The organism is Micromonospora sp. B11E3 (assembly GCF_039871625.1).
Classification (GTDB): Bacteria; Actinomycetota; Actinomycetes; order Mycobacteriales; family Micromonosporaceae; genus Micromonospora.
The window spans coordinates 1-55,321 of sequence record NZ_JBDPMC010000013.1 but is presented as its reverse complement, the minus strand read 5'-3'; the positions used below and the strand labels follow the sequence as shown (position 1 = coordinate 55,321).

Below are 55,321 nucleotides of genomic sequence, written 5' to 3'. Positions count from 1 at the left end.
GGGCCGGTGGAGACGTTCGGCCTGGCCGGGCTGGAGGCGCTCGCCTGCGGCACGCCGGTGGTGGCCGACGCGGCGAGCGCCCTGCCCGAGGTGCTCGGCCCGGCCGGGGCGACCGCGCACGGGACGCCCGCGTCGTTCGCGGCCGCCGTGACCCGGCTGCTCGACCTCCCGGAGTCCCACCGCCGGGCGGCCGCCCGCGCCCGGGCGGAGCGGTTCGGCTGGCCGGCCGCCGTTGCCGGCTTCCTCGCCGCGCACCGGGCGGCTGCGGGGCCGGCGGCCCCGACCGGGGCCTCGAACCCGCCGTCGTCCCCCTAGGATCCCGCTGGTGAGCGACTCCCCCTCCGGGGCGGCCGGCTGGCAGCCCCATCCGCCGACCCCTCCGCCAGCTCCGTCCGGCCCGCCGTTCCCGCCGACACCGCCCGCCCAGGCCGGGCCGTGGCCGGCTCCCCGGCCGTCGGCGGCGGCCGGACCGTACCCGCCGGCACCCCCGGCGAGCGCGTACCCGCACCCGCCGGCCGGGCCCGCGCCGGTCCACCGGGCTGCGGGTGTTCTTCGTCCTGCTCGCCGGGCTGCTCGCGATGGGGCTCTGCGCCGGCGGCGGCATCGCCGGGTACGTGGGTTGGTGGGTGCCCCGGCAGGACATGGCCGAGCGGAGGGCGATCTTCACGGACTGGGGCTCGCCGCGCAGCTTCACCTCCGACGGGCTCGTCGAGGGCGACGACTCGTCGCTGCGGGTGTACCGGTTCACCTGCCCGCAGGGCCGGTGCCCGGTGGACCTCGGCGAGCGGGTGCACGAGTGGCTCGTCGCGGCCGGCGCGCAGGACGCGAAGATCGAGGACGTGACGCGCTGCGTGGCCAATGGCTTCCAGTACGGCGGCCCCACCTGCACCTGGACGTGGCGGGTGAAGGGTTGCCGGGCGACCGCGACCACGACCGGGCTGGAGCAGGTGCCGACCGGCTGGGATCGGCCGCTCGTGCTGAACGTCCGCGTCCAGGAGTGCGACTGAGAGGGGCCGGGGCGAGCGGTGGCCGGACGGCCGCACCGCATAGGGTGCAGGGATGGCACGACCTGACGGGCGGCGGCCCGACCAACTTCGACCGGTGACGCTGACCCGGGGCTGGAGCACCCACCCGGAGGGCTCCGTGCTCGTCGAGTTCGGCGGGACGCGGGTGCTGTGCACGGCGAGCGTCACCGAGGGTGTGCCCCGCTGGCGCAGGGGCTCCGGGCTCGGCTGGGTCACCGCCGAGTACGCGATGCTGCCCCGGGCCACGAACACCCGCTCCGACCGGGAGAGCGTCAAGGGCCGCATCGGTGGGCGTACCCACGAGATCTCCCGGCTCATCGGGCGCAGCCTGCGGGCCGGCGTCGACCTCAAGGCCCTCGGCGAGAACTCGATCGTGCTCGACTGCGACGTGCTCCAGGCCGACGGCGGCACCCGCACGGCGGCGATCACCGGCGCGTACGTGGCGCTGCACGACGCGGTGACCTGGCTGGCCGAGCGCAGGGCGCTGGCCGGCAAGGTGGACAGGGTGATGCACCGGTCGGTCGCCGCGGTGAGCGTCGGCGTCATCGCCGGCGAGCCGCGCCTCGACCTCTGCTACGAAGAGGACGTGGCGGCCGAGGTGGACATGAACGTGGTCTGCACCGGCACGGGCGACTTCGTCGAGGTGCAGGGGACGGGCGAGTCCGGCGTCTTCGCCCGGGACCGGCTCGACGCCCTGCTCGACCTGGCCGTCGCCGGCTGCGCGGAACTGGCCGATGCCCAGCGGAAGGCTCTCTCATGAACAAGGTCCTGCTCGCCACCCGTAACCGCAAGAAGCTCATCGAGCTGCAGCGGATCCTCGACGGCGCGCTCGGCGCGCACCGGATCGCCCTGCTCGGCCTCGACGACGTCGAGCAGTACCCGGAGCTGCCGGAGACGGGCCTGACCTTCGGCGAGAACGCGCTCATCAAGGCGCGGGAGGGCTGCCGGCGCACCGGCCTGCCGACCATCGCCGACGACTCCGGCATCGCCGTCGACGCGCTCAACGGCATGCCCGGGGTGTTCAGCGCCCGCTGGGCCGGCCGGCACGGCGACGACAAGGCCAACCTCCAGCTCGTGCTGGACCAGATCGCCGACGTGCCGGACGAGTACCGGGGCGCCGCCTTCGTCTGCACCGTGGCGCTGGTGCTGCCCAACGGCAGGGAGCACCTCGTCGACGGCCGCCAGGCCGGCCGGGTGCTGCGCGCCCCGCGCGGCGAGGGCGGCTTCGGGTACGACCCGATCTTCCTCGGCGACGGGCGGGACCGCACCAACGCGGAGCTGACCCCGGAGGAGAAGGACGCGGTCAGCCACCGCGGCAAGGCGCTGCGCGAGCTGGCCAAGCTGGTCGCCAAGGTGCTGCCCCCGGCGGCCTGACCCGCCCCGCCGGTCAGCCGAGCGAGCCGATCTGCCGTTCGATCGCGGCGCGCAGCTCGGGGCCGCGCACCACCTCGCGGGCGGCCTCCATCAGCGGGGCGAGGAAGACGTCCGGCCCCGGCTCGCCGGCCACGTCCCCGAGCGCCGCCAGTGCGGCCCGGCCGGCCGGGGACGGCTCCAGCGGGGCGCGCAGCTGCAGGCCGCGCACGGCGGCCAGCAGCTCCACCGCGAGCAGGCTGGTCAGGTTGTCCAGCACGGTGCGCAGCTTCTTCGTCGCCGCCCAGCCCATCGAGACGTGGTCCTCCTGCATGCCGCTGGTCGGCAGCGAGTCCACGGAGGCCGGGGACGCCAGCCGGCGGTTCTCCGCGACGATCCCGGCCGCGGTGTACTGGGCGATCATCAGCCCGGAGTTGACCCCGGCGTCGGGGGAGAGGAACGCCGGCAGGTCCCGGGACCGGGTGACGTCGAGCAGCCGGTCCACCCGGCGCTCGGCGATCGCCCCGACCTCGGCGGCGGCGATGGCCAGGAAGTCCGCGGCGAAGCCGAGCGGGGCGCCGTGGAAGTTGCCCGTCGACTCGACCCGGCCGTCGGGCAGCACCACCGGGTTGTCCACCACGGACACCAGCTCCCGGTCGGCGACCGTGCGGACGAAGTCCAGGGTGTCTCGGGCCGCCCCGGCGACCTGCGGCGCGCAGCGCATCGAGTACGCGTCCTGCACGGCGTGCGACAGGTCGTGGCGGTGGGAGTCCATCACCGCCGAGTCCTGGAGCAGCCGGTGGATGTTCGCCGCCGACACGGACTGCCCGGGGTGCGGCCGGATCGCGTGCAGCTCGGGCAGGAACGGCCGCTCCGAGCCGAGCATCGCCTCGATCGCCAGCGCCGCGGTCACGTCGGCCATGGTGAACAGGTGCGCCGCGTCGTGGACCGCCAGCAGCAGCATGCCGAGCATGCCGTCGGTGCCGTTGATCAGCGCCAGCCCCTCCTTGGCGGCCAGCTCGATCGGCGCGAGCCCGACCCGGCGCAGCGCCTCGGCGGCGGGAATCCGGTCGCCGGCCGGGCCGAGCACCCAGCCCTCGCCGAGCAGCACCAGCGCGCAGTGCGCGAGCGGGGCCAGGTCGCCGGACGCGCCGAGCGAGCCGTGCTCCGGCACCCACGGCGTGACCTCGCGGTTGAGCAGGTCCACCAGCGCCTCGGCGACCAGCGGGCGGACCCCGGAGCGGCCCAGCGCCAGCGAGCGGACCCGCAGCAGCATCATCGCCCGGACCACCTCGCGGGGCATCGGGGCGCCCGCCCCGGCGGCGTGCGAGCGGATCAGCGCATGCTGGAGCTCGGCCCGTCGCTCCGGCGCGACGAAGGTGTTCGCGAGGGCCCCGAACCCGGTGGACACGCCGTAGACCGGGCGGCCGGCGGCCTCGATGCCGTCCACGATGGACCGGCTGGTCGCCATGGCGTCCACGGCGGACTGGTCGAGGACGACCTTGGCGGTGCCGCGGGCGACGGCGAGCACGTCGGCGGGGGAGATCCCCGTGGGCTGGACGGTGACGGTCGTCATTGGGGAACTCCGTTGTGCAGAACCTGGCGGATCAGTGGAACCCCGGGCCGGTAGGCCAGGTGCAGGTGGGACGGGGCGTCGAGGATCATCAGGTCGGCCCGCGCGCCGGGCTCCAGCCGGCCGACGTCGTCGCGGCGCAGCGCCCGCGCGCCCCCGGCGGTCGCGGCCCAGACGGCCTCCGCCGGGGTCATCCGCATCTCGCGTACGGCGAGCGCGATGCAGAACGGCATCGACGACGTGTACGACGACCCGGGGTTGCAGTCCGTGGCCAGCGCCACGGTGACGCCCGCGTCGAGCAGCCGCCGCGCGTCCGGGTACGGCGACCGGGTCGAGAACTCGGCCCCGGGCAGCAGGGTGGCGACGGTGGTCGTCTCCGCACCCGAGCTCCAGTCCACCGTCGTCGCCGCCAGCGCGTCGACGTCGGCGTCCGACAGGTGGGTGCAGTGGTCGACGCTGGCCGCGCCCAACTCCACCCCGAGCTGCACGCCGGGCCCGGGGCCGAGCTGGTTGGCGTGCACCCGCACGCCCAGCCCGACCGCCTGCCCGCAGGCGAGGATCGCCCGGGCGTGGTCGACGTCGAAGGCGCCCCGCTCGCAGAACACGTCGATCCAACGGGCGTGCGGGGCGGCGGCGGCGAGCATCGGCCCGCAGACCATGCCCACGTAGTCGTCGGGGCGGTCGGCGTACTCGGCGGGGACGACGTGCGCGCCGAGGAACGTGGCGTCCTCGCTGAACTCGGCGGCGATCCGCAGCGAGCGGGCCTCGTCGGCGACGGTGAGGCCGTACCCGCTCTTGATCTCGATCGTGGTGGTGCCCTGCCGCATCGCCTCGCCGCGCAGCCGGCGCACGGTGGCGCGCAGCTCGTCGTCGCTCGCCGCCCGGGTCGCGCCGACCGTGGTCCGGATGCCCCCGCCCGTGTACCGCTCGCCGGCCATCCGGGCGGCGAACTCGGCGGCCCGGTCCCCGGCGAAGACGAGGTGGGCGTGGCTGTCCACGAAGCCGGGCAGCACGGCGGCGCCGTCGGCGTCGATCCGCCGGTCGGCGGCCGGCGCGTACCGGGCCGGCCCGATCCACGCCACCCGCCCGTCCTCGACGAGCAGGGCGGCGTTGCGGCGGATGCCCAGCGGCCCGTCCTCGCCGCCGGTGGAGTTGGTGACCAGCTCCCCGATGTTGTCGACCAGCAGTGCGCTCACCGGGTCACCTCCTCGATGGCCGCGCGCAGCTCGCGCGGCACGTCCACGGTCAGGTGCCGGCCGTCGGCGACGACCTGCCGCCCGTCGACCATCACGTGCGTGACGTCGGCGCTGGTCGGGTGGGTGGCGTGCACGGCGGTGGCGCTCGGCCCGAGCACCCCGTGGTCGGCGAGCAGCCGGGTCGGGGTGCACCCGTGCACGGCCCGGCAGGCGTCGTTCTCGGCGGGCTGCTCCGACAGGTGGACGTGCAGCGGCGCGCCCCGCTCGGCCCAGCGCAGCGCGTCGCCGTCGCCGAAGCGCCGCTGCGGGCCGGCCAGCGGCGCGCCGTCCACGCCGGCCGTCAGGTAGCAGGTGTCCAGCAGGGTGATCCGGACGCCGGCGTGCGCGGCGGCCTCGACCAGCGCCGCGCCCATCGCGTTCGCCTCGCCGTACGGGGCGCCGCCGGGGCCGTGGTGCAGGTAGTGGAACTCGCCGACGCAGGTGATCCCGGCCAGCGCCCTCTCCGCGTACGCGGCGCGGGCCAGGGCCAGGTACGAGTCGGGGTCGAGCCGGGACGCGACCGCGTACATCTGGTCGCGCCAGGTCCAGAAGTCGCCCCGGCCGCCGTGGGTGCGCCCGCGCAGCGCCCGGTGGAACGCGTGCGAGTGGGCGTTGGCGAGCCCGGGCAGGGTCAGCCCGGGCAGCCAGGCGTGCTCGGCCAGCCAGCGGCTCGCGGTCACCTCGTCCACCCCCTGTGGAGCTGCCCCGTCGGTGCTACCGCCACCGCCGCCAGGCGGAGTGGCCCGCGCGGCGCACGTGGTCTCTCGCCCGGCCTCGCCCGGCCTCGCCCGGCCGCCGCCCCGTCCGTGCGGGCAACTCCACAGGGCCCGCGAGCGGGTGCCGGCCCTCCGCGCCGCGGAGGTGTTCACGTGCACGTCGGCTCCCCGAGCGTCGGCTCCCCGAGCGTCAGCTCCCCGAGAACGCGGGCCAGGGCGGTCACCCCGGCGGCGCAGTCGGCGTCGCTGGCGCCCTCGGCGGGGGCGTGCGACACCCCGGTCGGGTTGCGCACGAACAGCATCGCGGTGGGCAGGTGCCCGGCCAGCACCGCGGCGTCGTGGCCCGCCCCGGTGGGCAGCACCGGCGCGTCGAGCAGCGCCGCCAGCCGGTCGGCCAGGCAGCCGTCGAAGGCGACCAGCGGGGTCGCCGACTCCTCGGTCAGGGCGACCTCCGTGCCGTCCCGCCGCGCCCGCTCGGCCGCCTTGGCGCGGACCGCCTCGACCAGCCCGGTCAGCGTCTCCGGCTCCGCCGCCCGGGCGTCCAGCCAGCCCGTCACCTTCGACGGGATCGCGTTGGTGGCGTTCGGCTCGACGGCCACCCGGCCCACGGTGGCGTGCGCGCCGCGCAGCCGGGCCTCCTTGTTCGCCGCGAGCACCGTGAACGCGTACGTGAGCATGGGGTCGCGGCGGTCGGCCATCCGCGTCGTACCGGCGTGGTTGCCCTCGCCGGAGAAGTCGAAGCGCCAGCGGCCGTGCGGCCAGATGGCGCTGGCCACCGCGACCGGCGCGGCCTGCTCGACCAGCGCGCGGCCCTGCTCGACGTGCAGCTCCACGAACGTCGACCAGCCGCCCAGCAGGTCGGGGCGGGCGCCCGCCGGGCGGTCGCCCAGCGCCTCGGCCAGGCTCACCCCGTCGGCGTCGCGCAGCCCGGCCGCGCGGTCCGGGTCCAGCGCGCCGGTGAGCAGCCGCGACCCCAGACACGGTACGCCGAACCGGGCGCCCTCCTCCTCCGCGAACGCGGCCACCACCAGCGGCCGGACCGGGGTGGACCCGGCGGCCCGCAGCTCGTCCACGGCGAGGAACGCGCTGACGATCCCGAGCGGCCCGTCGTACGCCCCGCCGTGCGGCACCGAGTCGAAGTGGCTGCCGGTCAGCACCGCGTTCCCGGCCGTCGGGTCGCCCCACCGGGCGAACAGGTTGCCGTTGCCGTCGGCGGTGACCGGCATGCCCCGGCGCTCGGCCTGCTCCCGGAACCAGTCGCGCAGCGTCAGCTCCGGTTCCGTGAACGCGTACCGCAGGTAGCCGCCGCTGCGGGCGTCCCGCCCGATGGGCGCGATCTCGTCCCAGAGCTTGCGGAACCGGGCGACCAGATCCTCGCTCACGCTGCACCCCCCGCCATCGGCACCCGCACCCCGGTACGCCCGGCCACCTCGGCCGCGGAGAGATACGCCGCCGTGGCGGCATGCTGCACAAGGCTGTGCGCGATCCGGTGCTGCGTCGGCGTGAGCCGGACGCCCTGGAACAGGTCGAGCACCCGGTCGGCGGATGCGCCGACGGTACCTCCGTCATTCATGCGGCGACTGTAAAGCTTTCAGAGGCAACCCGCGCCGCCCAGTGACGTCGTGCCACGTCTGTACTATCCGCACGGCGGGTGAGCAGAGGGAGTGGACATGCAGCCGGTTGGTCCGTACAGGTTCACGGAGACCTCAGGCGTCTGCCAGGTCGGCAGGGCCTGGTGGGCCGTCGATGGACAGGACCGGCTGGTCACGGTCGCCGTGCTGGAGGGGGCGGCCGCGGCCGACCCGCCCTGGCGTGAGGCGTTCACCAACGCCGCGAACACGCTCGCGCAGACCCCCGGCGGGCACCGCTACCTCAACGCCGACTTCGCCGCCGCCCAGCCGTGGGTCGCGTACCCGTCCGAGGAGGACGGTGCCGCCCAGCGGCTGTTCCAGATGCTCGGCATGCAGCTGCGCCCCGAGGGCGACGAGCCGCAGCCCGGGTGGGACGCCACCGTGGCGCTGCCGACGGTCGTGCCCACCCAGCCGGTCCCGGCCGCCACGCCGGTGCAGCCCGTCCCGGCCGCCACGCCGGTGCACCCGGTCTCGGGCGGTACGCCCGTCCACCCGGTCTCGGGCGGGCCGGCGCATCCCGTCTCGGGCGGGCCGATGCATCCGGTCTCCGGCGGGCCGATGCACCCGGTCTCCGGCGGGCCCGTGCATCCGGTCTCGGGCGGGACGCCGTACTGGGGCCCGCAGCCCGTCGCCACCGGGCACCCCGTCTCGGGCGTCCCGGTGTCCGGCGGCACGCCCTTCGACCACGCCGCCGCGACCCAGGACCCCTTCGCCAACCCGCAGCGCCGCATCCAGCCGTCCGCGCCGGAACGGCGGTCCGGGGGCCCGTGGATCGGGGCGGCCGTGCTCGCCGTGCTGCTCGTCGCCGTCAGCGGTGGCCTGGTGTTCTGGACGAAGGCGGCCGGCCGCGGTGGGGACGCCGCCCCCGCCGCCCCCACCACCTTCCCGACCACCACCTCCGTGGACGTCTCGCTCAAGCCGTGGACGACGTTCGGGCCGTACAGCCCAGAGGAACGCGCCCTGGCGACCGCCGCGCCGTCGCTCGTCTTCCTCGAGACGGTGATCACCGGCTACCTGCGGGACAGCGCCACGAACGCACCGCTGGGCACGAAGCCGATCACCGTCAACCGGCGGTGCAGCGGCTTCGTCGTGTCCACCAAGGGGCACGTCCTGACCAGCAGTTCCTGCGTCCGCCCACCCGACGAGGTGATCCGGGAGAGCGCCCTCGACTCGTACGCCGACGACCTCGTCGACGACCACAAGCTCACCTCGGCCCAGGTGGACGACTACGTCCAGGACAAGCTGCCCGCCACCAGCTTCACCGGCCAGGAGCCCGGCTCCCAGCCGACCGTGCAGGTGTACGGGCAGCTCAACAGCGCCCGCGGCAGCCTCACCGTGGCGCCGGCCGTCCCCGGCCAGATCGTCGAGGCGCTCCCCGCCGAACAGGGCGGCGCCGCGGTGGTCAAGCTGCTCCGCGAGGACCTGCCGGCGGTCGAGCTGAACACGTCGAGCACCCTCAAGGCGGGCGCCCCACTGCTCACGGTCGGCTTCCGCCTCAGCGACAGCAGCTCCCGCGGCTCCACGTACACCCCCCGGGCGCGGCTGGTGACCGTCACCGACGTCGCCCAGTCGGGTTCCGTGTCCATCTACCGGGTCAACGGGGACGCCAGCCGGATCTCCCACGGCGGCATGGCGCTCGACCCGAGCGGCCGGGTCGTCGGCATCCTCGACCAGGGCCGGGACGAGGCACGGCCCGACAACGCCAACGACGTGGTGGTCCCGGCGGCCACCGGCGCCGCCCTGCTCGACAAGGTGGGGGTCGACAACGCCCTGGGCGCCGCCGACGAGCGCTACCGCGACGGGCTCGACGCGTACTTCGGCGGGGAGCAGCCGACGGCGGTGGCCGCGTTCGACCGGGTCGCGAAGGACTCGCCGGCCAACCTGCTCGCCCAGGCGTACCGGGAGAACGCCGCGCAGCGCCAGAAGCTCGAAGGCGACTCGTCGGGCCAGCCGGCCTGGGTCACGGTGTCCGTCGCCGCGCTCGGGGGAGCGCTGATCGCCGGGCTGGTCGTCGGCCTGGTGGTCCTGTTCCGGCGCCGCCGGCAGGGCTGATCAGGGCCGGCTGCACCGCCCGCCCGCGGCGGACCGCGTCGGGCTGAAAGAAAACTTTCTCAGCTTCCGTTTCCCGGAACCTGGTAGAACCCTCCCCGTGGACGCAACGAAGCTGCGGCGGGCGATCGCCCGCACCCGACTCGCCCCGGTCGCCGCCTTTCCCAAGCGACTCGCCCGGGTGGCCCGGCACGACGCCAAGGTGCTGCGCACCTCCGCCCGCTGGCTGCTCACCTCCCGGGAGCACCACAACTACACGTACGAGCTGACCAAGCTCAGCCGCCACCACCTGGCCTGGTTCGTCAGCGTGGTCTGCGACGTGCCCGTGGCCCGGGTCCGCGGCTGGTTCGCCGAGATCGAGGACGACGACGCGCTGCGCCGGCACATCGAACGGGCCACCGCCGAGGCGTCCCGCCGGGGCCTCGCCGACCGGCAGGTCCGCTACGCCCGCCGCGTCGGCTGGTACGCCATCGTCCGCGCCACCCGACCCGCGCACGTCGTCGAGACCGGCGTGGACAAGGGACTGGGCACCTGCGTGCTGGCCGCCGCCCTGCTGCGCAACGCCGCCGAAGGGCACCCCGGCCGGGTCACCTCCCTCGACATCAACCCCGAGGCCGGCTACCTGGCCCGCAGCGCGCCCTGGTCGGAGGTCGTCGACCTGGTGGTGGGCGACTCCATCGCCTCCATCGCCGCCCTCGACCGGCCCGTCGACCTGTTCCTGCACGACAGCGACCACAGCCGGGAACACGAGAAACGCGAGTTCGCGGCGGTCGAGCCGAAGCTGGCCCCCGGCGGGCTGCTGCTCACCGACAACGTCACCCACACCAACGTCCTCGCCGAGCACGCCGAACGCACCGGCCGGCGCTTCCTCGCGTACCGGGAGACCCCGGCCCGGCACTGGTACCCCGGCGACGGGATCGGGGTCGCCTGGTGAGGCTCGCCGCCCTCCACACGTACCCGGTCAAGGGGTGCCGCCGGCTCGACCACGACGACGCCCGGGTCGAGCCCTGGGGCCTGGCCGGCGACCGCCGCTGGATGGTGATCGACGCGGACGGGCTCGGCGTCACCCAGCGGGAGGCCACCGCGCTCGTCGGGCTGCTGGTCGAGCCCCGCGACGGCGGCCTGCTGCTGCGCGCCGCCGGCCGCCCCGACCTGCGCGTCGCCGAACCCACCCGGGTCGACCCGCTGCCTGTGCGGGTGTTCAGCAGCCGGCAGCAGGTCGCCGCGCTGCCCGCCGGCCCGGCCGCCGACGCCTGGCTCAGCGCCCTGCTCGACCGCCCGGTCCGGCTGGTCCACCTGGCCCGGCCCGCCCGGCACGTGCCCGTCGGGCAACTGGTCCACGACACCGGCGACCAGGTCAGCTTCGCCGACGAGTACCCGCTGCTGCTGGCCAACGCCGCCTCCCTCGACGCGCTGAACGGCTGGCTCGCCGACGCCGGCGAGCAGGCCGTGCCGATGAGCCGCTTCCGGCCCAACCTCGTCGTGGTGGGCGCGCCGGCCTGGGCCGAGGACGGCTGGGTCGGCCGCCGGCTGCGGATCGGGTCGGCGTGGTTCCGCGCCGGCGGGACGTGCGGCCGCTGCGTGGTCACCACGACCGACCAGGAGACCGGGGTACGCGGCAAGGAGCCGCTGCACACCCTCGGGCGACGCCGCAACGTCGACGGCAAGCTCCGGTTCGGGCTGAACCTCGTCCCCGAGGGGCCGGGCGCGGTGCGGGTCGGCGACCCGCTGATCGTGGCGGGCTGACCGGCGCGCCCGGCGCGCCCGGCGCGCCCGCGCCGCCCGCCGGGGCCGGGCTCCGGCAGGTCGGGCGCCCGGCGGGGCCGGCTCCGGCAGGTCGGGCGCCCGGCGGGGCCGGCTCCGGCAGGTCAGGCGCCCGGCGCGGCCAGGTTGAGCCACATGAAGATCTCGTCCCGGTCGTCGCCCGGGGCGACCCGGAGCGCGCCCGGGAGCCGGCCCACCTCCCGGTACCCGAGGCGCTCGTAGAACCGCTCCAGCCCCAGCCCGCCCCGCACCGTCACGTGCAGCGCCGCCAAGCCCATCGCGCGGCCCAGCCGCTCCGCCTCCCGCATCAGCGCGTACCCGTGGCCCCGGCCCTGGGTGTCCGGGTGCACCATCACCCGCTTCAGCACACACCAGTGCGTCTTCAGGTGGAACCGGTTGTCGGCGAAGATCAGCATGCCCACCGGGCGCTCGCCCTCGTACGCGACGAGCAGCCGGTCCGGGCCGTCCGCGATGGCCGCGAAGGTCGGCTCGGCGATGCCGAGGACGTCCGCGGCGGTGACCGGGGCGACGAAGCCGACGGCGCCGCCGGCGTTGGTGACGTCCACCCAGAGGGAGACGAGCTGCTCGCGTAGCTCGGCGGTGAGGTCGGGGTCGAGGACGAAGCGCAGACTCACGCGGCCATCCTGGCTCAGGCGCGGCCCGCTGACCCCTGGTCGTGACGCGCACGACAGCCGCCCGACCCGGGCGGTGGCAGACCCGGGGCGAGTGAGTAGGGCCGGCGGGATTCGAACCCGCACTGTCGCGGACCTAAACCGCGTGCCTCCTGCCGTTGGGCTACGGCCCCTTCATCGTGTACACCGTCATCTTCCACGGCCACTCCGGTGGACGACGGAGTCGCCTACCGATCGGAAATCCGGTCGGCGTCACGGCCTTCGGATCGTAGACCACATCCGGCGCGACCACATCCGGCCGTCGCGAGCCCGCATACGTGGCCGTCTGACTGTGGCAGTTCGGGCAGAGCAGGCGCAGGTTGTGCGGCCGGTTGTCCAGGAAGTCGCCGTTGATGTGATCGACGTGCAGGGTGAGTGGCGCGCCCTGCCAGACCGGTCCGGTTCCGCACACCTCGCATTCCTCTGGCAGGCCGATGGCCGCCAGTGCCCGCTTCAGCCGCCAACCGGGGATCCTCCGGGCGCCGTTCGGGCGCTTGATCAGCAACGCCGGAACCGGGACCCGCACGCCCCGCCCGCCTCGGTTGTGCGCGCGGCCGGTGAAGTGCGAGGTGTCGATGCCGAAGCGCTTGAGCTGCCGGCTGATGTGGGCGTGCGAGCCGCCGTTCGGTCGGACGCCGAGCAGCCGCAGCATGTCGGCGACGCTGCGGGCCTGCGCGGCGGCGCGGGCCAGCGCCTCGGGTGGATAGCGGTACCGGGCCACGCACGCACGGTAGTGGCCCGGTACGACAGGATCAGTCCAGGCCCAGGTCGCGCCGGAGCTTGGCCACGTGCCCGGTGGCCTTGACGTTGTAGAGCGCCCGTTCGATCTTCCCGTCCGGGTCGATGACGAAGGTGGACCGGATCACCCCGGTCACCGTCCGGCCGTACGACTGCTTCTCGCCGTACGCGCCGTACGCGGTGAGCACGGCCTTGTCGACGTCGGCGACCAGGGGGAACGTGATGGCGTCGCGCTCGCGGAACTTCGCCAGCTTCTCCGGCTTGTCCGGCGAGATGCCGACGACCTCGTAGCCGGCGGCCTGGAGCGAGGCGAGCGAGTCGCGGAAGTCGCACGCCTGCTTGGTGCAGCCGGGGGTCATGGCGGCGGGGTAGGCGTACAGGATCACCCGGCGGCCGCGCAGGTCGGCCAGGGAAAGGGTCCCGCCCGTGTCGGTGGGCAGGGTGAACTCGGGGGCGGGGTCGCCGGGGCTGAGGCGGGCAGGCGCGGTCATGGTTGGGACCCTACCGCCGGCCCCGGCGCCCCGGCGGGGGAGGACGCGCCGAGGCCATCCGCGTCACCGCGGCGCGTCACGGCGCCGCCGTCCCGTCGGGAGCGTCACCGCGGCGCAGTCCCGTCGTGCGCGTCACCGCACCGTCCCGTCGGGAGCGTCACCGCCCCGCCGGGCCGCTCGATTGGTGATCAACACCTCGGCTTGTTGCAAGCTATTGGCAACAGCAACCCGCCGCCAATAGGCTGACCCCGTCGGCGTGGACCGTCCCGCCGCGCCTCGGGAGGTCGAGTGGAAACCCTGGCGATGCACATCTCGAACGGGATCATCGACGGTCCCGTCGCCGCCGTCTTCGCCGCCTTCGCCCTGGCCGTGCTGACTCTGTGCGTGCTGCGCGGGCGGCGGGACCTGGACGACCGGCTGGCCCCGATGGCCGGCCTGGTCGCCGCGTTCATCTTCGCCGTCCAGATGCTCAACTTCCCGATCCTCACCGCCGGGGTGAGCGGCCACCTGCTCGGCGGCGCGCTCGCCGCGCTGCTGGTCGGCCCGTGGGTCGGCGCGCTCTGCGTGGCGGTGGTGCTGGTCGTCCAGGCGCTGGTCTTCGGCGACGGCGGGGTGGCGATGCTCGGGCTGAACGTCACCAACATGGCCGTGCTCGGCACCGCGGCGGCGTACCTGCTGATCGCCCTGCTGCTGCGGGTGCTGCCGCGCACCCCGGCCGGCCTCGGCGTGACCGCCTTCGTCTCCGCGCTGGTCAGCGTCGTGGTCGCGGCCATGGGCTTCGTGCTGCAGTACTGGCTGGGCGGCACCACCGACCTGGGCGGCAACCTGGCCGGGCTCGCCGGCACCATGGCCGGCGTCCACCTGCTGATCGGCGTCGGCGAGGGGCTGATCACCGCGACCACCGTGGTCACCGTCGCGAAGGTGCGCCCCGACCTCGTGTACGCGCTGCGTGCCCTGAAGCCGGCTGCGCCGGCTCCCGTCGTTCCGGTGGCCGGAGGTGCCCGATGAGCAAGCGTCCCTGGGGTTTCGTCGTCGGCGGCCTGCTGGTCGCCCTGCTGCTGGCCGGCGTGGTCAGCAACTACGCCTCCGCGCACCCGGACGGGCTGGACTCGTCGCTGCTCAGGGGCTGCACGGTGGACGCCGAGGGGGAGATCACCGGCGGCAGTTGCCCGGCGCAGCGGGAGCGGGACCACGAGCTGGGCGACAGCCCGCTGGCCGACTACGGCGTGCGCGGCCTGGACAACGACTTCCTCTCCACCGGCCTGTCGGGCGTGCTCGGCGTGCTGCTGACCTTCGCCGTCGGCGGCGGCGCGTTCTGGCTGCTGCGCCGGCGCGGCGCCGCCGCCCCGGACGGCCCCAACGGCCCCAACGGCCCAAACGGCCCAAACGGCCCAAACAGCGCGGACGGCGCAGACGGCGCAGCCGCCCCGGACGGCCCAAACGGCGCAGACGGCGCGGACGGCGCAGACGACCCGAGCGGTCGGGGCGAGGCGACCGGCGACCGGGCCGAGGCCGAGCGCGCCGCGACGGCCCGGTAGGGGCGGGTACGCCGATGGGAGCCGGACACGCCCACGTGCTCTACCGGGAGTCCGCCTCGCCGGTGCACCGCCTGCCGCCCGAGGTGAAGATCGCCGCGATGGTGCTGTTCACCCTGGCGGTGGTGGCCACCCCGCGGACGGCGTTCTGGGCCTTCGGCGGGTACGCCCTGCTGGTCGCGGCCGTGGCGGCGCTGGCCCGGGTGGGGCCGGGCTGGCTGCTGCGCCGGGCCGCGATCGAGCTGCCGTTCGTGCTGTTCGCGTTCGCGCTGCCCTTCCTCGGGGCGGGGGAGCGGGTCGAGGTGGCGGGCGTCGCGCTCTCCGTGGACGGGCTGCTCGGCGGGTGGAACATCCTCGCCAAGGGCACGCTGGGCGTACTGGCGTCGCTGCTGCTGGCGGCGACCACGACGACCCGGGACCTGATCCTCGGGCTGGACCGGCTGCGCTGCCCGCAGGTGCTCACCCAGATCGCCACGTTCATGCTCCGCTACCTGGACGTGCTGGTCGGCGAGGCCCGCCGGATGCGGGTGGCCCGGATCTCCCGGGGCGACGACCCGCGCTTCCTGTGGCAGCTGCGCGGCTTCGCCGCCGGGATCGGGGCGCTGTTCCTGCGCGCGTTCGAGCGCGGCGAGCGGGTGTACCTGGCGATGGTGTCGCGCGGCTACTCGGGCCGGATGCCGGCGGTCTGGCAGGGCGCCGGGGCGGCCACCGCCGGGCAGTGGCTGGCCGGGGCGAGCGTGCCGCTGGTCGCGGCCGGCATCGCCGCGGCCGCCGTGGTCCTGACATGATCGGGTACGTGCAGACCACGGCTGTCTCCCTCGACGTGCGCGGCGTCCGGTACGCGTACCCGGACGGGCACGTCGCCCTGCACGGGGTGGACCTGACGGTGCCGCGCGGCGAGCGGGTGGCGCTGCTCGGCCCGAACGGCGCCGGCAAGACCACCCTGGTGCTGCACCTCAACGGCATCCTCACGGCGACCGAGGGCGCGGTGAGCGTCGGCGGGCTGACGGTCAGCCGGGACCGGGACACCCTCGCGGAGGTCCGCCGCCGGGTCGGCATCGTCTTCCAGGACCCGGACGACCAGCTCTTCCTGCCCACGGTCGCCGAGGACGTGGCGTTCGGCCCGGCGAACCTGGGGCTGCGCGGCGCGGAGCTGGCGGCCCGGGTGGACGAGGCCCTGGCGGCGGTGGGGATGAGCGAGCACCGGGACCGCGCCCCGCACCACCTGTCGTTCGGGCAGCGCCGCCGGGTGGCCGTGGCCACCGTGCTGGCCATGCATCCGGAGATCCTGGTGCTCGACGAGCCCTCGTCGAACCTCGACCCGGCGGCTCGCCGGGAGCTGGCCGAGATCCTGCGCGCCCTGCCGGTGACCCTGCTGATGGTCACCCACGACCTGCCGTACGCGCTGGAGCTGTGTGAGCGTTCGGTCATCCTCGACGGCGGGCGAATCGTCGCCGACGCGCCGACCCGGGAACTGCTCGCGGACTCCGAGCTGCTGGCCCGCCACCGGCTGGAGCTGCCGTACGGCTTCGCCCCGCACCCCTGACCGGCCCGCATCCCTGACCGGCCCGCACCCCTGACCGGCCCGCACCCCTGACCGGCCCGCATCGCTGACCGGCCCGCGGACCTGACCGGGGGCGTCAGCCCGCCCCGCCGACGGCCGCAGGCGGCGCCGGGACCGGGGCGGCCGGGCGGGCGGCCCGGGCGGTGGACCGCAGGCGCAGGAGACCGGCGGCGGTGGCGCCCGCGCCCGTGGCGAGGACCAGGGTGACCAGCAGGCGGGCCACCTCGCCGGGCCAGGGGGCCGGGGGCACCGAGCGGGCGAGGGCGGCAGCGTTGGTGACGCCGACGAAGAGCGCCAGGCAGGCCCCGGCCAGCGCGAGGGCGAAGTCGGCGGCGGGGCGGCGGGCCAGCGCGTACGCGCCCGCGGCGACGGCGCCGAGGCCGGTGAGCAGCGCCCAGACGCCCCCGGTGAGCAGGCCGGCCAGCACCCCGCCGGGGCCGGCCGCGCCGGCGTCCAGTTCCCGGCCGACGGTGAGCGCGAGCGCGGCGACCCCGCCGGCCGCCAGCAGGCCGCCGACCGCGGCCAGGGCCCGTGCCCCGGCGGTGGTGCCGGCGGCCAGCAGCCCGGCGGCGGCCACCGCCAGGAAGCCCAGGGTGGCGGCCACGGACCAGGGGTACGCGTCCGGCGGCGGCACCCAGTCGAGCGTGCCGCGGATCTCCACCGGCTCGGCGCCGTCGCGCAGCGGAACGACCCAGTCCCGGACCCGCTGCTCCCGGGTCGGGTCGGCGCGTACCGACAGCGGCGGGTTCGCCTCCCGCCAGAGGGTGCGCCGGTCGTGCCAGCGGGCGGCGGGGCCGTCGTCGATCCGCCGCCAGTCCGGGGTGGCGGCCGGGTCGGCCCGGTCGGGCAGGGTGGCGTCCCCGGCGAGGGTCCGGTTCAGGTACGTCGCCGGGGAGCGGGTGTTCTCGTACACCCCGTCGGGGCCGATCCGCAGGTACGGCTCGCCGGAGTAGCCCATCACCTCGACGGGCCGGCCGGTGCGGTTGATCAGCTCCAGCCGCGCCCCCGCCTCCACCACCCGGACGGTCAGCCCGGGGCGGGCCGGGGCGACGGCGGTGACCTGCGCCCGGTAGTCGGCGCCGTTCGGGGCGTCCGCCCCGTGCGCGGCGGCCGGCGTGGCGGGGGCGAGGACGGCGGTGAGCGCGGCGGCGGTGAGCGCGGCGCGGCGCAGGGGCGCGGGGATCACTTGCCGGCCGCCGCCACGGCTGCCCGGATCCCCTCGGGGCTGCGGTCGGCGACCTCCTTGCCGTTGACCCGCACGGTCGGGGTGCCGGTGACGCCGGCCTTGCTCGCGTCCTCGGTGACGTGCTTCGTCCACGACTTGTACGTGCCGTCGGACAGGCAGGAGGCGAAGGTGTCCCGGTTCAGCCCGACGCCGGCCGCGATGTCGGCCAGCTCGGCGTCGCTCAGCCCGGCGCTGCCCTCCGGCGGCTGCCGGTCGAACAGCGCGCCCGCGTACTCGCGGAACTTCCCGCCGTTGGCGGCGCAGCCGGAGGCGGCCGAGGAGCGGGTGGAGTACTGGGTGGTGGAGTACCGGTTGAGGAAGGCGACGGGGTGGAACACCACGGTCGCCTTGCCCTCGGCGACGAGCTGCTCCACGGTCGGGCCGCTGGTCTGCTGGAACTGCTTGCAGATCGGGCAGAGGAAGTCCTCGTACAGGTCGATGACGACGGGGCCGGAGCCGTGGGCGATGCCGGTGCCGGCCACGGTGGCGCCGGGCGGGGCGGTGTAGCCGCCGCCGCGCTGGCCGGACCAGACGCCCCAGCCGATCAGGCCGGCGATCACCAGCACGGCGACCGCGGCCACGGAGGCCCAGATCGTGCGCCTGCGCCGGCGTTCGCGGGCGATCTGCTGCCGGACCACCCGGGCGGCGTCCCGCTGCCCCTTGCGACTACTCATCCTCGTCCTCCACGGGTGGGCCTGCGAGCCAGCCGTCGACCGAGACGGGGGTGCGGGGCCAGATCAGCAGGAAGCCGGCCAGCGCCAGGAAGGCGACGTCCCGGAGGATCTCCGGGAGGTAGCTCGGGGCCTGCCCGGCGGCGAGCTGCCCGCCGCTGCCGAAGCAGCCGCAGTCGATGGACAGGCCGCGCGCCCAGGCCGAGGCGATGCCGGCGACGAAGACCACCAGCAGCGCCGCCGAGACCGCGGCGGCCAGCCGGGTGGCGAGCCCGAGCAGCAGGAGCGCCCCGAGGGCCAGCTCGACGAAGGGCAGCGCCGCGCCGACCACCGTGGCGACCTCGTACGGCAGGAGCCGGTAGGCGTTGACGGCACGGCCGGACGCGGCCAGGTCCTCGGCCTTGCTGGCGCCGGCGAGCAGCCACACGGTGGCCAGCCCGAGCCGGGTGGCGACGCCGACCCAGGGCCGGACGGCGGGCCATCGGGTGGCCCGGATGCGGGATGCGGTCACGGTCATTGGTCGCCCTGCCTCCGGCGGAAGTTCCCGCTCATCCGGTCAGGGCGTCGCCGAGGGCCTCGACCAGGTCGTCGCGGGCCCGGGCGACCCGGGAGCGGATGGTGCCGACCGGCACCCCCTCCACGGTGGCGGCCTCGGCGTACGACAGGCCGAGCAGTTGGGTGAGCACGAACGCCCCGCGCCGCTCGGCGGGGAGCCGGCGCACCAGGTCGGCGGCGCCGAGCTGCCCGGCGGGGTCGGGATGCGGGCGGCCGGTGTGCCCGTCGGCGGCCAGCCGCTCGGCGAGCCGGCGGCGGCGGACCACGGTGCGCAGGTGGTCGGCGCAGGCCCGGCGGGCGATGCCGAGCAGCCAGGTACGGGCGCTGGAGCGTCCCTCGAACGCCGGCAGCGCCCGGAACGCCCGCAGGTACGTCTCCTGGGTGAGGTCGTCCGCGCTGTCCGGGTCGACCAGCGCGGCGGCGAACCGCCAGACCTCGGCCTGGGTGGCCCGGACGAAGGCGGCCTGGGCGACGGGGTCGCCGGCGCGGGCGGCCAGCGCCCACGTCGTGGCCGCCTCCCGGGCATCGGTGGTCGCCTCCCGCCCAGCGTCGGTCCCGCAGTCGGCGGGGCCGATGTCGGGACGGTCGCGCGGGACGGGGATCACGACAGTCCAGGCTACGCGGCCGGCCGGGGCCGGGAAGGGCCCTTCGGCTCTTCCATGGCGTGGCCCACTGGCGGGAACTTTCCCGTCGTCCCGGCCGACTACCCGCTCATGTCATGCGACGACGTACGCGCGGCGCTGTCGGCGCGGCTGGACGGCGAGGATCCGGGGGCGCCGTCGGCGGCGCTGGACGCGCACACCGAGGGCTGCCCGGGGTGCCGGTCCTGGCTGGCCCGCGCGGAGCAGGTGACCCGGCTCACCCGGCTGCGGGCGGTCCAGGTGCCGGACCTGACCGCCGCCGTGCTGGCGGCGGTGGCCGCCGACCGGTCCTCGGCGCGGGCCGCCGCCGCGGCGGCGGCCCGCGCCCGGCGGCAGGTGCTGCGGGTGGCGGTGGCGGTGGCGGCGGTCGCCCAGCTCGCCGTCGCGCTGCCGATCCTGCTCGCCGGGCTCGGGGTGGGCGTGGACCCGCACACCAGCCGGGAGATGGCCTCGTTCGACGTGGCGCTGGCGGTCGGCTTCGCGCTGGCCGCGTGGCGGCCCGAACGGGCCCGGGCGTTCCTGCCGGTGGCCCTGGTGCTGGCGGTCTGCCTGGCCGCGACCAGCGCGCTGGACATCGTGAACTCGACCACCGCCCTGGTGCACGAGGTCGGGCACCTGGCGGCCGTGGTCCAGGCCGGGCTGCTGTGGGCGCTCGGGCGGGTCGACGGCGCGCCGGATCGGCGCCCGGCGACGGTGGTGGCGGCGGGACGCGGGTGAGCGGGGCTCGCCGATCGGCCGGCTCGTGGGCGAGCATGGCCGGCATGACTGTTGCTGATCTCCGGCCCCTCCGCCGCCGGCTCGCCCGGGCTGGCGTGCTCGCCGGCCTGCTGGTCACCCTCCTCGGCCTGCTGCTCGGCCCGGCCACCCCGGCGAGCGCGCACGCGGTGCTGGTGAGCAGCAGCCCGGCCGCCTCGGCCGTGGTGCCGAGCGCGCCCGGCGAGGTGGTGCTGACGTTCAGCGAGCCGGTGCGGAAGGTGCCCGGGAAGATCCGGGTGATCGCCCCGGACGGCGCGCGGGCCGACCGGGGGGAGCCGTCCTTCTCGGGGACGGTGGTGACCGTGCCGGTGGACCCGTCCGCGGGGCGCGGGACGTACCTGGTCAGCTACCGGGTGATCTCGGCCGACAGTCACCCGGTCTCGGGCGCGTTCACGTATTCGGTGGGCGCGCCGTCGACGCCGCCGACGGACACGGGCACGGACAACCGGGCCGACCCGGTGGTGGCGAACGGCGTGAAGGTCGCCAAGTACCTCGGGTACGCGGGCCTGCTGCTGCTCGTCGGCCCGGCGCTGGTCCTCGGCGCGCTCTGGCCGCGCCGGCTGTCCCGGCGGGGCCCGGCCCGGCTGGCGTGGGCGGGGCTGGGCCTGCTGGCGTTCGCCACGGTCGCCGAGCTGTGGCTGCAGGTGCCGTACACGGCCGGGGGCGGGCTCCTCGACGTCGACGGGACGGGCCTGGGCACGGTGCTGGGCAGCACGTACGGGACGGCGCACCTGGTCCGGCTGGGCCTGCTGGCGGCGGCGGCGTTCCTGCTGCGGCCGCTGTTCGCCGGCCCGGTGGGCCGTACCGACGCGGTGATCCTGGCGATCCTCGGCGGCGCGGCGCTGTTCACCTGGCCGCTGGCCGGGCACCCGGCCGCATCGCCCGCCCCGGCGGTGTCGGTGGTGGCCGACGTGGTGCACCTGGGCGCCATGGCGGTCTGGCTGGGCGGCCTGGTGATGCTCGGGGGTTTCCTGCTGCGCCGCGCCGACGAGCGGGAGCTGACGGCGATCCTGCCGGTCTGGTCCCGGTGGGCCGCCCTGGCCGTGGCGGCGCTGCTGCTGGCCGGCACGGTGCAGGCGCTGATCGAGGTGGCCACCCCGGCCGCGCTGGTCGACACCACGTACGGCCGGCTGGTGCTCGCCAAGATCGGGCTGTTCGTGCTGGTGATGGCGGTCGCGGCGTACTCCCGGGCGCTGACGCGCCGGGCGGACACGGCGCGGCGGCCCCGGGCCGTGCGCCGGGCGGTCTGGGTGGAGGTGGCGATCACCGCCGTGGTGCTGGGCGTCACGGCGACCCTGGTGCAGACCACCCCGGCGCGTACCGCCGCGTCCGACGTGGCCGGCCCGGCCGCCGGGTACTTCACGGCGACCCTGTCCAGCCCGCTGTACTCCCTGCAGGTGGAGCTGGACCCGGCCCAGCGGGGCAACAACTCGCTGCACCTGTACGCGTACACCAAGGACAACCGGCCGCAGCCGGTGGTGGAGTGGAAGGCCACCGCCGCGCTGCCGTCGGCCGGGATCGAGCCGATCGAGATCCCGCTGCTGCCGCTGACCGACAACCACGCGTACGGGGACGTCAACCTGCCCGCCGCGGGGGACTGGCAGCTCCGCTTCACGGTCCGGACCTCGGACATCGACCAGGCCACGGTGAGCGCCACCGTGCCCATCCGTTAGAGAGGCAGTCGCGCATGCTCCGTTCCCGTCGTCCCGCCGCCGCCGCGCTCGCCCTGGGGGCCGTCGCCGCCGTGGTGCTCGGCATCGCCGCGCCCGCGTCGGCGCACGTATCGGTGAATCCGAAGGAGGCGACCCAGGGCGGCTACGCCCGGTTGGCGTTCCGGGTGCCGAACGAGAGCGACTCCGCGTCCACGACGAAGGTGGAGGTGGTGCTGCCGGAGAACGCGCCGGTGGGCTCGGTGTCCACGATGCCGGTGCCTGGCTGGACGGTGGCGGTGGAGAGGCGCAAGGTGGACCCGCCGGTGGAGGTGCACGGCAGTCAGGTCGCGGAGGCTGTGTCGAAGCTCACCTGGACGGCGACCGGGGACGCGGCGATCAGGCCGGGCCAGTTCCAGGAGTTCCCGGTCTCGATGGGGCCGCTGCCGCAGGTCGACACGATGGTGTTCAAGGCGCTCCAGACGTACTCCGACGGCACGGTGGTGCGCTGGATCGAGGAGCCGACGCCGGGCGCCGAGGAGCCGGAGAAGCCCGCCCCGGTGCTCACGCTGACCGCGACCGCGCCGTCGGCGGGGGCGTCCGCGCCGGCCGCCGCGCCGGTCGCCGCCACGTCCGACGACGACGGTGCCGACTCGGACGGTGGCGCGGGCACGCCGCTGGGCGTGGCGGGCCTGGTCGCCGGCCTGGCCGGCCTGGTCCTCGGCGGCCTCGCGTTCGCCCGCACCCGCCGCACCCCGACCCCGACGTCCTGACCCGCGTCCGGATCGGCCCGCCGGCGTCGCCGGCGGGCCGATCCCGTTTCCGAGGGCCGATATAGTCCGTTGCTGGTGTTATCGGATGATTGCTGGTTTTGCGCCGGTAAGGTCGGCCGGGTACCCGGCCACGGAAGGGAACGACACGGATGCGGTTCGCTCGCGCGCTCGCCGGCATGCTCCTGTTGACCATCGGTATCCCGGCGTCGCTGGCCGGTGGCGCGCTCGGAGTCGCCGCCGGCCACGGTGGTAGCGGCGTCACCGCCCGGCTCGGTGCCCTGGACCTGCGGGTACGTCCGGACGCCGACTGGCTGCCGGTGGCCGCCTGGGCCCTGGCCGGCCTGGGCGTGCTGCTGGTGGTCGCCGCCGTGCTGCTCCTGCTGCGTCCGGTGCGTCCCCGGGAGGTGGTCTTCGTGGTCGAGCCCGACCAGGTGCCGGTGCTCGCCGGCCGGCTCGGGGTGGTCTCGCTCAGCGGGCTCGGTGCCGGTGTGGAGCCCGCGTCGGCGCCCGCCCCCGAACGGCAGCTCGCGGCGGTGGGCGCCCCGGCGGCCCGGCCCCGGCCGGCCCTCGGGTCGGCGCCGTCCCGCCGCCCGGCCACCCTCGCCGACCTGGCCGCCGCCCCCGCGCGGACCCCGCCGGCCTGGCCGCCGTCGGCGCCGGAGCGCACCGCCCCGCCGGTGCGCATCGAGACCCGGCGCATCCGCCCGGCCGCGCCCGGCGTCCGCGCCCGCCAGCGCTCCTGACCCGACCGGGTGAGGGCGCCCCGAGGACGGGTGAGGGTGCCCCGAGACGGCGAGCGGCCCTCCGCGCTGCCGACGCGGAGGGCCGCCTCACCGGGGGATCGGTGCCACGGGAGATGCCCGAGATACGGGACAGATTAGCCGGAAACAGTGCTACTCGACAGGTCTGTCCAGTTGGTGCGATTTTTGCGCCGCTCGTACGGGGTGCGGGGAGTGCCAGGGAAAGCGGCGGCGCGGCGGGGCGACCGGCAGGGCCACCAGGAGCACCAGGCTCAGCAGCACGTAGGTGTTGCGGACCAGGAACTCCCCGGGCGAGTCGGTGTGCACCGGGGCCACGCCCCAGTCCTGGAACGACACGACCCCGTAGATGATCACCGCGCTGGTGAGGGCGGCGAGACCGGTCAGCCGGCGGCGCCGGCCCCCGCCCGAAGCGGCCGGGTCCGCGGCGAGCGCCGCGTCGGCGAGCGCCACCACCGCCGGGACGAACCAGTAGATGTGGTGGGTCCAGGTGATCGGGCTGACCAGCCCGCCGACCAGGCCGGTCAGGGTCAGGCCGGTGAGCGCGTCACCGGAGCGGGCGGCGCGGGCGGCCCGCCACAGCCCGTACCCCGCCACCACGGCGACCAGCGCGAGCCAGAGCGCCCGGTCCGGCTCGGCGGGCGCGGTGAACCGGCTCAGCAGCCCGAACAGGGACTGGTTACCGGTGTAGTCGGTGCGTCCCACCCGGTCGGTGGCCCACAGCTCGTGGGTCCAGAACCGCCACGAGTCGGCGGGCGCCACGGCCGCGGCGAGCAGGGTCGCCGCGGCGGCGGTCGCCGAGGCCACCCCCGCCTCCCGCCACCGCCGCGTCGCCAACAGGTAGACGACGAAGATGCCGGGGTAGAGCTTCAGCGCGGTGGCCAGCCCGACCCCCACCCCGGCCCAGCGTCGCCCCCGGGGCACGGCGAAGAGCAGGTCGGCCAGGATCAGCACGACCAGCAGCATGTTGATCTGGCCGAAGGTGATCGTCTCCCGGGTGCTCTCCACGGCGAGGACCAGCAGCACCGCGACGGTGAGGGTGAACAGCCGGGGCAGGCGGTGCCGGGCGACGACCGGCTCGACCAGCCACCGGGTGGTCGCCACCAGCCCCGCCATGGTCAGTACGGTGAAGACGGCGATCGTGACGCCCAGCGGCAGCAGCGCGAACGGGGCGAGCAGCAGGGCGCTCAACGGGGGGTACGTGAAGTAGAGCTCCCCCTGCACGCGGTCCGGCTGCACGTAGTCGTAGAGCGGGTGACCGGCGGCCCACCAGTCCATCGCCCGCATGTAGATCTTCAGGTCGAAGAAGTCGTGCACCAGCCCCGGCAGGTAGAGCGCGGGCAGTACGGCCGCCAGCGCCAGCACCGTGACCAGCCGGCGGAGCCTCCGGCCGCCCGCCTCGTCGGCGGCGACGGAAGGTGGCGCGATAGGTTCAGCTGGCACGGGAGAAACCCTAACGGTCCGCCCCGCCGACAGCGCCGAGGCACGTGGCGTGGGCTGCGCGTAGTCTGTGGCGGTGGCTGATCTTCTCGTCTGGATCGACTGTGAGATGACCGGGTTGGACCTCCGCAGGGACGCCCTGATCGAGGTCGCCGCGCTCGTCACCGACCCCGACCTCAACGTGCTCGGCGACGGAGTGGACGTGGTGATCCACGCCGACGAGGCGGCGCTGGAGGGGATGCCGGAGATCGTCCGCACCATGCACGCCAAGTCCGGGCTGACCGAGGAGGTCCGGCGCTCGACGGTCACCCTGGCCGAGGCCGAGGACATGGTGCTGGACTACGTCACCACGTACGTCAGGGACCCGCGGACCGCGCCCCTGTGCGGCAACTCGATCGCCACCGACCGGGGCTTCATCACCCGGGACATGCAGCGCCTCGACGCGCACCTGCACTATCGGATGATCGACGTCTCCTCGATCAAGGAGCTCTGCCGCCGCTGGTACCCGCGGGTGTACTTCGGACAGCCGCAGAAGGGGCTGGCCCACCGGGCGCTGGCCGACATCCGGGAGAGCATCCGGGAGTTGGAGTACTACCGGCGGGCGATCTTCGTCCCGCTGCCCGGCCCGGACATCGACGCCGCCAAGGCGATCGCCGCCCAGCTCTGATCCCGGCCCCGCCGGGGAGGCCGGTGGTGGTCGACCCGCCGGGTCAGCGGGCGTTGAGACCGGGCCGGATGGAGGCGCCGGCCGGCTGTCGGTCCAGCTCCGCCCAGGACAGCGCCGGCTCCGTCGCCCGCGCGGCGCGGGCCTCCCGGTACGGCGGCTGCGCGGGGAAGCGCGGGACGGCCCGCCACCGCTGGGCCTCCTGCTGGTACCGGTCGTCGGGCAGATTCGGCATGACCCTACCGTCCCAAAAGAAGTTGTACATGTATGGAAATAGATATGACGCAGCGTCGATGCGTCAGGTTCCCGCCGCCGGCAGTCGGACGACGGACCGGCAGCCATCGGTGATGGTCTGTACGTCTACCCGCCCGCTGGCCGGCGCGGCGATCAAGCGGCACGACGCCCACGGGCACGAACTGGCCGTGGGCACCGTCCCGGCGGCCCGGGGTCGGGGCCTGGCCCGTCGGCTGGTCGCCCGGGCCGCCCGGCGGGTGCTGGACGAGGGCGCCGTGCCGACGTACCGGCACGACCCGGCCAACGTGGCGTCGGCGCGGGTCGCGGCGGCGGCCGGCTTCCCCGACCGGGGCTGGTGGTCGTACATGGTCTACCCGGCGTGAGCGGCGCCGCCGGGGCGGACGGCGGCGGAGCGCGAACCGTGGACCCCGGGCCGGATCCACGGTCCGCAGCCTTCCCCAGGCCCGCCGTGCGGCGGCCGGCCGCTCACGTCGGTCGCCGTTCCCGCCCATGACGCTACGTATTAATGGTGGGGCGGGCAAGACGTGGACGGCCGGTCGGCGGTGTCGAAAAGTGGACCTGACCTGCGGCGGAGCGGGATCTGGCGGTCCGGCGGGGCGGTGACCCGGCGTGCGCTCGTCCCCGAACCCGAGCGCACACCGAGGGTCAGCCGGCGAGCCCGAGCGCCTCCGCGGCGGCCCGCCCGTTGGCGTGGCTGGCCCCGTACGTGGTGACGAAGGCCCGGGCGCGGGTGGGCCGCCACCCACCCGGCCACCCCATCTCGACCACCGTCACCGGGTGCGCGGCGGCCAGCGCCTCGATCAGCTCGGCGCCGCCGGGCAGCCGGTGCAGGTGCCGGCCGACCAGCACGATCGGCCGGGACCCGGCGAGCCGGCGCAGGGCCGCCGGGTCGGTCTCGGCGGCCACCACCCGGATCTCCTCCAGCCCGGCCAGGTGCGGGCCGAGGCCCCACGGCACGCGGCCCTCGGCGATCGTGGACGTGGCGTGCAACTGCACCACGAGCGGCCGGTCCAGCCCGGCGACGTCGCCCTCGACGCGTACGGCGCGGCGGGCGGCCGCGTACCCGAGGTCGGTGGTGGCGGGGGGCGGCGTGCCGGTGGCCCGGGTCCAGGCGGCGAGCGCCGCGGCCCGGCCGGCGGCCTCCTCCACCCGGGCCCGGTCCAGCCGGCCGTCGCCGAGCGCGCCGACGATCTCGGCGGCGACCCGCTCGACCAGTTCGGCGTCGATCTGCGCGCCGATGCAGAGCAGGTCCGCGCCGGCGGCCAGCGCACGGACCGCGGCCGGGCCGACGCCGCCGGCGGCCAGCGCCGCGCCCTTCATCTCCAGCGCGTCGGTGATGATCGTGCCGGTGAAGCCGTACTCGCGGCGCAGCAGGTCGACCAGGACCGCGCGGCTGAAGGTGGCCGGACCGTCGCCGGTCAGCGCCGGCACCCGGATGTGCGCCGTCATGATCGAGCGCACCCCGGCGGCGATCACGGCGGCGAACGGGGGCAGGTCGCGCTCGCGCAGCACCGTGGGCGGCACGTCGACGGTGGGCAGCTCGTGGTGGGAGTCGGCGACTGTCGCGCCGTGGCCGGGGAAGTGCTTGGCGCAGGCGGCCACCCCGACCGACTGGAGGCCCGCGACGGCGGCGGCGGAGTGGGCGGCCACCCGCTCCGGGTCGGCGCCGAACGAGCGGGTGCCGATCACCGGGTTCTCGTCGGCGGTGTTCACGTCGACGGTCGGCGCGAGGTCGACGGTGATCCCCAGGACGGCCAGCTCGGCCCCGATCGCCGTGTAGACCCGCTCGGTCAGGGCCAGGTCGTCGACCGCGCCGAGCGCCGCGTTGCCCGGGTACGGGCTGCCGGTGGCGTGGGCGAGCCGGGTGACGTCGCCGCCCTCCTCGTCGATCGCGATCAGCACGTCGGCCCGGGCCGCGCGCAGCGCGGCGGTGCTCGCCGCCACCTGGGCCGGGTCGTGCACGTTCGTGCCGAACAGGGTGTGCCCGGCCAGGCCCTCGCCCACCAGGTCGACGGCCCAGTCGGGCGGGACCGGCCCCGGATACGCGGCCAGCAGGGTGCCCAGCGCGAGCCGGCGCAGGCCTGGATCGAGCGCCACGAGATCTCCCATCCTCGTGCCCGCGGGGCACGAACGTCGTACCGGTGGGACGCGGGCCCGTGCCCGGTCGTCCGACCACCCCGCTTCCGGGCTGCCGTTACGCTTGCGGGCACCCGTCCGCAGGTCGGTGTGGGTCAGGAAAGCTTTCGGAAAACAGAGGACCTGGCATGAGTGCGACCCGGCTGCCCGGCACCCCCCGCCTGTTGCGGGCGCTCAACGACCGCGCGGCGCTGGAGCTGCTGCTGGAGCAGGGGCCGCTCACCCGGGCCCGGCTCGGCGAGCTGACCGGGCTGTCCAAGGTCACCGCCTCCCAGCTGGTGGAGCGGCTGGAGGAGCGCGGCCTGGTCGCCCGGGTCGGCGAGCAGGCCGGCGGGCGGGGCCCGAACGCCCAGCTCTACGCCGTCCGGCCGGGCAGCGCGTACGTGGTCGGGGTCGACGCGGACGCGGAGCGGGTGGTGGCGGCCTGCGCCGACATCACGGGCGAGGTGGTCGGTCGGGTCGAGCAGTCCACCCGGGACACCGACGACCCCGTCGGCGTCGTGCACAACGCCGTGGTCCAGGCCGCGAGCAGCGCGGGCGTGGAGCTGTCCGGCGTGCGCCGGGTGGTGCTGGGCACGCCCGGCCTGGTGGATCCGGGCACCGGGGACATCACCTTCGCGTTCAACCTGCCGCGCTGGCACCGGGGCCTGCTCGCCGCGCTGCGCGAGGACCTGGACACCCCGGTCGTCTTCGCCAACGACGTGAACCTGGCCGCCGTCGCCGAGGCGCAGTCCGGCGCGGCCCGGGAGATGAGCGACTTCGTGCTGGTCTGGGTGGGCGCGGGCGTCGGCCTGGCGATCGTGCTGGGTGGCCGGCTGCACCACGGCAGCAGCGGCGCGGCGGGTGAGATCGGGTACCTCCCGGTGCCCGGCGTGCCGATCCCCCGGGACGTCTCGCGCCGCGCCAAGCCGGCCTTCCAGCAGTTGGTCGGCGGGCAGGCGGTGCTCGCCGTGGCCCGGGAGCACGGCTTCGCCGCCGCGACGGCCGCCGACGCGGTACGCGACGCGATCGCCGCCGGCACCGCGGGCGGCCCGATGCTCGACGAGTTGGCCCGCCGGCTGGCCCTCGGCGTGGCGAGCACGTGCGTGGTGCTCGACCCGCCGCTGGTGGTGCTGGCCGGCGAGGTGGGGCAGGCCGGCGGCGCGGCGCTGGCCGAGCGGGTGCAGCACGAGGTGGCCGCGATCACGCTGGTCCGCCCGCGGGTGGTGCCGACCGGGCTCACCGAGGAGCCGATCCTGCGCGGCGCGCTGCGCACCGCCCTCGACGCGGTGCGGGACGAGGTGTTCGGCAGCACCGTGGGCTGACGGCCCGCCCGATCCGCTTCCCTCCGCCACGTGAAGGAATTCTTCGCCAGTGCCCGGGATGCTGCAAGGAGTTGCCGCATCCCGGGCGCGGCGGTTCAGATCAGGTCGCGGCGGCGGAACGCGGCGAACGCGGCCAGCGTCAACGTGCCGGCCAGCGCCAGCAGTACGGCCAGGCCGTGGCCCCAGCCGAGCTGGTAGCTGCTGCCGCAGAAGCCGGCGCTGTCCTGGCAGGTGCTGGCCTCGATGATCTGGACCTCCCCGGTCAGCCAGGCGTCCAGGTAGGTGGAGAGCATCCAGTTCGCCGAGCGGGGCGCGTTGATCACCTCCATCACCACCCGCAGGCCCAGCTCCCACACCACCGCGTACGCGGTCACCGCGCCCAGCGCCGCCGCCGTGCGGCGGCCCAGCGTGGCGATGGCGAAGCCGACCGCCGCCGCCAGCAGGACCAGCACCAGCCCGCGGAGCCAGATCAGCCCCAGCGACGGCCAGAAGTCCCCGCCCGTCGCCCCGGGCAGGCCGGCGAGCTGCCCGATCAGCCAGAACGTCCCCAGGTACGCGGCCGTCGCCAGCACGGTCAGCAGCGCCAGGGCGCCGAGCAGCGTGCCCAGCTTCGCGCCGAGCACGGCGAGCCGCCGGGGCCGCCAGATCAGCAGGCTGACCACCCCGCCGCTGGCGATGTCCGCCCCGATGTACGACGCGCCGACCAGGAAGCCGAAGAGCACCAGGAACGCGACCAGGAAGTACAGCAGCGGCCGGGCCTCGTTGGCGAAGGTGAACACCCCCGCGAGGTGGTCCGTGGCCACCGGCAGCCGATCCCGGCGGGCCGGGTCGAACGCCGAGCAGTCGTCCGGGTAGGACTCGGCCTCCTCGGGCGGCAGGCTGCCCTGGACGGCGGTCACGCACCTGCGGTACTCGTCCTCCAGGGCCTGCCGCTGCTCGGCCGCCGCCCGCTCGGCGGCGACCACCTCGTCCGGCGCCGGCTGGTGCGAGCTGACCAGCGTCGTCATCGCGGTCACGGCGGACGCCAGCACCAGCAGCACCAGCATGAGCTGGACGAAGCGGCGCGCGCCCAGGCGCTCCAGCTCGGCACGTACCAGGTTCACGCCCCCGCCTCCCGGTTCGCGTCGACGGTCACGTCGAGGTCGACGAGCCGGCCCCCGTCGGGGCCGGGCAGGCCCGCGTCGCCCGCCTGCCGGGGCAGTCCCGGGCGGTCGGCGTCGCCGGTCAGCTCCAGGAACACGCTCTCCAGGTCGGGGCGCAGCGGGACCAGCTCACGGACCCACAGGCCCTGCTCGCCGAGCAGGCGGCTGATCTCACCGCCGTCCGGCTCGCCGCCGACGACCAGGTGCCCGGCGCGCTCGTCGACGGCCAGCCCGGCCTGGCGCAGCAGGGCCGCCGCCCGGTCCGGCTCCGGCACCCCGACCCGCCACTCGTGCTGGTCATGGCCGGCCAGTACCTGCTCCACCGGGCCCGCCGCCACGCGCCGGCCCGCGGAGATGATCGTGACGTGGTCGCAGATCAACTGGATCTCGCCGAGGATGTGGCTGGAGAGCAGCACCGTGATCCCGGCGGCGGCCAGGTCCCGCATCAGGTCCCGCATCTCCCGGATGCCGGCCGGGTCGAGCCCGTTGGCCGGCTCGTCGAGGATCAGCAGCTCGGGCTCCTTGAGCAGGGCCGAGGCCACCGCCAGCCGCTGCCGCATGCCGAGCGAGTAGCCCTTGACCTGGTCCTGGCCCCGGCCGCGCAGCCCCACCTGCTCCAGCACCTCGTCCACCCGGCGCGTCGGCACCCCGCCGGCCAGGGCGAGCAGCCGCAGTGTCCGGTGCCCGCTGAAGTTGCCGAAGAACTGCGGGGTCTCCACGATCGCGCCGACCCGGCCCGCCACCCGCGCCTGGTGCCGGGGAACGTCCTCCCCGAACAGCCGCATCCGGCCGCCGTCCGCGCGGACCAGCCCGAGCAGCGCACGCAGCGTGGTGGTCTTGCCCGAACCGTTCGGGCCGAGGAAACCGTGGATCTCACCCTGCCCGACCAGCAGGTCGAAGCCGTCGACGGCCACCTGGTAGCTCCGGTACGGGCCGTGGAACGTCTTGCGCAGCCCTTCGATCTCGATGACCGCGCTCACCCGAGACGCCCCCGGTTGCGATGCGGCATGTGTGTCCTCCCCCGTACGGTGACCAACGACACGGCGCTCCACCCTATGGGCTGGACACCGCCCATGGGGGACGGCGCAGCGGTGCGTGGTTGGATGGGCAGGTGATTGGTGACGATCTGGTGGTCAGCCTGGACGGCGTCGGCGTACGCCGGTCCGGCACCGCGCTGCTGCACGACGTGGACTGGCGGGTCGAGCTGGACGAGCGCTGGGTCGTGCTGGGCCCGAACGGCGCCGGCAAGTCCACCCTGCTCAACCTGGCCGCCGGCCGGCTGTACCCGACCACCGGCGTCGCGCACGTGCTCGGCGAGCGGATCGGCCGTACCGACGTCAACGAGCTGCGCACGCGCATCGGCCTGTCCACCGCCACGCTCGCCGAGCGCCTGCCCGCCGAGGAGCGGGTCAGCGACGTCGTCGTCACGGCCGCCTGGTCCGTCGTCGGGCGCTGGCGGGAGAGCTACGACCGCACCGACGAGGCCCGCGCCCGCGCCCTGCTCGGCCAGCTCGGCATCGGCCACCTCGCCGACCGCGCGTACGGCACGCTCTCCGAGGGGGAGCGCAAGCGCGTCCAGATCGCCCGGGCGCTGATGACCGACCCCGAGCTGCTGCTGCTGGACGAGCCGGCGGCCGGGCTCGACCTGGGCGGGCGGGAGGACCTGGTGGCCCGGCTGGCCGAGCTGGCGTACGACCCGGACGCGCCGGCCCTGGTCCTGGTCACCCACCACGTCGAGGAGATCCCGCCGGGCTTCACCCACGCGCTGCTGCTGCGCGAGGGCGGAGTGGTGGCCCAGGGGCTGCTCGGCGACACGCTCACCGCCGACAATCTCTCCAAGACCTTCGGCCTGCCGCTGACCGTCGAGCGTTCCGGCGACCGCTGGACCGCCCGCGCCGCCTGAGGAGGGCGGGGACGGCACGCCGGCGCGGCGCCCCCGTCAGCCGGCGACCTCGGCGGCGCCCGACGCCGGGATCACCGGTACTCGCCGTGCTGCTCCACCGCGCGCTGCACCGCCCGGTAGATCTGCCCGAACCGCAGGGCGTCCGGGGTGCGCAGCAGCATCTCCTCCCGGCCGTGGTGCTGCACCCACAGCTCGTGCACCCGGCTGCCCCGCTCGTACGACCGGTCGAGCCAGCCCAGCGGCACCTCCAGGAACGGGACCAGGGCCAGCGCGCCGACGGCGCACGCGGCCAGCACGAGCAGGGCCAGGGTCCAGTTGCCGCGGTCCTGCGCCGACCAGGCGAGCGACACCACGCAGACCAGGGCCACCAGCGGGGGCAGCGACAGCAGCAGCACCAGCACGCCCCGGCCCAGCACCCGGCCCCGTACGGCCAGGGTGGTGCGGCCGCGCGCGTGCCAGACGTACGTGACGTCCGCGATCCGGACGGCATGGCCGCCCGCCCGGATCGACTCGGAGGTCACCTGCACCGCGTCGTCCCGGTAATAGATGGCCATCACTAAGCCTAACCGGCCGCGCCCCCGTGGCGCGCCCGCCGATTGCCCGGCCCCAGGTAGTCGCAGCGGGGCGCTGTGGAGCTGCCCCGCCTGTGCGCCCAGGTGCCGGCGGCAATGAATGCGGTGCCCCGACCCCGGCTTGGCCCGCGGCGGGGCGACCCCCGCCTGACCCGCGGCGGGGTGACCCCCGGTGCCAGCGGCGGATTTCCAGTGGTGCGCGGCCAGCGGTCAGGGGCGTGCCCCGTCTGTGCGGGCAGCTCCACAGTGCGGCGCGCGGTGTGGTCCGGGTCCCTCCGGCCGCGAGGGCTGCGACGGCTGCGACGGTCGCGAGGGCTGCGACCGCCGCGACCGCCGCGACCGCCGCTACGGCCTGCTGCGGGGCCTGGTGATGTTGCCCGACGAGCCGATCGCATGCTGCGGCCGGCGGGTCGGCGGCGAGTCCGCCTCCACCGCCCGCTGCACGGCCCGGTAGATCTGGCCGAAGCGCAGCGCGTCGCCCGTGCGCAGCAGCCGTACCGGCCGGCCGCGCCAGCGGACCCACAGCTCCAGTTGCCGGCTGCCCCGGGCGTACGAGCGGTCCAGGTGCTCGAAGAGGAAGTCGGCCACCGGCCCGACGGCGAGCCCGACCAGCACCGACGCCCCGACGATGGCGACCGTCACGGTCGCCGAGCGGTGCAGCCACAGCGCCAGCGCCACCCCGAGCCCGGCGGCGACGAGCGGGCCGGCCAGCGCGGCGCCGATCGCGCCCCGGCCGGCGACCACCCGCCAGGAGCGGCTGCCCCGGTGGTGCCAGACCGCGCCGATCTCGGCCAGCGGGTACGTCTGACCGTCCACCCGCAGCGCGGCCGAGGTGACCTGCACCGACCTGTCGTCGTAGTACGTGACCATGCTGGACTCCCGGTGACGGGGCGAACACCAGACTACTTTCCCCAACGACCCGGGCCGTATGGTTGGCACGCGACTTCGACGAGGAAGTGAGGGCGGCGTGAGCGAGTTCGTGCGGCTGGAGACCAAGGACGGCATCGGCACCATCCGGCTGGAGCGGCCGCCGATGAACGCGTTGAACAAGCAGGTGCAGGAGGAGCTGCGCGCCGCCGCGGCCGAGGCCGCCGCCGACCCCGAGGTCCGCGCCGTGATCGTGTACGGCGGGGAGAAGGTCTTCGCCGCCGGCGCGGACATCAAGGAGATGGCCGACATGTCCTACGTGGACATGGCCGAGCGGGCCGCCGACCTGTCCAGCGCGCTCGGCGCGTTCGCCCGGGTCCCCAAGCCGGTGGTCGCCGCGATCACCGGGTACGCCCTCGGTGGCGGCTGCGAGCTGGCCCTGGCCTGCGACTGGCGGGTGGTGGCCGAGGATGCCAAGCTCGGCCAGCCGGAGATCAAGCTGGGCATCATCCCGGGCGCGGGCGGCACCCAGCGGCTCGCCCGCCTCGTCGGGCCGGCCCGCGCGAAGGACCTGATCATGTCGGGCCGGATGGTGGACGCCCAGGAGGCGCTGCGGATCGGCCTCGCCGACCGGGTCGTGCCGGCCGCCGAGGTGTACGCGGCGGCCGTCGAGCTGGTGACGCCGTACCTGACCGGCCCGGTGCAGGCGCTGCGCGCGGCGAAGCTCGCGGTCGACGGCGGCCTGGACATGGACCTGAACTCGGGCCTGGCCTGGGAGAGCCAGCTCTTCGCGGCGCTGTTCGCCACCGACGACCGGCGCGAGGGCATGGCCGCGTTCGTGGAGAAGCGCAAGCCGGGCTTCACCGGCCGCTGAATCCGGGCCGATCGACGGCTGTTCACGTATTCCTGACCGGCCGGTAACGTCGGGGCCCGGCAACCGACGAGGGGAGCGGCGATGACGGAACGGGTCGAGGGGCACGGCGGGGAGCTGGCGCTCGCGGCGCTGCGCGCGCACGGCGTACGGGAGATGTTCACCCTCTCCGGCGGGCACGTCTTCCCGCTCTACGACGCCGCGCACTCCGCGGGCTTCCCGCTGTACGACGTCCGGCACGAGCAGTCCGCGGTCTTCGCGGCCGAGGCGGTCGCCAAGCTCCAGCGCCGCCCCGGCCTCGCCGTGCTCACCGCCGGCCCCGGCGTCACCAACGGCGTCTCCGGGCTGACCAGCGCCTTCTTCAACGCCTCGCCGGTGCTGGTGCTCGGGGGCCGGGCGCCGCAGTTCCGCTGGGGCTCCGGCAGCCTCCAGGAGATGGACCACCTGCCGCTGGTGGCTCCGGTCACCAAGCACGCCGAGACGGTGTTCAGCGCCGACGACATCCCCCGCGCGGTCAGCGCCGCGCTCACCACCGCGCTCACCCCGCACCGCGGCCCGGTCTTCCTCGACCTCCCGCTGGAGGCGGTGTTCTCGGCCGGCGACGCCGAGCTGCCGGCGGTGGCCCCGGTCGCCCCGGTCGAGGCCGACCCGGACGAGGTGGCCAGGGCCGCCGGTCTCGTCGCCGGCGCGGCCCGCCCGGTGATCGTCGCCGGCTCCGACGTGTACGCCGGGGACGCCGTCGAGGCCCTGCGGGCCGCGGCCGAGGCGCTGCGGGTGCCGGTCTTCACCAACGGGATGGGCCGCGGGGCGCTGCCCCCGGAGCATCCGCTGGCGTTCGCCAAGGCCCGTCGGGTCGCCCTGCGGAACGCGGACGTGGTCGTGGTGGTCGGCACCCCGCTGGACTTCCGGCTCTCGTTCGGCGACTTCGGCGACGCGCGGGTGGTGCACGTCGTGGACGCGCCGAGCCAGCGCGCCACCCACGTCCAGCCGGCCGCCGCCCCGGCCGGCGATCTGCGGCTGATCCTCACCGCGTTCGCCGACCACCGCGGCGACCGGGCCGACCACGCCGACTGGATCGCCCAACTGCGCACGGCCGAGGACGCCGCGAAGGCGCGCGACGCCGAGGAGATGACCGCCGAGACCGACCCGATCCGCCCGGCCCGGGTCTACGGCGAGCTGCGCCGCGTGCTCGCTCCGGACGCCATCACCATCGGCGACGGTGGCGACTTCGTGTCGTACGCGGGGAAGTACCTGGAGCCGGCGCAGCCGGGCACCTGGCTCGACCCCGGCCCGTACGGCTGCCTCGGCACCGGCATGGGCTACGCCATGGGGGCCCGGGTCAGCCACCCGGACCGGCAGATCTGCGTGCTGATGGGCGACGGCGCGGCCGGGTTCTCGCTGATGGACGTCGAGTCCCTCGTCCGGCAGAAGCTGCCGGTGGTGATCGTGGTCGGCAACAACGGCATCTGGGGCCTGGAGAAGCACCCGATGCGGGCCATGTACGGCTACGACGTCGCGGCCGACCTCCAGCCCGGGCTGCGCTACGACAAGGTCGTCGAGGCGCTCGGCGGTGCGGGCGAGACGGTCGAGAAGGCCGCGGATCTCGCACCCGCCCTGGAGCGGGCGTTCGCCTCCGGGGTGCCGTACCTGGTCAACGTGCTGACCGACCCGGCCGACGCGTACCCGCGCTCGTCCAACCTGGCCTGACGCGGCGCCCGCGGCGCGGTGGCCCCGGGGTGTGCGCCGTCGCCCGGCTCACACCTCGGGGCGGTCCTCCTCGCGGGGCGGGTCGCCCTCCCGGCGGCGCAGGTCGTCCTCGCGCCGGCGCAGGTCCTCCTCCCAGCGGCGGAACAGCTCCTGGTCCTGCTGGCGGGAGCGCTCGGCGAGGGACTCGAGGAACTCCGGGTCGTCGTCCGGGGCGACGGGCCGGCGCCGGTCGCGCCCGGCCGGGGCGCCGCCGGTCGGGGTGCCCCCGGCAGGCCGGGCCGGGCGGGGCCGTGCCGGGTCGGGCTCCCGCCCGGCCAGGAACCACGCGATCGAGCCGAGCAGCGGGAACAGCAGGATGACCAGCACCCAGACGATCCGGGGCAGCGCCCGGATCCGATCCTCATCCGCCGACAGGCAGCTGATCAGGGCGCTGACGGCGAGGACGATCTGGACGAGGAACAGCAGGACGTACAGGCGGGCCATGCGCCCATCATGGCGTACGGGCGCCGGTCACCACACCCCGCGCAACGCCAGCAGCACGCCCAGCACCGCGTAGCCGACCGCGGCCAGGGCGACCACCGGCATGGCCCGCGAGGCGGTGCGGACGGGGCCGGAACCGGTGGCCCGCCGCCAGCACAGCGCCAGCGTGGCCGCCCAGCCGAGCAGCGCCGCGCCGGCCAGCAGCGCCCCGGCCAGGTCCCCGGTCAGCGCCTGCCGCACGGTCAGCACGGTGACCGCGGTGAGCGCGAGCAGCGTACGCCGCCAGGCCAGCCGGGTCCGCTCCGGTTGCAGCCCCGGGTCGCCGGTCACCGGCGGCCGACCGTCCCGGCGAGCACCGCGACCACCAGCAGCAGCGCGCCCAGCCCGACGGCGAGGGCGAGCACGGCCGGGAAGCGGGACGCCGGCAGCTCCTCGCCGAGCCGGATGGCCCGCTCGGTCCGGGCCCAGTGGTCGACCGCCCGCACCGCGACCGCGCCCCCGAGCAGCAGCAGCGCGACGGCGATCACCTCGCGCAGGTGCGCCAGCGGCAGCGGGGGCAGGAACTGGGCGGCGGCCAGCCCGCCGCCGACCAGCGCCAGCCCGGTACGCAGCCAGGCCAGGAAGGTGCGCTCGTTGGCCAGGGAGAACCGGTAGTCGGGCCGGCTGCCCACCGACCGCAGCTCCCGCGGGTCGAACCACCGCCTGATCGCCTCCCACACGCCGCCGATTATCCGCTTTGCCCGGTGCCTAGCCTGGGGGGATGACCGATCTTGACGCCCGCACGCTGCGGGACGCGTACGACGCCCAGATCCGCCCGGAGATCCCCGACCCGCTGCCGGCCGGGGTGACCGTCGAGCGGGACGGCCCGCTGGTGCGTGTCCTCGGGCTGGACCATCGGGGCTTCCTCACGTACCGGGACCTGGGCGGGCTGGCCGGGGCCGAGTTGGACGAGCTGATCGCCCGGCAGGTGGAGTTCTTCCGGGCGCGGGGCGAGGCGGTGGAGTGGAAGCTCAACGGCCACGACGAGCCTGCTGACCTGGGCGACCGGCTGCGCGCGGCGGGGTTCGTCCCCGAGGATCTGGAGACCGTGGTGGTCGGCCCGGTCGCGGCGCTGGCCGCCGCCGTCCCGGTCCTGCCCGACGGGGTACGCCTGCGTGAGGTCGCCGCCCGCGCCGACCTGGAGCGGATCGCCGCGATGGAGGAGGCGGTCTGGCAGGAGGACCGGAGCCACCTGGTGACCGGGCTGGCGAAGGAGATCGCGGCCGACCCGCAGTCCATCACGGTGGTGGTGGCCGAGGCGGGGGACACGGTGGTCAGCGCCGGCTGGGTCCGGTACGTCAGGGGCACCGGCTTCGCCACGCTCTGGGGCGGTTCGACGCTGACCGAGTGGCGTGGCCGGGGCATCTACCGGGCGCTGGTGGCGTACCGGGCGCGGCTGGCGCAGCAGCGCGGGAAGACGCTGATCCAGGTGGACTGCTCGCCGGACAGTCGGCCGATCCTGGAGCGGCTGGGGCTCGTAGCGGTCACCACGACCACGCCGTACATCTACACTCCGTGACCATGGAGCAGTGGCTGACGGACGAGGAGCGGCTCACCCTGAAGACGGGCGCGTTCGGCGCGGTCTTCCTGGTCTCGAACGCCGACCCCGGCGTGTTCGCCCTGATCCGGGAGAGCTTCGCGGCGTCCGGGGTGATGTCGGAGGCGAGCGGCCCGGTGATGGAGGCCCTCACCGTCGGTCCGCTGCCGAAGCTGCCGCGGGACTCGACGCTGGAGATCGAGTCGGTGGTGCTGCCGGCGCTGCGCCGGGCGGTGGAGATCCTGCGGGAGAAGGCGCCGGATGACGTGGCGGGCTACCGGTCGCTGGTGCTCGCCGCCGCCGAGCAGGTGGCCCGGGCGGACCGGGGCGTGGCGCCGGCCGAGGCGGAGATGGTCGACCGGATCAGGGGCGCGCTGGCCGAGCCGGCCTGAGGCGGGCCTGCCGCGAGGCACTGCGTCCCGGCCCGCTGCCGGCGCCGCCTCCGGGCCTGCCGCCTGCGCCGCCTCCAGGCCCGCTGCCGGCGCCGCCTCCCGGCCTGCCCCGACGTCGCCGACAGTGGTGAGCTGTGTCACTCTGAGGCCCCGGGAGCCGAAAGCTACTTGCGGGTAACATTGCGTCCGTGGGCAACCGCACACAGCCCGCGGTTGACCGATCGTTAAGTCACGCGGGAGGCTGCGGCCGTGACCGGGCGAGAAATCGCACCACCAACCAGGAGGGTCGTCGAAGCGCGATGAACATCGTCGTACTCGTCAAGCAGGTGCCTGATTCGGGCGCGGACCGCAACCTGCGTTCTGACGACAACACCGTCGACCGCGGTTCGGCGAACAACGTGATCAACGAGATGGACGAGTACGCCATCGAGGAGGCGTTGAAGATCAAGGAGGCGCACGGGGGTGAGGTCACCGTCCTGACCATGGGTCCGGACAAGGCGACCGAGTCGATCCGTAAGGCGCTGTCCATGGGGCCCGACAAGGCAGTGCACGTGGTGGACGACGCCCTGCACGGCTCCTGCGCGGTGGCCACCTCGAAGGTGCTCGCCGCCGCCCTCGGCCAGCTGGGCGCGGACCTGGTGATCTGCGGGGCGGAGTCCACCGACGGTCGGGTGCAGGTGATGCCGCACATGATCGCCGAGCGGCTCGGCGTCGCGGCGTTGACCGGGGCGCGGAAGCTGACCGTGGACGGCTCGACCCTGACGGTGGAGCGGCAGACGGAGGAGGGCTACGAGGTCGTCACCGCCTCCACCCCGGCGGTGGTCTCGGTGTGGGACACCATCAACGAGCCGCGGTACCCGTCGTTCAAGGGCATCATGGCCGCGAAGAAGAAGCCGGTCCAGACGCTGTCGCTGGCCGATCTGGGCATCGCCCCGACGGAGGTCGGCTTCGACGGCGCGACCAGCGCGGTGCTGGAGCACAGCAAGCGGCCGCCGCGCTCCGGCGGGGCGAAGGTCACCGATGAGGGCGACGGCGGCGCGAAGCTGGTCGAGTTCCTCGCCACCGAGAAGTTCGTGTGAGGGGTCTGGACATGGCTGAGGTTCTCGTCGTCGTCGACGCCACCCGGGAGTTCGGCGTCAAGAAGGTCACCCTGGAGATGCTCACCCTCGCCCGCGAGCTGGGCACGCCCGCCGCGGTCGTGCTCGGCGGTCCCGGCGCCGCCGAGGCGCTGACCGGCAGGTTGGGCGAGTACGGCGCGGAGAAGGTCTACGCGGCCGAGAGTGAGGAGATCGACGGCTACCTGGTGGCCCCGAAGGCCACCGTGCTCGCCGACCTGGTGCGGCGGGTGCAGCCGGCCGCCGTGCTGCTCGCGTCCGTCCAGGAGGGCAAGGAGATCGCCGCGCGGCTGGCGGTCAAGCTGGACAACGGCATCCTGACCGACGTGGTGGCCCTGGCCGCCGACGGCACCGCGACCCAGGTGGCGTTCGCCGGCTCGACCATCGTCAAGTCCAAGGTCACCAAGGGTCTGCCGCTGGTCACGGTCCGGCCGAACTCGGTGACCCCGGTCCCGGCCGCGGCCACCCCGGTCGTCGAGCAGTTGACCGTGTCGGTGGCCGAGGGCGACAAGCTGGCCCGGGTCGTCGACCGGGTCGCCGAGCAGAAGGGCACCCGCCCGGAGCTCACCGAGGCGTCCGTGGTCGTCTCCGGCGGCCGGGGCGTCGGCAACGCCGACAACTTCAAGCTGGTCGAGGAGCTGGCCGACCTGCTCGGCGGCGCCGTCGGCGCGTCCCGCGCGGCCGTGGACTCCGGGTTCTACCCGCACCAGTTCCAGGTGGGCCAGACCGGCAAGACGGTCTCCCCGCAGCTGTACGTCGCGTTGGGCATCTCCGGCGCGATCCAGCACCGGGCCGGCATGCAGACCTCGAAGACCATCGTCGCGGTGAACAAGGACGCCGAAGCGCCGATCTTCGAGCTCGCCGACTTCGGCGTGGTCGGTGACCTGTTCAAGGTCGTCCCCCAGGCCGCCGAGGAGATCCGCAAGCGCCGCTGACCCCACGCCGGGTCCACCGGAGGCCGCCGCCCGCTCCGCGGGCGGCGGCCTCCGCGTTGACCGGGGCTGGTCCGCGCCAGGCGGGCTGGTCCGGGTTGAGCGGGGCTGGTCGGCGCCGAGCGGAATGATCGGCGCCGAGCGGGACTGATCGGCGGGCCGGGGAGCTGAGCCGGCCCGCCGATCAGCTCCTCGCACGGTACTACCCCGGGCCCGGCAAGGAGGGGCCCCTTGTCAACAGCCGCTCCGGTGGAGCAGCGGCCCTTGTGACACCCTCCGGCGTCCGGCTCGCGGGACCCAGGTCAGTACGCTGGGCGGTGATGGCATACCTGGATCACGCCGCGACGACCCCGATGCTGGACGAGGCACTCGAGGCGTACGTGGCCACCGCCCGCGAGGTCGGCAACGCGTCGTCACTGCACGCGGCCGGCCGGCGCGCCCGCCGCCGGGTGGAGGAGTCCCGCGAGCGGATCGCGGCCGCGCTGGGCGCCCGCCCGTCCGAGGTGATCTTCACCGGCGGCGGTACGGAGAGCGACAACCTGGCGGTGAAGGGCATCTTCTGGGCCCGTCGGGCGGGGTCCGCCGACCGGCGCCGGGTGGTCTCCAGCGCGGTGGAGCACCACGCCGTCCTCGACGCGGTGGACTGGCTGGCCGACCACGAGGGGGCCGAGGTGGGCTGGCTGCCGGTGGACCAGACCGGTCGGCTCGACCCGGACGCGCTGCGCGCCGAGCTGGCCGAGCACGGCGAGCGGGTCGCCGTGGTCACCGCGATGTGGGCCAACAACGAGGTGGGCACGCTCCAGCCGGTCGCCGCGCTGGCCGCCGTCGCCGCCGAGCACGGGGTGCCGTTCCACACCGACGCGATCCAGGCGGTCGGTCAGGTGCCGGTCGACTTCGCCGCCAGCGGCGTCGCCGCGCTCACCGTCACCGGGCACAAGCTGGGCGGTCCGACCGGCGTCGGCGCCCTGCTGCTCGCCCGGGACGTCGCGGCCACCCCGCTGCTGCACGGGGGTGGCCAGGAGCGCGACGTCCGCTCCGGCACGCTGGACACCGCCGGCATCGTCGCCTTCGCCGTCGCCGTGGAGACCGCCGTGAAGGGCCAGCAGGAGTACGCGGCGCGGGTGGCCGCCCTCCGCGACGACCTGGTGGAGCGGGTGCGGCACGCCGTACCCGAGGTGGTCTTCAACGGCGCCCCGACCGACCGCCTGCCCGGCAACGCGCACTTCTCGTTCCCCGGCTGCGAGGGGGACGCCCTGCTGCTCCTGCTGGACGCCCAGGGAATCGCCTGCTCGACCGGCTCGGCCTGCTCGGCCGGGGTGGCCCAGCCGTCGCACGTGCTGATCGCGATGGGCGCCGACGACGACCGGGCCCGTTCCTCGCTGCGCTTCACCCTCGGCCACACCAGCAGCCAGGAGGACGTGGACGCCCTGATCGCCGCCCTCCCGGCGGCGGTGGACCGCGCCCGCCGCGCCGCCGCCCTGCGCACCCCCCGCTGACCCTTCGCCCACCCGCCCGTTCCCCGCGATCTTGCATTTCTGGCCCCTCTTTCGCGGCTTTTGTCCATTTAGTTGGGGCCGCAACTGCAAGATCGCGGTGACCCTGGGGGCGGGCGATAGGCTTCCGAGGGGAAGGGAGCGTGGCGCGGTGAGGGTGTTGGCGGCGATGTCGGGCGGGGTGGACTCCGCCGTGGCGGCGGCGCGGGCGGTGGAGGCCGGGCACGACGTGACCGGGGTGCACCTGGCGCTGGCCCGCAACCCGCAGACGTACCGCACGGGAGCGCGCGGATGCTGCACCCTGGAGGACTCCAGGGACGCCCGGCGGGCGGCCGACGTCATCGGCATCCCCTTCTACGTCTGGGACATGGCCGACCGGTTCCACGCCGACGTCGTCGACGACTTCGTCGCCGAGTACGCCGCGGGGCGTACCCCGAATCCCTGCCTGCGCTGCAACGAAAAGATCAAGTTCGCGGCGGTGCTGGACCGGGCCGTGGCCCTCGGCTTCGACGCCGTGGTCACCGGCCACCACGCCCGGCTCGGCCCGGACGGCCTGCTGCGCCGCAGCGTCGACCTGGCCAAGGACCAGTCGTACGTGCTGGCGGTGCTGACCCGAGCGCAGCTCGACCGGTCGATCTTCCTGCTCGGCGACTCGACGAAGGCGCAGGTCCGCGAGGAGGCGGCCCGGCGCGGGCTCGCCGTGGCCGACAAGCCCGACTCGCACGACATCTGCTTCATCGCCGACGGCGACACCCGCGGCTTCCTCGCCCAGCGGCTGGGCGAGGCGCCGGGCGACGTCGTGGACGCGCTGACCGGCGCGGTGGTGGGCAGCCACACCGGCGCGTACGCGTACACGGTGGGGCAGCGGCGCGGCCTGCACCTGGACCGCCCCGCCCCCGACGGCCGCCCGCGCTACGTGCTCTCGATCACCCCGAAGACCAACACCGTGACGGTGGGGCCGGCGGAGGCGCTGGAGGTCCGCACGGTACGCGCCGAGCGCCCGGTGTGGACCGGGTGCGAGCCGCCGGCCGGGCCGGTCGACTGCGAGGTGCAGCTGCGCGCGCACGGCGACGTGGTGCCGGCGACGGTGTCGCTGGACGGCGACGGGCTGCGCGCCGAGCTGCGCCGCCCCGTCCGCGGCGTCGCCGCCGGCCAGGCGATCGTCGCGTACCGGCCGGACCCGGCCGGCGACGTGGTCCTCGGCTCCGCCACCATCGCCGCCTGACGCCCTCCCGGCCCGGGCGTTGGGTACCCTTCGGCCGTGACTGATCAGCCCTGGCCCTGGCCCGCCGGCGCGGCGACAGGCATCGGCTCCCTGCCCGGCACCGACGTCGCCGAGGCGCTGCGGGTGGTCCTCGGGGAGCTTCCCGCGCTGCCCCACCTGCCCGAACTGCCGGCGCGCGGCCCCGGCGCCGACCTCGTCGGGCGCACCGCCGGCCTGCTGGTCGAGCTGCCCGTGGAGCTGTACGCGGCCCGCTGGCGGGTCGCCCCGCGTCCGGGGCGCGACCTACGCCGGGCGCGGGACCTGATGGAACGCGACCTCGACCAGCTCGCCGAACAGGCCGAGGAGTACGCCGGGACGCTCAAGGTGCAGGCCGGCGGCCCGTTCACCCTGGCCGCCGCGGTCGACCGGCCCATCGGCGGCCGGATGCTGCGCGACCCGGGCGCCGTCCGGGACCTCACCGCCTCCCTCGCCGAGGGGCTGCGCGCGTACGTCGCCGCGGTCAGCCGTCGGGTGCCCCGCGCCTCGGTGCTGCTCCAGCTCGACGAGCCGTCCCTGCCGGCGGTGCTCGCCGGCCGGGTGCCGACCGAGAGCGGCTTCGGCACGTACCGGGCGGTGGAGCGGCCCGACGCGGCGGCGGCGCTGCGCACGGTGGTCGAGGCGGTCGGGGTGCCGACCGTGATCCACTGCTGCGCGCCCGACGTGCCGCTGGACGTGGTCCGCTCGGCCGGCGCGGTCGGGGTGGCGCTGGACCTGGGGCTGGTCAGGGACCTGGATCCGCTGGGCGAGGCCATCGACGCAGGCCTCGGGTTGCTGGCCGGCGCCGTGCCGGCGACGCTGCCGCCGGGCGGTCGCGCGGTGGTCGGCGCCGTGCCGGCGACGCTGCCGCCGGGCGGTCGCGCGGTGGTCGGCGCCGCGCCGGCGACGCCGCCGGCCGGTCGCGCGCCGACGTCGGCCCAGGTCGCCGACCGGGTACGTCAGCTCTGGGACCGCCTCGGCTTCCCCCGGGCCCGCCTCGCCGAGCAGGTCGTCGTCACCCCCGCCTGCGGCCTGGCCGGAGCCACCCCGCAGTACGTCCGGGCGGTGCTGGCCGCGTGCCGGGACGCCGGGCGGCGACTCGCCGAGGACTGAGGTGCGAGGAGGGACGCTCGTCGACGTGCGGCGCTTCGCCGCGTCGGGAAGGGTCCTTCTTGACGCGTGAGGTTCCCTGTCGTACCGGGCGGGCAGGATGACGGGCATGATTGGACAGCTTCGCTCGACGGTCATCGACTGCCCCGATCCGAGATCCCTCGCGGCGTTCTACGGCGGGCTGCTGGGCCTGCCGCTGATCGAGGGCGACTCCGACGGCGACGACTGGGTGGTGCTCGGCGGCCCGCCGGGGCACCAGCCGCGGCTCGCCTTCCAGAAGGCGCCCGACCTGCGTCCGCCGACGTGGCCCGACCCGGAGCGGCCGCAGCAGCTCCACCTCGACGTCACCGTGGACGACATCGAGGCCGCCGAGAAGGCGGCGCTGGCCCTCGGCGCGCGGCGGCTGCCGGGCGAGGGGGAGGGCTTCCGGGTGTACGCCGACCCGGCCGGTCACCCGTTCTGCCTCTGCTGGGACTGACGGCTCCCAGCCCGGCGCGACGGTGGCCGCGTCGCGGTGGCCTCGGAAGTCCCGCCCGGCGCGATCACGCCGCTGGTGGTGGCCTCGGGGGTCCCCGCCCGGCGCGATCACGCCGCGTGGCGGTGGTTGCCGTCGCCCGGCATGATCGCGGGTGTGATCGACTCCTCGCTCCAGCGGGCCTCCGGCTCGCTGTTCGGCCTCGCCTACGGTGACGCGCTGGGCAAGCCGACCGAGTTCCTGACCGTCGCCGAGATCCACCGCCGGTACGGCCCGGGCGGCCCCCGCCAGCTGGAGGGCGACCCGGCGCTGGTCACGGACGACACCCAGATGGCGCTCGCGGTGGGCTGGGCGCTGCGCGACGCGCCGGCGTTCACCCCGGAGGCGGTCGAGCCGCTGCTGCGCGAGCGGTTCCTGGCCTGGGCGGTCAGCCCGGACAACAACCGCGCCCCCGGGATGACCTGCCTGCGCGCCTGCGCCGAACTGGCCAGGGGGGCGCGCTGGCAGGATGCGACGGTGGCCGGCTCGAAGGGCTGCGGGGCGAACATGCGGGTCACCCCGGTCGGGCTGCTCCCCGTCGACGCGGACACCCTGGCCGGGCTCGCCCAGCTCCAGGCGGGTCTGACCCACGGCCATCCGACCGGGCTGGCCGCCAGCGAGCTGACCGCGTACGCGGTCCGGGTGCTGCTCGACGGCGCGGCCCTGGACGAGTTGCCGGCGCTGCTGACGGCGCGGGCCCGGGAGCAGCGCCGGGTCTACCGGGCGGACTGGCTCGGCGACCTCTGGCAGCGGCCGGGCGTGGACTCGCCGGAGGACTTCATCGCCCGCGGCTGGGACGAGTGCCTGCGCGCCCTGGGCCGGCTGTCCACCGCTCTGGGCCGGCCGGACGACGGCGGGGACCCGTGCCGGCACACCGGCGAGGGCTGGGTCGCCGAGGAGGCCCTGGCGACCGCGCTGCTCTGCGCGCTGCGGCACGCCGACGACCCGGTCGGCGCGTTGGCCCGGGGCGCCACGACGGCCGGCGACTCCGACTCCATCGCCGCCCTGGCCGGCGCGTTCGTCGGTGCCGCCCACGGGATGTCCGCCTGGCCCGACGACTGGTCCACCCGCATCGAGTACGCCACGGACCTGACCACCCTCACCACCCTCACCCTTCCGCCCGCCCACTGACCCACCCGCACGAGCCTGGGGCGGGCCACGCTCGGGTCGATCAAGAGGTTTGCGTCAGCCGACCGGACGCAAAGCTCTTGATCAACGCGGCGGGGCGCGGGATGGCGCGCGGTGCGGGTGGGCGGGAGATTGTCCCACCCGGCGGATACCGTGCGGGAGTAGCGTGATCACGGGAGGTCGCACCACATGGCGGGCAGCGGCGAGGTGTCGGGGAGTGGCGTGTCGGGGAGCGGCGAGGTGTCCGAGAGCGGCAAGGCGGCGAGGAGCGGCGCGGTGGAAAGCGACCCGGCGCCGGCCGGCGGGGTGGGCGAGGGCGTCGTCCCGCAGCAGGTGACCCCGGCGCAGGAGGCGGCGGCCGGCGCCGAGCCGCCCGCGCAGGTACGGGAGCGGCACGCGACGCTCAGCCAGGAGCTGACGGAACACCAGTACCGCTACTACGTGCTGGACGCGCCGACGGTCTCGGACGCGGAGTTCGACCGGAGGCTGCGCGAGCTGGAGGCGCTGGAGGCCGAGTATCCGGCCCTGCGTACCCCGGACTCGCCGACCCAGCGGGTGGGCGGCACGTTCTCCACGGACTTCACCCCCGTCACCCACGCGGAGCGGATGCTCTCCCTGGACAACGCCTTCGCCGACGAGGAGTTGGCGGCCTGGGCCGAGCGGGTGGAGCGCGACGCGGGCGGCCCGGTGCCCTACCTGTGCGAGCTCAAGGTCGACGGCCTGGCGATCAACCTCACGTACGAGAAGGGCCGGCTCGTGCGCGCGGCGACCCGGGGCGACGGGCGCACCGGCGAGGACGTCACCGCCAACGTCCGCAGCATCCGGGACGTCCCGTCGGAGCTGACCCCGTCGACCGAGTTCCCGGAGGTGCCGGAGCTGCTGGAGGTGCGGGGCGAGGTCTACTTCCCGGTCGCCGCCTTCGCCGACCTCAACGCCGGCCTGGTCGAGCAGGGCAAGGCGCCGTTCGCCAACCCGCGCAACGCCGCCGCCGGCAGCCTCCGGCAGAAGGATCCCCGGGTCACCGCGTCCCGGCCGCTGCGCCTGGTGGTGCACGGCATCGGCGCACGGCGCGGCTTCACCCCGACGGCCCAGTCCGAGTCGTACGCGGCGCTGCGGGCGTGGGGCCTGCCGACCAGCGACCGCTGGCGCGTCGTACCGGACCTGGCCGGCGTCGCCGAGTACATCGCCCACTACGCCGAGCACCGGCACGACGTCGAGCACGAGATCGACGGCGTGGTGGTCAAGGTCGACCCGGTCCCCATCCAGGGGCGGCTCGGCTCGACCAGCCGGGCTCCCCGCTGGGCGATCGCCTTCAAGTATCCGCCGGAGGAGGTCAACACCAAGCTGCTCGACATCGACGTGAACGTCGGGCGGACCGGCCGGGTCACCCCGTTCGCCGTGCTCGAACCGGTCCGGGTGGCCGGCTCCACGGTCGCCCTCGCCACCCTGCACAACGCCCGTGAGGTGGAGCGCAAGGGCGTGCTGATCGGCGACACGGTGGTGATCCGCAAGGCCGGTGACGTGATCCCCGAGGTGCTCGGCCCGGTGGTCGACCTGCGGCCCGTCGACGCCCGGCCGTTCGTCATGCCGACCTCCTGCCCGGCCTGCGGCACCCCCCTGGCCCCCGCCAAGGAGGCCGACGTCGACATCCGCTGCCCCAACAGCCGCAGCTGCCCGGCCCAGCTGCGCGAGCGGGTCTTCCACCTGGCCGGCCGCGGCGCGTTCGACATCGAGGTGCTCGGCTACAAGGGCGCGGCGGCGCTGCTGGAGGCGGAGGTCATCGTTGACGAGGGCGACCTGTTCCAGCTCGACGAGAAGCAGCTCGCCCGGTCGCCGTTCTTCGTGAACAAGGACGGCAGCCTCGGCAGCAACGCGGTCAAGCTGATCGAGAACCTCAAGGTGGCCAAGCAGCGGGACCTGTGGCGGGTGCTCGTCGGGCTCTCCATCCGGCACGTCGGCCCCACCGCCGCCCAGGCCCTCGCCCGGCACTTCCGCTCGATGGATGCGATCAGGAACGCCACCGAGGAGGAACTGTCGGCCGTCGACGGGGTCGGCCCGACGATCGCGGCCAGCCTCAAGGAGTGGTTCGCGGTCGACTGGCACGACGAGGTGGTCCGCAAGTGGGCCGAGGCGGGCGTTCGGATGACCGAGGAGGCCGGCGAGGAGGGGCCGCGCCCGCTGGAGGGGGTGACCGTCGTGGTGACCGGCACGCTCGCCGGCTTCTCCCGCGACCAGGCGGCCGAGGCGATCCAGGCCCGGGGCGGCAAGGTCACCGGCTCGGTGTCCAAGAAGACCAGCTTCGTGGTGGTGGGCGAGAATCCCGGCTCCAAGGCCGACAAGGCGGCCAGCCTCAAGCTGCCGGTGCTGGACGAGGAGGGCTTCGGGGTGCTGCTCGACCAGGGCCCGGACGCGGCCCGTGAGGTGGCCCGCGTCGAAGGTTGACGCCGCGGGGCAGGCGCCGGCGCCCCCGGGAGAGCCTGCCTCTCCTGGGCGCCAGCGCCTCGAATGCGCCCACCCCCGCGTGACGGCGGTGCACCGACGGCGTATACCAAGTTAATTACGACTACGGCCGATCCGTGGCTGTCGCGTCCGGATACTGTCACGCAGGGCGTTTCATGGGGGCACGTCGGGCGCACGGCCCGCCGTGGCCACTGTCCCGGGAGGTGCGATGGAGGCCGCCGATCCGCGAAACTCCGTCCCGCCGGGGCGGGTGACGCCCTTCTTCGGCTTCGTCGCCGCCGTGTCGGCGCTGGCCCTGGCGGTGTCGGCCGGGCCGCTGGCCGCCCTGCCCGATCAGCTCGCCGAGCTGCCGGTGGCGTTCTGGACGATGGCGGCGCTCGCCGTGGCCTGCGACGCGCGCCCGTTCGTGCCGCCGGGTCGACGGCAGTCCTCGGCGGTCTTCCCGTCCACCTGTTTCAGCTTCGCCATCCTGCTGGGCTGGGGGCTGGGCCCGGCGGTGGCCGTGCAGGCGGTGGCCGTACTGGTCTCCGGGTGGCGGATGGGGTACGCGGCCTGGCGCACCGGCTTCAACGCCGCCCAGTACGCGTGCGCCCTCGCCGCGGCGGCGGCGGTCACCGAGCTCGGCCCGGGCGTCATCTTCCGGGGCGGGCCGTTGAGCTCGAGCGACGCGGTGACGGTGATCGGGGCGACGGCGGCCTGGTTCGTCGCCAACTACGGCCTGGTCAACACCGCGATCCGGCTGCGGTTCGGGGACCGCTGGTGGCCGACCCTCCGCCTCGGTCTGGGGTACGAGCTGCTCTCCACCGGGTCGCTGCTGTTGCTGGCCCCGGTGCTGGTGGCGGCCGCCCGGGCCAGCGCCGCGCTGATCCCGCTGGTGCTGGTGCCGCTGTTCGCGGTGTACCGGATGACCCGGCTCTCCGCCGAGCAGGAACAGCTCGCCGCGCTCGACCCGCTCACCGGCCTGCCCAACCGCAAGGCGCTGCTCGCCGAGGTCGCCGAGCAGGTCCACCTGCACGCCGAGCGAGCGGCCAAGGGCGCCTCCGACGCCCATCTGGCGCTGCTGCTGATCGACCTGGACCGGTTCAAGAACGTCAACGACGCGCTCGGCCACGCCGTGGGCGACCGGTTGCTCGTCGAGGTCAGCGCCCGGCTCGCCGGGGCGGTGGGGGAGGGCGACCTGCTGGCCCGGCTGGGCGGCGACGAGTTCGCGATCGTCAGCACCCGGCTGACCGGGGTGGAGGACGCCCGGGAGACCGCCGAGCGGCTGGCCCGCGCGCTGGCCGAGCCGGTGTCGCTGGACGGGCTGCCGCTGGACGTCGGCGGCTCCATCGGCATCGCGATCTTCCCCGACCACGGGGAGGACTTCGCCACCCTGATGCGTCACGCCGACGTCGCGATGTACGACGCCAAGCACCGCAACGACACCGTGGCCGTGTACGCCGCCGAGTCCGACCACAACTCCGCCGAGCGGCTCGGGCTGCTGGCCGACCTGCGGCGCGTACTCGAATCCGGGCCGGCCGAACCGGCGGGCGCGGCGGACCGGCTCGGCCGGAAGCGGGTCGGGGCGCGCGGCGGGGACGGCGCCGCGCTGCGGGCCGGGGACGGCGTCGCCCTCCCGGGGGACGGGCGGACCCTGCCCGCCGGGGACGGCGTCGTGGCCCTGCCCGCCGGGGACGGCGTCGTGGCCCTGCCCGCCGGGGACGGCGTCGTGGCCCTGCCCGCCGGGGACGGCGTCGCGGCCCTGCCCGCCGGGGACGGGGCCGCGCTGTCCGCCGGACCCGCCGCCCTGCTCCCGGCGACCGGTTCGGGCTCGCCGGGACGCTGGCGGGCGCGGCGGCACCGGCGGCCGGAGCCGGCCCACCCGGACGAGTTGATCAACCGCATCGTCACCGGCGCCGACCCGATCCGCCGTCGCGCCGCGGCCCCCGGGGCCGGCGCCGGCATGGGGGCGGGTGCCGGCAGCAGGTCCTGCGGCGGGGCGGCGCAGGCGGCCGGCGCCGGCCTGGCGGACCGGGCCGGGGCCGGGTCGGGCGGCGGGGCGGCGCGGCGGCCCGGGACCGGGTCGGGCGGCCGGACCGCGCAGGCGGTCGGCGGCGAGAGCGGGCGGTCGGCGGGGTCCGTGCCCGGCAGGGCGACCGGCGGGGTGCCGGCCCGGCAGCCGGACGAGCTGGGCGACCCCGGTGAGATCACGATGTACTACCAGCCGCAGGTCGCCATCGCCACGGGCGAGGTGGTCGGCGTGGAGGCGCTGCTGCGGTGGCGGCACCCCCGCCGCGGCATGGTCGACCCCGAGGAGTTGATCCGGGTCGCCGAGCAGAGCGCCGTGATGCGGCTGCTCACCCGCCGGGTGGTCGACGACGTGATGGAGCAGTTGGCCAAGTGGTCCGCCGCCGGGAGCAGCCTGCGGGCGGCGGTCAACGTCAGCGTCCGGGACCTGCACACCGGCGAGATCGCCGACCAGATCGCCGACCGGCTCGCCCGGTACGGCGTCCCGCCGGACCGGCTGCAACTGGAGATCACCGAGGGCGCGCTGATGGCCGACCCCCGCCGGGTGCTGGCCACCATCTCCCGGCTGCACTCCATCGGGGTGGCCATCGCGCTGGACGACTTCGGCACCGGGTACTCGTCGATGCAGCACCTGCGCCGGCTGCCGCTGTCCGAGGTGAAGGTCGACCGGTCGTTCGTGCTCGGGATGGCCGACGACGCCGACGACGCGGCGATCGTCCGCTCGGTGATCGAGCTGGCCGGGGCGCTCGGGCTGCGGGTCGTCGCCGAGGGCGTGGAGGACGAGCGGACCTGGCGGCTGCTGCACGCCGCCGGCTGCGACCTGGCGCAGGGCTGGTTCTACGCGCGGCCCATGCCGGCCGCGGAGCTGGAGACCTGGCTGTCCCGGTACCGGCCGGTGCGCCCGCGGTAGCGCGGCTGGACGCCCGCGCTACTCCGGCTGCACGCCCGCGTTGGCCCGGCGGCGCGGCCCGGGCGGGACCGTCCCGCCCACCAGCGACACCAAGTCCGGGCGGGCCGCCGGTGACGGAGGGGGAGTCGGGGACGCCGGGCGGGTGCTGGACAATAGACTCGCTCCAGTCACCGCGCGTCATCGTCGGCGCCGCCGGCCGGGCGCGCGGCGGGCCCACCGCCAGACCAAGCAGGACAGCCACGAAGGGGGCACTGATGGCCGCCATCTCCCGCGAGGAGGTCGCGCACCTGGCGCGACTGTCGCGGCTCGCCGTCACCGAGGAGGAGTTGGACGTCTTCGCCGGCCAGCTCGACGTGATCCTCCAGTCGGTCGCCCAGGTCGGCGGGGTCGCCGCGACGGACATCCCGCCGACCTCGCACTCCGTACCGCTGACGAACGTGTTGCGCGAGGATGTGGTGGTGCCGGGCCTGACCCCGCAGGAGGCCCTGTCGGGCGCGCCCGACGTGGAGGAGCAGCGGTTCCGCGTCCCGCGGATCCTGGACGAGGATGTGGCGTCATGAGCGAGCGCAGCGAGCGAATCATCGGGCACGGTGCGTCCGGCGCTCACGGCGCCGGGGAGCGAAGCGAGGCGGCGGCGTGAGCGAGCGGAGCGAGCGAATCATCGGGCACAGTGCGTCCGGCGCTCACGGCGCCGGCGAGCGAAGCGAGGCGGCGGCGTGAGTGACCTGATCAAGATGACCGCGGCGGAGATCGCCGGGCTGGTCGCCAGCGGGGAGACCTCGGCCGTCGAGGTGACCCGGGCCCACCTGGACCGGATCGCCGCCGTCGACGACCGGGTGCACGCGTTCCTGCACGTCGACACGGAGGGTGCGCTCGCCGCCGCCCGCGCCGTCGACGAGCGGCGGGCCGCCGGTGAGGAGCTGGGCCCGCTGGCCGGCGTGCCGGTCGCGGTGAAGGACGTGCTCACCACCAAGGGCGTGCCGACCACCGTCGGGTCGAAGATCCTGGAGGGCTGGCGTCCGCCGTACGACTCGACGATCGTGCAGCGGCTGCGCGCGGCCGGCACGGTGATGCTCGGCAAGACGAACATGGACGAGTTCGCCATGGGCTCCTCGACGGAGTACTCGGCGTACGGGCCGACCCGCAACCCGTGGGACCTGACCCGCATCCCGGGCGGCTCCGGCGGCGGCAGCTCCGCGGCGCTCGCCGCGTACGAGGCGCCGCTGGCGATCGGCTCGGACACCGGCGGCTCGATCCGTCAGCCCGGCGCGGTCACCGGCACGGTCGGCGCGAAGCCCACGTACGGCGGCACCTCCCGGTACGGCCTGGTGGCGTTCTCCTCCTCGCTGGACACTCCGGGCCCGTGCGCGCGTACGGTGCTGGACGCGGCCCTGCTGCACGCGGTGATCGGCGGCCACGACCCGCGCGACTCCACCTCCATCCCGGCGCCGGTGCCCGACGTGGTCGCCGCCGTGAAGCTGGGCGCGACCGGAGACCTGACCGGCGTGCGGCTCGGCGTGGTCGCCGAGTTCACCGGCGAGGGCGCCGAGCCGGGCGTGATGGCCGCGTTCCGTGAGTCCGTCGACGCGCTGGCCAAGCTCGGCGCGGAGATCGTCGAGGTCTCCTGCCCGCACTTCACCTACGCCCTGCCGGCGTACTACCTGATCGCGCCGAGCGAGTGCTCGTCCAACCTGGCCCGGTTCGACGGGGTCCGGTTCGGGCTGCGCGCGGGCGACGACGGCAACCGGTCGCTGGAGGAGGTCATGTCGCTGACCCGGGACGCCGGCTTCGGCCCCGAGGTCAAGCGGCGGATCATGATCGGCACGTACGCCCTCTCCTCGGGCTACTACGACGCCTACTACGGGCAGGCGCAGAAGGTCCGGACGCTGATCACCCGGGACTTCACCGCCGCGTTCGAGCGGGTCGACGCGCTGATCTCGCCGACCACGCCGTTCGTGGCGTTCCCGCTCGGCGCGCGCACCTCCGACCCGTACCAGATGTACCTGGCCGACCTGTTCACCATCCCGACCAACCTGTACGGCGGCCCCGGCATCTCGGTGCCGTGCGGGCTCTCCGACGGCCTGCCGGTCGGCCTGCAGGTGATGGCCCCGACGATGGCGGACGACCGGATGTACCGGGTCGCCGCCGCGCTGGAGTCCGCGGTCGGCACGTTCACCCCACCGGCACTGTGAGGCAGGAGCACCGATGACGACGACCTTGCCCGCGTACGACGACGTCGTCGCGCGCTACGAACCGGTGATCGGCCTGGAGACCCACGTCGAGCTGGGCACGAACACCAAGATGTTCTGCGGCTGCCCGACGGACTTCGGCGGCGAGCCGAACACCCGGGTCTGCCCGGTCTGCCTGGGCCTGCCCGGCTCGCTGCCGGTCGCCAACAAGGCGGCGATCGAGGCGACGATCCGGATCGGCCTGGCGCTGAACTGCTCGATCGCCACGTGGTGCCGGTTCGCCCGGAAGAACTACTTCTACCCCGACATGCCGAAGAACTACCAGATCAGCCAGTACGACGAGCCGCTCTGCGTCGACGGGTACCTGGACGTCGAGGTGAACGGCGAGCTGGTTCGCATCGGCATCGAGCGGGTGCACCTGGAGGAGGACACCGGCAAGACGCTGCACGTCGGCGGCGCCACCGGCCGCATCCACGGCGCGACGGAGTCGCTGGTCGACTACAACCGGGCCGGCATCCCGCTCGTGGAGATCGTCACGAAGCCGGTGCCCGGCACCGGCGCGCTGGCCCCCGAGGTGGCCCGGGCGTACGTCACCGAGCTGCGCGACGTGATCCGCTCGCTGGGCGTCTCCGACGTCCGGATGGAGGAGGGCTCGCTGCGCTGCGACGTGAACACCTCCCTCAACCGGCCGGGCGAGGAGTGGGGCACCCGCACCGAGACCAAGAACGTGAACTCGCTGCGCTCGGTGGAGCGGGCCGTCCGCTCGGAGATGCTGCGCCAGGCGTCGGTCCTCGACGCGGGCGGGAAGATCACCCAGGAGACCCGGCACTTCCACGAGGACACCGGCGACACCACCCCGGGCCGGTCGAAGGAGACCGCGACCGACTACCGGTACTTCCCGGAGCCGGACCTGGTGCCGCTCGCGCCGGACCCGGCCTGGGTGGCCGAGCTGAAGGCCGCCCTGCCGGAGCTGCCCCGGGTGCACCGCCGCCGGCTCCAGGAGCAGTGGGGCCTGTCCGAGGCGGACATGCAGTCGGTGCTCAACGCCGGCGCGGTCGAGCTGATCGAGGCCACCGTGGCCGCCGGGGCCACCCCGGCCGCCGCCCGCAAGTGGTGGCTGGGCGAGCTGTCCCGCCGGGCCAACGAGACGGGCGTGGAGCTGTCCGACGTCGGGGCCACCCCGACCCAGGTCGCCGAGCTGCAGGGCCTGGTCGACGCCGGCAAGCTCAACGACAAGCTGGCCCGTACGGTCCTGGAGGGCGTGGTGGCCGGCGAGGGTTCGCCGACCGAGATCATGACCAACCGGGGTCTGGAGGTCGTCTCCGACACCGGGGCGCTCACCGCCGCCGTGGACGAGGCGATCGCCGCCAACCCGGACATCGCCGAGAAGATCCGCAGCGGCAAGGTCGCGGCGGCCGGCGCGCTGGTCGGCGCGGTCATGAAGACCACCCGCGGCCAGGCCGACGCCAAGACCGTCCGCGAGCTCATCCTGGCCCGCCTGAACGCCCAGCCCTGACCCACCCCGTATACCCCCACCCCCCACC

The 55,321-nt window shown here is 75.4% G+C and carries 54 protein-coding genes, 1 tRNA gene and 3 pseudogenes (1 of these 58 cut by a window edge); 35 read left to right on the top strand and 23 right to left on the bottom strand.

The annotated features are described in order from the left end of the window. From ABGB16_RS09930 to rdgB, 4 genes are all read left to right on the top strand, one after another. Positions 1-315 carry the end of a glycosyltransferase gene (locus ABGB16_RS09930; protein ID WP_347667687.1) on the top strand. Its footprint begins 891 nt before the window's first position, so only the last 315 of its 1,206 coding nucleotides appear in the window; its start codon lies off the left edge, out of view; its stop codon occupies positions 313-315. 230 nt (positions 316-545) lie between these two features. Then, positions 546-1,007, top strand: coding sequence for a hypothetical protein (locus tag ABGB16_RS09925; RefSeq protein ID WP_347667686.1), 462 nt, complete (start codon positions 546-548; stop codon positions 1,005-1,007). 52 nt (positions 1,008-1,059) lie between these two features. Next, entirely contained in the window at positions 1,060-1,785 is a 726-nt protein-coding gene (gene rph / locus ABGB16_RS09920) for a ribonuclease PH (RefSeq protein ID WP_347667685.1), read from the top strand. Then, the gene (gene rdgB, locus ABGB16_RS09915) at positions 1,782-2,399 is read left to right on the top strand and encodes an RdgB/HAM1 family non-canonical purine NTP pyrophosphatase (protein WP_347667684.1); all 618 of its coding nucleotides are present in this window, start codon (positions 1,782-1,784) and stop codon (positions 2,397-2,399) included. The genes rph and rdgB overlap by 4 nt, the downstream gene beginning before the upstream one ends. Positions 2,400-2,412: 13 nt before the next feature. Here the strand turns inward: rdgB and hutH are convergent, their stop codons facing one another. From hutH to ABGB16_RS09890, 5 genes and pseudogenes are all read right to left on the bottom strand, one after another. Continuing rightward, a complete protein-coding gene (gene hutH, locus ABGB16_RS09910; RefSeq protein WP_347667683.1) occupies positions 2,413-3,951 on the bottom strand; it encodes a histidine ammonia-lyase in 1,539 nt (512 codons plus the stop codon). Next, a complete protein-coding gene (gene hutI / locus ABGB16_RS09905; protein ID WP_347667682.1) occupies positions 3,948-5,144 on the bottom strand; it encodes an imidazolonepropionase in 1,197 nt (398 codons plus the stop codon). Before hutI ends, hutH begins: the two co-directional genes overlap by 4 nt. A gap of 77 nt (positions 5,145-5,221) precedes the next feature. Beyond that, positions 5,222-5,827 (bottom strand): annotated as a pseudogene (locus ABGB16_RS09900) (amidohydrolase family protein); the annotation flags it as partial. A 221-nt stretch (positions 5,828-6,048) separates the two neighbouring features. Next, positions 6,049-7,281, bottom strand: a complete 1,233-nt coding sequence (locus tag ABGB16_RS09895) for an allantoate amidohydrolase (RefSeq protein WP_347667681.1) — start codon at positions 7,279-7,281, stop codon at positions 6,049-6,051. A gap of 41 nt (positions 7,282-7,322) precedes the next feature. Next, positions 7,323-7,472, bottom strand: a pseudogene (locus tag ABGB16_RS09890) (transcriptional regulator); the annotation flags it as partial. Positions 7,473-7,569: 97 nt separating this feature from the next. Here ABGB16_RS09890 and ABGB16_RS09885 point away from each other — a divergent pair. The 3 genes from ABGB16_RS09885 to ABGB16_RS09875 all read left to right on the top strand — a co-directional run bounded on the left by ABGB16_RS09885 (position 7,570) and on the right by ABGB16_RS09875 (position 11,325). Then, positions 7,570-9,582 carry a trypsin-like peptidase domain-containing protein gene (locus tag ABGB16_RS09885; RefSeq protein ID WP_347667680.1) on the top strand — a complete coding sequence of 671 codons (2,013 nt, stop codon included), beginning with the start codon at positions 7,570-7,572 and terminating at the stop codon, positions 9,580-9,582. Between the two features lie 97 nt (positions 9,583-9,679). Then, positions 9,680-10,513, top strand: coding sequence for a class I SAM-dependent methyltransferase (locus ABGB16_RS09880; protein ID WP_347667679.1), 834 nt, complete (start codon positions 9,680-9,682; stop codon positions 10,511-10,513). Further along, positions 10,510-11,325, top strand: coding sequence for an MOSC N-terminal beta barrel domain-containing protein (locus ABGB16_RS09875; protein WP_347667678.1), 816 nt, complete (start codon positions 10,510-10,512; stop codon positions 11,323-11,325). The genes ABGB16_RS09880 and ABGB16_RS09875 overlap by 4 nt, the downstream gene beginning before the upstream one ends. A 122-nt stretch (positions 11,326-11,447) precedes the next feature. Here ABGB16_RS09875 and ABGB16_RS09870 read toward each other — a convergent pair whose 3' ends face one another. The 4 genes from ABGB16_RS09870 to bcp form a co-directional block, all read right to left on the bottom strand. Further along, positions 11,448-11,978 carry a GNAT family N-acetyltransferase gene (locus ABGB16_RS09870; RefSeq protein WP_347667677.1) on the bottom strand — a complete coding sequence of 177 codons (531 nt, stop codon included), beginning with the start codon at positions 11,976-11,978 and terminating at the stop codon, positions 11,448-11,450. Between the two features lie 96 nt (positions 11,979-12,074). Beyond that, positions 12,075-12,148 (bottom strand) — tRNA-Leu (locus ABGB16_RS09865). Further along, positions 12,139-12,666 carry an HNH endonuclease signature motif containing protein gene (locus ABGB16_RS09860; protein ID WP_347667676.1) on the bottom strand — a complete coding sequence of 176 codons (528 nt, stop codon included), beginning with the start codon at positions 12,664-12,666 and terminating at the stop codon, positions 12,139-12,141. Before ABGB16_RS09860 ends, ABGB16_RS09865 begins: the two co-directional genes overlap by 10 nt. 100 nt (positions 12,667-12,766) lie before the next feature. Then, positions 12,767-13,243 carry a thioredoxin-dependent thiol peroxidase gene (bcp, locus tag ABGB16_RS09855; protein WP_347667675.1) on the bottom strand — a complete coding sequence of 159 codons (477 nt, stop codon included), beginning with the start codon at positions 13,241-13,243 and terminating at the stop codon, positions 12,767-12,769. A gap of 288 nt (positions 13,244-13,531) precedes the next feature. On the opposite strand from bcp, the gene ABGB16_RS09850 reads away from it, so the two are divergent. The 4 genes and pseudogenes from ABGB16_RS09850 (at position 13,532) to ABGB16_RS09835 (ending at position 16,324) form a co-directional block, all read left to right on the top strand. Next, positions 13,532-14,251 carry an energy-coupling factor ABC transporter permease gene (locus ABGB16_RS09850; protein WP_347667674.1) on the top strand — a complete coding sequence of 240 codons (720 nt, stop codon included), beginning with the start codon at positions 13,532-13,534 and terminating at the stop codon, positions 14,249-14,251. Continuing rightward, positions 14,248-14,580 (top strand): annotated as a pseudogene (locus ABGB16_RS09845) (PDGLE domain-containing protein); the annotation flags it as partial. The gene ABGB16_RS09850 and the pseudogene ABGB16_RS09845, both read left to right, overlap by 4 nt. 215 nt (positions 14,581-14,795) lie before the next feature. Continuing rightward, positions 14,796-15,566, top strand: coding sequence for a cobalt ECF transporter T component CbiQ (gene cbiQ, locus ABGB16_RS09840; RefSeq protein ID WP_347667673.1), 771 nt, complete (start codon positions 14,796-14,798; stop codon positions 15,564-15,566). Then, positions 15,563-16,324: an ATP-binding cassette domain-containing protein gene (locus ABGB16_RS09835; RefSeq protein ID WP_347667672.1), complete on the top strand. Its 762-nt coding sequence runs from the start codon at positions 15,563-15,565 to the stop codon at positions 16,322-16,324. Before cbiQ ends, ABGB16_RS09835 begins: the two co-directional genes overlap by 4 nt. Positions 16,325-16,418: 94 nt before the next feature. Here the strand turns inward: ABGB16_RS09835 and ABGB16_RS09830 are convergent, their stop codons facing one another. The 4 genes from ABGB16_RS09830 to ABGB16_RS09815 are packed head-to-tail and all read right to left on the bottom strand — an operon-like array spanning position 16,419 to position 19,290. After that, the gene (locus ABGB16_RS09830; RefSeq protein WP_347667671.1) at positions 16,419-17,528 is read right to left on the bottom strand and encodes a hypothetical protein; all 1,110 of its coding nucleotides are present in this window, start codon (positions 17,526-17,528) and stop codon (positions 16,419-16,421) included. After that, the gene (locus tag ABGB16_RS09825) at positions 17,525-18,241 is read right to left on the bottom strand and encodes a thioredoxin domain-containing protein (protein ID WP_347667670.1); all 717 of its coding nucleotides are present in this window, start codon (positions 18,239-18,241) and stop codon (positions 17,525-17,527) included. Before ABGB16_RS09825 ends, ABGB16_RS09830 begins: the two co-directional genes overlap by 4 nt. Then, the gene (locus tag ABGB16_RS09820) at positions 18,234-18,755 is read right to left on the bottom strand and encodes a MauE/DoxX family redox-associated membrane protein (RefSeq protein WP_347667669.1); all 522 of its coding nucleotides are present in this window, start codon (positions 18,753-18,755) and stop codon (positions 18,234-18,236) included. Before ABGB16_RS09820 ends, ABGB16_RS09825 begins: the two co-directional genes overlap by 8 nt. 31 nt (positions 18,756-18,786) lie before the next feature. Next, positions 18,787-19,290 carry a sigma-70 family RNA polymerase sigma factor gene (locus ABGB16_RS09815; RefSeq protein WP_347667752.1) on the bottom strand — a complete coding sequence of 168 codons (504 nt, stop codon included), beginning with the start codon at positions 19,288-19,290 and terminating at the stop codon, positions 18,787-18,789. A 162-nt stretch (positions 19,291-19,452) separates the two neighbouring features. Between ABGB16_RS09815 and ABGB16_RS09810 the strand changes: the two genes are divergently transcribed. From ABGB16_RS09810 to ABGB16_RS09795, 4 genes are all read left to right on the top strand, one after another. After that, positions 19,453-20,151, top strand: a complete 699-nt coding sequence (locus ABGB16_RS09810) for a zf-HC2 domain-containing protein (protein WP_347667668.1) — start codon at positions 19,453-19,455, stop codon at positions 20,149-20,151. A 35-nt stretch (positions 20,152-20,186) separates the two neighbouring features. Next, positions 20,187-21,863: a copper resistance protein CopC gene (locus tag ABGB16_RS09805; RefSeq protein WP_347667667.1), complete on the top strand. Its 1,677-nt coding sequence runs from the start codon at positions 20,187-20,189 to the stop codon at positions 21,861-21,863. A gap of 14 nt (positions 21,864-21,877) precedes the next feature. Then, entirely contained in the window at positions 21,878-22,612 is a 735-nt protein-coding gene (locus ABGB16_RS09800; RefSeq protein WP_347667666.1) for a YcnI family protein, read from the top strand. 149 nt (positions 22,613-22,761) lie between these two features. Beyond that, on the top strand, positions 22,762-23,355 hold the full coding sequence (locus tag ABGB16_RS09795; RefSeq protein WP_347667665.1) for a hypothetical protein: 594 nt from the start codon (positions 22,762-22,764) through the stop codon (positions 23,353-23,355). A 150-nt stretch (positions 23,356-23,505) separates the two neighbouring features. Here the strand turns inward: ABGB16_RS09795 and ABGB16_RS09790 are convergent, their stop codons facing one another. Next, positions 23,506-24,813, bottom strand: a complete 1,308-nt coding sequence (locus ABGB16_RS09790) for a glycosyltransferase family 87 protein (RefSeq protein WP_347667664.1) — start codon at positions 24,811-24,813, stop codon at positions 23,506-23,508. 67 nt (positions 24,814-24,880) lie between these two features. On the opposite strand from ABGB16_RS09790, the gene orn reads away from it, so the two are divergent. Further along, complete coding sequence (orn, locus tag ABGB16_RS09785; RefSeq protein WP_347667663.1) at positions 24,881-25,477, top strand: oligoribonuclease; 597 nt, start codon at positions 24,881-24,883, stop codon at positions 25,475-25,477. Positions 25,478-25,520: 43 nt separating this feature from the next. Here the strand turns inward: orn and ABGB16_RS09780 are convergent, their stop codons facing one another. Beyond that, positions 25,521-25,709, bottom strand: a complete 189-nt coding sequence (locus ABGB16_RS09780; RefSeq protein WP_347667662.1) for a DNA repair protein — start codon at positions 25,707-25,709, stop codon at positions 25,521-25,523. A 112-nt stretch (positions 25,710-25,821) separates the two neighbouring features. On the opposite strand from ABGB16_RS09780, the gene ABGB16_RS09775 reads away from it, so the two are divergent. Then, positions 25,822-26,091 carry a GNAT family N-acetyltransferase gene (locus ABGB16_RS09775; protein ID WP_347667661.1) on the top strand — a complete coding sequence of 90 codons (270 nt, stop codon included), beginning with the start codon at positions 25,822-25,824 and terminating at the stop codon, positions 26,089-26,091. Positions 26,092-26,374: 283 nt separating this feature from the next. Here the strand turns inward: ABGB16_RS09775 and ABGB16_RS09770 are convergent, their stop codons facing one another. Next, positions 26,375-27,826 (bottom strand): glycoside hydrolase family 3 N-terminal domain-containing protein, encoded by a 1,452-nt coding sequence (locus ABGB16_RS09770; protein WP_347667660.1) that lies wholly within the window; start codon positions 27,824-27,826, stop codon positions 26,375-26,377. 167 nt (positions 27,827-27,993) lie between these two features. On the opposite strand from ABGB16_RS09770, the gene ABGB16_RS09765 reads away from it, so the two are divergent. Beyond that, complete coding sequence (locus tag ABGB16_RS09765; RefSeq protein WP_347667659.1) at positions 27,994-29,169, top strand: ROK family transcriptional regulator; 1,176 nt, start codon at positions 27,994-27,996, stop codon at positions 29,167-29,169. A 95-nt stretch (positions 29,170-29,264) separates the two neighbouring features. Here ABGB16_RS09765 and ABGB16_RS09760 read toward each other — a convergent pair whose 3' ends face one another. Continuing rightward, positions 29,265-30,272, bottom strand: a complete 1,008-nt coding sequence (locus ABGB16_RS09760) for an ABC transporter permease (RefSeq protein WP_347667658.1) — start codon at positions 30,270-30,272, stop codon at positions 29,265-29,267. Next, a complete protein-coding gene (locus ABGB16_RS09755) occupies positions 30,269-31,291 on the bottom strand; it encodes an ABC transporter ATP-binding protein (RefSeq protein WP_347667657.1) in 1,023 nt (340 codons plus the stop codon). The genes ABGB16_RS09760 and ABGB16_RS09755 overlap by 4 nt, the downstream gene beginning before the upstream one ends. Positions 31,292-31,422: 131 nt before the next feature. Here ABGB16_RS09755 and ABGB16_RS09750 point away from each other — a divergent pair, with 131 nt between their 5' ends. After that, a complete protein-coding gene (locus ABGB16_RS09750) occupies positions 31,423-32,214 on the top strand; it encodes an ABC transporter ATP-binding protein (protein ID WP_347667656.1) in 792 nt (263 codons plus the stop codon). Between the two features lie 71 nt (positions 32,215-32,285). On the opposite strand, the gene ABGB16_RS09745 is transcribed toward ABGB16_RS09750, so the two are convergent. Further along, entirely contained in the window at positions 32,286-32,768 is a 483-nt protein-coding gene (locus ABGB16_RS09745; RefSeq protein WP_347667655.1) for a DUF6232 family protein, read from the bottom strand. Between the two features lie 363 nt (positions 32,769-33,131). Beyond that, the gene (locus tag ABGB16_RS09740) at positions 33,132-33,656 is read right to left on the bottom strand and encodes a DUF6232 family protein (RefSeq protein ID WP_347667654.1); all 525 of its coding nucleotides are present in this window, start codon (positions 33,654-33,656) and stop codon (positions 33,132-33,134) included. A gap of 97 nt (positions 33,657-33,753) precedes the next feature. On the opposite strand from ABGB16_RS09740, the gene ABGB16_RS09735 reads away from it, so the two are divergent. Both ABGB16_RS09735 and ABGB16_RS09730 read left to right on the top strand, forming a co-directional pair. Then, complete coding sequence (locus tag ABGB16_RS09735; RefSeq protein WP_347667653.1) at positions 33,754-34,527, top strand: enoyl-CoA hydratase-related protein; 774 nt, start codon at positions 33,754-33,756, stop codon at positions 34,525-34,527. A gap of 81 nt (positions 34,528-34,608) precedes the next feature. Further along, complete coding sequence (locus ABGB16_RS09730) at positions 34,609-36,231, top strand: acetolactate synthase (protein ID WP_347667652.1); 1,623 nt, start codon at positions 34,609-34,611, stop codon at positions 36,229-36,231. 48 nt (positions 36,232-36,279) lie between these two features. Here the strand turns inward: ABGB16_RS09730 and ABGB16_RS09725 are convergent, their stop codons facing one another. From ABGB16_RS09725 to ABGB16_RS09715, 3 genes are read right to left on the bottom strand one after another with little or no spacing between them, the layout of a single operon-like run. Beyond that, positions 36,280-36,714, bottom strand: a complete 435-nt coding sequence (locus ABGB16_RS09725) for a PLD nuclease N-terminal domain-containing protein (RefSeq protein ID WP_347667651.1) — start codon at positions 36,712-36,714, stop codon at positions 36,280-36,282. Between the two features lie 27 nt (positions 36,715-36,741). Further along, complete coding sequence (locus ABGB16_RS09720) at positions 36,742-37,041, bottom strand: DUF202 domain-containing protein (protein ID WP_347667650.1); 300 nt, start codon at positions 37,039-37,041, stop codon at positions 36,742-36,744. Continuing rightward, positions 37,038-37,430 carry a DUF202 domain-containing protein gene (locus tag ABGB16_RS09715; RefSeq protein WP_347667649.1) on the bottom strand — a complete coding sequence of 131 codons (393 nt, stop codon included), beginning with the start codon at positions 37,428-37,430 and terminating at the stop codon, positions 37,038-37,040. Before ABGB16_RS09715 ends, ABGB16_RS09720 begins: the two co-directional genes overlap by 4 nt. A 41-nt stretch (positions 37,431-37,471) precedes the next feature. Between ABGB16_RS09715 and ABGB16_RS09710 the strand changes: the two genes are divergently transcribed. From ABGB16_RS09710 to gatB, 14 genes are all read left to right on the top strand, one after another. Beyond that, on the top strand, positions 37,472-38,269 hold the full coding sequence (locus tag ABGB16_RS09710) for a GNAT family N-acetyltransferase (protein WP_347667648.1): 798 nt from the start codon (positions 37,472-37,474) through the stop codon (positions 38,267-38,269). Further along, positions 38,266-38,679: a hypothetical protein gene (locus ABGB16_RS09705; protein ID WP_347667647.1), complete on the top strand. Its 414-nt coding sequence runs from the start codon at positions 38,266-38,268 to the stop codon at positions 38,677-38,679. Before ABGB16_RS09710 ends, ABGB16_RS09705 begins: the two co-directional genes overlap by 4 nt. A gap of 299 nt (positions 38,680-38,978) precedes the next feature. Next, complete coding sequence (locus tag ABGB16_RS09700) at positions 38,979-39,758, top strand: electron transfer flavoprotein subunit beta/FixA family protein (protein ID WP_347667646.1); 780 nt, start codon at positions 38,979-38,981, stop codon at positions 39,756-39,758. Between the two features lie 11 nt (positions 39,759-39,769). After that, a complete protein-coding gene (locus ABGB16_RS09695) occupies positions 39,770-40,729 on the top strand; it encodes an electron transfer flavoprotein subunit alpha/FixB family protein (RefSeq protein WP_347667645.1) in 960 nt (319 codons plus the stop codon). A 317-nt stretch (positions 40,730-41,046) separates the two neighbouring features. Next, positions 41,047-42,222, top strand: a complete 1,176-nt coding sequence (locus tag ABGB16_RS09690) for a cysteine desulfurase family protein (RefSeq protein WP_347667644.1) — start codon at positions 41,047-41,049, stop codon at positions 42,220-42,222. Between the two features lie 148 nt (positions 42,223-42,370). Further along, positions 42,371-43,444, top strand: coding sequence for a tRNA 2-thiouridine(34) synthase MnmA (gene mnmA, locus ABGB16_RS09685; RefSeq protein WP_347667643.1), 1,074 nt, complete (start codon positions 42,371-42,373; stop codon positions 43,442-43,444). A 36-nt stretch (positions 43,445-43,480) separates the two neighbouring features. Beyond that, positions 43,481-44,572 (top strand): methionine synthase, encoded by a 1,092-nt coding sequence (locus ABGB16_RS09680; RefSeq protein ID WP_347667642.1) that lies wholly within the window; start codon positions 43,481-43,483, stop codon positions 44,570-44,572. Positions 44,573-44,678: 106 nt separating this feature from the next. Further along, complete coding sequence (locus ABGB16_RS09675) at positions 44,679-45,047, top strand: VOC family protein (RefSeq protein ID WP_347667641.1); 369 nt, start codon at positions 44,679-44,681, stop codon at positions 45,045-45,047. Positions 45,048-45,188: 141 nt separating this feature from the next. Then, on the top strand, positions 45,189-46,214 hold the full coding sequence (locus tag ABGB16_RS09670; protein ID WP_347667751.1) for an ADP-ribosylglycohydrolase family protein: 1,026 nt from the start codon (positions 45,189-45,191) through the stop codon (positions 46,212-46,214). Between the two features lie 303 nt (positions 46,215-46,517). Then, positions 46,518-48,653, top strand: coding sequence for an NAD-dependent DNA ligase LigA (ligA, locus tag ABGB16_RS09665; protein WP_347667750.1), 2,136 nt, complete (start codon positions 46,518-46,520; stop codon positions 48,651-48,653). A gap of 226 nt (positions 48,654-48,879) precedes the next feature. Beyond that, the gene (locus ABGB16_RS09660; RefSeq protein WP_347667640.1) at positions 48,880-51,588 is read left to right on the top strand and encodes an EAL domain-containing protein; all 2,709 of its coding nucleotides are present in this window, start codon (positions 48,880-48,882) and stop codon (positions 51,586-51,588) included. A 254-nt stretch (positions 51,589-51,842) separates the two neighbouring features. Then, a complete protein-coding gene (gene gatC / locus ABGB16_RS09655) occupies positions 51,843-52,148 on the top strand; it encodes an Asp-tRNA(Asn)/Glu-tRNA(Gln) amidotransferase subunit GatC (RefSeq protein WP_347667639.1) in 306 nt (101 codons plus the stop codon). 156 nt (positions 52,149-52,304) lie between these two features. After that, entirely contained in the window at positions 52,305-53,780 is a 1,476-nt protein-coding gene (gene gatA, locus ABGB16_RS09650) for an Asp-tRNA(Asn)/Glu-tRNA(Gln) amidotransferase subunit GatA (protein WP_347667638.1), read from the top strand. A 13-nt stretch (positions 53,781-53,793) separates the two neighbouring features. Further along, positions 53,794-55,293 (top strand): Asp-tRNA(Asn)/Glu-tRNA(Gln) amidotransferase subunit GatB, encoded by a 1,500-nt coding sequence (gene gatB / locus ABGB16_RS09645; RefSeq protein ID WP_347667637.1) that lies wholly within the window; start codon positions 53,794-53,796, stop codon positions 55,291-55,293. The last annotated feature ends 28 nt before the right edge of the window (positions 55,294-55,321 follow it).

Excerpts from the sequence above, each read along its gene's own strand:
- ABGB16_RS09805 (WP_347667667.1), top strand. The coding sequence starts at position 20,187 with ATGGCCGGCATGACTGTTGCTGATCTCCGGCCCCTCCGCCGCCGGCTC.
- ABGB16_RS09740 (WP_347667654.1), bottom strand. The coding sequence starts at position 33,656 with ATGGTCACGTACTACGACGACAGGTCGGTGCAGGTCACCTCGGCCGCG.
- ABGB16_RS09695 (WP_347667645.1), top strand. The coding sequence starts at position 39,770 with ATGGCTGAGGTTCTCGTCGTCGTCGACGCCACCCGGGAGTTCGGCGTC.
- ABGB16_RS09825 (WP_347667670.1), bottom strand. The coding sequence starts at position 18,241 with ATGAGTAGTCGCAAGGGGCAGCGGGACGCCGCCCGGGTGGTCCGGCAG.
- ABGB16_RS09730 (WP_347667652.1), top strand. The coding sequence starts at position 34,609 with ATGACGGAACGGGTCGAGGGGCACGGCGGGGAGCTGGCGCTCGCGGCG.
- ABGB16_RS09670 (WP_347667751.1), top strand. The coding sequence starts at position 45,189 with ATGATCGCGGGTGTGATCGACTCCTCGCTCCAGCGGGCCTCCGGCTCG.
- ABGB16_RS09810 (WP_347667668.1), top strand. The coding sequence starts at position 19,453 with ATGGCGTGGCCCACTGGCGGGAACTTTCCCGTCGTCCCGGCCGACTAC.
- ABGB16_RS09795 (WP_347667665.1), top strand. The coding sequence starts at position 22,762 with ATGCGGTTCGCTCGCGCGCTCGCCGGCATGCTCCTGTTGACCATCGGT.
- ABGB16_RS09820 (WP_347667669.1), bottom strand. The coding sequence starts at position 18,755 with ATGACCGTGACCGCATCCCGCATCCGGGCCACCCGATGGCCCGCCGTC.
- rdgB (WP_347667684.1), top strand. The coding sequence starts at position 1,782 with ATGAACAAGGTCCTGCTCGCCACCCGTAACCGCAAGAAGCTCATCGAG.
- ABGB16_RS09745 (WP_347667655.1), bottom strand. The coding sequence starts at position 32,768 with ATGGCCATCTATTACCGGGACGACGCGGTGCAGGTGACCTCCGAGTCG.
- ABGB16_RS09675 (WP_347667641.1), top strand. The coding sequence starts at position 44,679 with ATGATTGGACAGCTTCGCTCGACGGTCATCGACTGCCCCGATCCGAGA.
- ABGB16_RS09700 (WP_347667646.1), top strand. The coding sequence starts at position 38,979 with ATGAACATCGTCGTACTCGTCAAGCAGGTGCCTGATTCGGGCGCGGAC.
- ABGB16_RS09780 (WP_347667662.1), bottom strand. The coding sequence starts at position 25,709 with ATGCCGAATCTGCCCGACGACCGGTACCAGCAGGAGGCCCAGCGGTGG.
- gatC (WP_347667639.1), top strand. The coding sequence starts at position 51,843 with ATGGCCGCCATCTCCCGCGAGGAGGTCGCGCACCTGGCGCGACTGTCG.
- rph (WP_347667685.1), top strand. The coding sequence starts at position 1,060 with ATGGCACGACCTGACGGGCGGCGGCCCGACCAACTTCGACCGGTGACG.
- ABGB16_RS09710 (WP_347667648.1), top strand. The coding sequence starts at position 37,472 with ATGACCGATCTTGACGCCCGCACGCTGCGGGACGCGTACGACGCCCAG.
- ABGB16_RS09800 (WP_347667666.1), top strand. The coding sequence starts at position 21,878 with ATGCTCCGTTCCCGTCGTCCCGCCGCCGCCGCGCTCGCCCTGGGGGCC.
- hutH (WP_347667683.1), bottom strand. The coding sequence starts at position 3,951 with ATGACGACCGTCACCGTCCAGCCCACGGGGATCTCCCCCGCCGACGTG.
- gatB (WP_347667637.1), top strand. The coding sequence starts at position 53,794 with ATGACGACGACCTTGCCCGCGTACGACGACGTCGTCGCGCGCTACGAA.
- ABGB16_RS09765 (WP_347667659.1), top strand. The coding sequence starts at position 27,994 with ATGAGTGCGACCCGGCTGCCCGGCACCCCCCGCCTGTTGCGGGCGCTC.
- ABGB16_RS09860 (WP_347667676.1), bottom strand. The coding sequence starts at position 12,666 with ATGCTGCGGCTGCTCGGCGTCCGACCGAACGGCGGCTCGCACGCCCAC.
- cbiQ (WP_347667673.1), top strand. The coding sequence starts at position 14,796 with ATGGGAGCCGGACACGCCCACGTGCTCTACCGGGAGTCCGCCTCGCCG.
- ABGB16_RS09885 (WP_347667680.1), top strand. The coding sequence starts at position 7,570 with ATGCAGCCGGTTGGTCCGTACAGGTTCACGGAGACCTCAGGCGTCTGC.
- ABGB16_RS09660 (WP_347667640.1), top strand. The coding sequence starts at position 48,880 with ATGGAGGCCGCCGATCCGCGAAACTCCGTCCCGCCGGGGCGGGTGACG.
- ABGB16_RS09835 (WP_347667672.1), top strand. The coding sequence starts at position 15,563 with ATGATCGGGTACGTGCAGACCACGGCTGTCTCCCTCGACGTGCGCGGC.
- ABGB16_RS09725 (WP_347667651.1), bottom strand. The coding sequence starts at position 36,714 with ATGGCCCGCCTGTACGTCCTGCTGTTCCTCGTCCAGATCGTCCTCGCC.
- ABGB16_RS09775 (WP_347667661.1), top strand. The coding sequence starts at position 25,822 with ATGGTCTGTACGTCTACCCGCCCGCTGGCCGGCGCGGCGATCAAGCGG.
- ABGB16_RS09690 (WP_347667644.1), top strand. The coding sequence starts at position 41,047 with ATGGCATACCTGGATCACGCCGCGACGACCCCGATGCTGGACGAGGCA.
- bcp (WP_347667675.1), bottom strand. The coding sequence starts at position 13,243 with ATGACCGCGCCTGCCCGCCTCAGCCCCGGCGACCCCGCCCCCGAGTTC.